Here is a 57,671-nt window from a genome sequence, read left to right on the forward strand (position 1 = left end):
AGGGGGAGGGATTCCTGCATTTAATGCAGATTTCTAACCTGACAACCATGATAACTATTAATATTTTTAAAAAAACTATTAGATTTGACGTAACGAAATTTACTTTAGGAGGAAAAATATGAGCGCAAATTATGATTTAATTGTTCTGGGTGGAGGACCTGCTGGTATGGCTTCTGCCATCTATAGTTCAAGGTCAAGACTTAATACTTTAGTTTTGGAAACAAAAAGAAAAACTGGTGGTCAGCCCGGCACCTATCACGATATGGAAAACTACCCGGGTGTGCCTGAGACTACAGCTTCTGAGTTAATGGAAAATTTTCGCACTCATGCAGAAAAGTTTGGTACGGAATTTGAAAGAGGAGAAGTTAAGTCGCTTGAGGTTAATGGTTTTGAAAAAGTTATTACCACTAAAAAGGGTGAAGAGTATAGGGCTAAAAGTGTTGTCATTGCAACAGGAGCTGAACCCAGAAAATTGGGAATTAAAGGTGAAGAAGAATTTAAAGGTAAGGGTGTTTCTTACTGTGCAACCTGTGATGCAGATCTATTTACAGATTTAGATATTGTTGTAGTTGGTAATGGAAACTCTGCTGTTGAAGAATCAATTTATTTGAGCAAATTTGTCAATAAAATTACAATGATAGTAATCCATGATGAAGGGGTAATGGATGCTGAAAAGATTCTTCAGGAAAAAGCAATGGAAAATGATAAAATTGAATTTGTCTGGAATTCAGTTTTAGAAGAAATTAAAGGTGAAGGCCTGGTTGAAAAAGCTGTAGTTAAAAACATCAAAAATGGTGAAAAAACTGAACTTGACTGTAATGGTGTTTTCTTTTTTGTCGGTAGGGTACCCAGTACTGACTTTTTAGAAGGTGTTGTTGATTTAACAGAGCATGGTTATGTTAAATCAACAAAGCAGATGGAAACAAATCAACCTGGAGTTTATGCAGTTGGAGATGTAAGAGATAAGGTTGTGCGTCAGGTAATTACAGCTGCCGGTGATGGCGCAACTGCTGCTGTAATGGCTCAGGGCTATATTGAAGAAGAAGAGTACTGGCATAATCATGTTGTTAATTCTGATAAGCCGGCTCTGGTAGCTTTCTGGAGTGTTACTGATCAGGAGAGCATGGATCTAATCAGTCAGCTCGAAGGTATGGAGCTTGAAGATAAAGGTTATAAATTCATCAAGATTGATACCTATAAAAATAGACTTATTTCTGACAGATATGATGTAGAAGAAATCCCAACTCTACTAAAAATTGAGTCCGGTGAGGTAGCTTCTAAGCTTGTTAAACCAGAAAAAGAAAAGATTGTAGAATTAATTTAAAAAAATTTAAGGAGGAATATAAAATGATTGAACTTAACAAAGATAATTTTGAGGAAGAAGTACTTAACAGTAAGGGTAAGGTTGTAGTTGATTTCTGGAGTGAAAGTTGTGATGTCTGCATGGAAATTATGCCTGACGTAAAGGAACTGGCCGAAGAATTTGCTGATGATTTTAAATTTGCAAAGCTGGACATTAAAGGAAACAGAAGACTTGCTATTGGTCAGAAAGTTTTAGGTCTGCCTTCAATTGTTTTCTACGAAGACGGAGAAAAAGTAGAGCATTTAAGCGGTGAAGATCTGGAAGTAGAAGATATTAGAAAAGAATTAGAAGCAAGAGCATAGTTAAATAGTTAAGCTGATAATAATTTCTCTGCCCAATTTAATTTGGGTGGAGAAATTATTCAAAAAATTTGGAGGTGAGCTTATTGGATTTTCCAGTAATTAAAGCTTCAGGATATATTCTGGTACATACTCCCAATATCTTAAAAGAGGGTGGTTCTACTCAAACGACAACCAGAGCCAAGAATCCTGATGATGAATATTTAAAAAAATTAGATGATTATTTAAGATCTTTTGAAGAAGTTGTTTCGTATGCTCCCAATCAGGCATATATAGGAAATATTTTACCTGATGAATTAAAGAATATCAAACAACCCTGGTATGAAGAGCAAAACTTTGTTGAGGGTAATAGATATGGCGACTCTGGAGAAATAATGCCGGAAGATGAGTTTTATGCTTTAATTAAACATGTTGATGTTTTTGATTTAGTAAAGTTAAGCAGTGATTTTATTGCAGAAGTAGAGTCAAAAGTTGCAGAACATCCGATCTTAAAGGAAATGGAAATTGAGCTAGGAGAAGGTGAAAAAAAATCTGAACTAGAAGCTCTATTAGATAATCAGGCAGAGCCGCTTTATTTAAATGAAGAATTAGTTGGCTGTGTTAAGAAAGCTCATGAGAGTGATGTGAATCTTAATGCACATACTATTTTAGAAAATTTAGTTGCTAAAGCTTCTGCTGTGCTATCTCTAAAAAATATGGCTGTTAAAAATGATATTGATCTAACAGAAATTGATTATGTTTTAGAGTGTTCTGAAGAAGCCTGTGGTGATATTAATCAGCGTGGTGGAGGCAACTTTGCTAAAGCTATCGCAGAAATGGCAGGTTGTGTTAATGCAAATGGTTCAGATGTTCGAAGCTTCTGTGCAGCTCCTTCTCATGCTGTTGTCAATGCTGCTGCCTTAGTTAAGGCTGGTATTTATGATAATGTGGTAGTTGTTGCAGGGGGATCTGTTGCAAAACTTGGAATGAATGGTAAAGATCATATTAAAAAAGAAATGCCTGTTTTAGAGGATACACTGGGTGGATTTGCAGTTTTAATCTCTAATAATGATGGAGCCAGTCCGGTTATTAGAACTGATATTATTGGCCGTCATAAGGTAGGTACAGGATCTTCTCCTCAGGCTGTAATTAGCTCTCTGGTAACTGATCCTCTAGATGAAAATAATTTAGGCATCAAAGATATTGACAAGTATTCTGTTGAAATGCAGAATCCTGAAGTTACTAAACCTGCAGGTGCAGGCGATGTACCAGAATCAAACTACAAAATGATTGCTGCTTTAGGTGTTAAGCGCGGAGATTTAGAGAGAAAAGAATTAATGGACTTTGTTAAAGAACATGGAATGCCCGGATTTGCTCCAACACAGGGACATATTCCTTCGGGAGTGCCATTTATTGGTCCAGCAGCAAAAATGATGAGAGAAGGCCAGATTGAAAAGGCAATGATTATTGGTAAGGGAAGTCTTTTCCTTGGCAGAATGACTAATCTTTTTGATGGAGTTTCTTTTGTAATCGAAAAAAACTCTGGAGTTAAAAAGCAGGAAAACAGTGTAAGTGATAAAGAAATCAAAAATATGATCGCCGGTGCTATGCGTCAGATGGCAGATAATCTTCTCGGCGAAACCGAGTGAGGTGGATAAAATGACAGAGAGTGTTAAAGAAAGAGTTGCCGGAGTGTTTAATGAAGTTGCAGCGGCTATTGAGTCCGGTCAGTTTGGTGATAAAAAGAAAATTGGCTTAACTTTACTGGACAGTGAACACGGAATAGATGAATTAAAAAAAGCCGCAGAGATTGCCCATAACAAATATAATGATCTTGAAGTAGAATTGATCGGTTGTGAAGGCGATAAATGCGACTGTCTGGCAGATGCACATTCAATTATGGATCAGAAGCTTGAAAAAAATGAAATTGATGCAGCAGTAACTCTTCATTATAATTTTCCTTTAGGTGTTTCTACAGTTGGTAGAGTAGTTACTCCTGGTAAGGGAAAAGAGATGCTGATAGCTACAACGACAGGTACAACTGATACAGATCGGGTCCCCTCAATGCTCAAAAATACTATCTATGGAATTGCGGTTGCTAAATCTTTAGGGATTGAAAAGCCGACTGTAGGTATTTTAAATCTTGAAGGAGCAAGGCTGGTAGAGAAGAATCTGCAGAAGTTAAAGAAAAGTGGTTATGACTTTGAATTTGCAACCTCTGTGAGGGCTGATGGGGGTTCTGTAATGAGGGGGAATGACCTTCTTTTAGGAACTCCAGATGTGATGGTGACAGATACACTGACTGGAAATATGTTAATGAAAGTATTTTCTGCCTTTAATACAGGTGGCCAGTATGAAGCTGTTGGTTACGGTTATGGTCCTGGAGTTGGAGAAAATTATGATAAGCTGATTGGAATAATCTCCCGTGCCTCTGGAGCACCAGTAATTGCCAATGCTCTTAAATTTATGGCAGAAGCCAGTAAAGGTGATTTATTAGAAATTACCAGAGCCGAGATGAAAGCTGCTAATAATGCTGGTTTAAAAGAGATAATAGACGAATTAAAAAACAGTAGTTCAGCCGCAGAAGTTGAAGCAGCTAAAGAACCTGCCAAAAAAGTTACAGGAGAAGAAATAGCAGGTATTGATATTCTAGAAATTGAAGCAGCAAAAGAAAGTCTCTGGAAAAAAGATATCTATGCAGAAACAGGTATGGGTTGTACAGGTCCTGTAATTTTGATTGCTGAAGAGGACGAAGAAGCAGCAAAAAAAGAATTGAAAAAAGCAGGTTTTATTGAGTAACTGATTACTGAAATTAAATTTTAGTAATTTGTTTTAATATGTAATTTTTAGGTATAAGAAAAGAGTCTGTTTCAAATTAAAATTTGAAATGGGCTCTTTATATCCATTCTTTATCAGCTTAATTTATATAATTATCTGGAGCTTTATAAAATTTTAGTATAAAAAGTATACGAACTGGAGAGCATAATAATGAAAATACTTAATGATTTATCTTTTAAAATCAAGTTTCTTATAATCCCAATTATTTTAATTTTAATTGGAGTCAGTGGAATTGGCTTTCTGGCAACAAGTCTTTTACAAGAAAATTTATTTGAAGAACAGTATAATAACAGTCTAAACCTGGCTGAACAAGTAGAAATGCAGGTTGCTGATAACAGTAATTCACTTAAAACAATTGATAGAATGCTGGAAGAGAAAATAGAAGCTGCAGCAAATGTGGTAACTTTAAATAAAGATAATCTCAGTAACGAGCAGCTAAGAGAAATTATGGAGCAGACAATGGTCCAGGAGATTTCCTGGTATAATTCAGAAGGTGAAATAATTTATTCGACTGTAGATGATTATATAGGTTGGACTGCAGAAAGTGGACATCCTGTTAATGATTTTATGATTTCAGATAAAGAAATTTTAATGGAAGATATTCGCAAAGACACTGAATCTGATAATTATAATAAATATGGTTATTTAAGAAATGATGATGGTACTTTTCTCCAGGTAGGAATAAGAGCTAATAATGTAAGGGAATTAACTGATAGTTTTAGCTATCAGACTTTAGTAGAAAAGCTAGAAGAAAATGACCAGATAATATACGCTGCGTTTATTAATAATGACCTGGAAAATGAAGCAGACAGTAGACAAGATAAAATTGGTGTTCTTAGAGATTCGGAGTTAATTAAAACGGCTATAAAAACAGGAGAAAATTATTTTGAGGAAAGAAGTTATAATTACAATAATCAACAGCTCAAAATAAATGAGGTATTTGTACCTGTTGAAATCGGGGGAGAACAGATTGGAGTTTTGAATCTGGCCTTTTCGATGGAAGATATTTATTCAACAGTAGATCAAGCAAGAAATGATATAATATATATTTCTGCAGCTCTCTTTATTTTAATTAGTCTGATTCTATTTTTAAGCTCAAATAATGTTATAAAAGCTTTAGACAGGATAGTTGAACAAAGTGGTGAGATTTCTAAGGGCAACTTAAGTCAAAAGATACCGGAAGCTCTTTTAAAAAGAAAAGATGAACTTGGAAAACTTACAAAAAGTTTTTCCGTTATGCAGAGCCATTTAAAAGAAATTATAGGCAGTGCAGCAGATATATCAGGTGAATTATCAGCTGCCAGTGAAGAACTATCAGCTTCAAGTCAAGAAGTTTCGGCTTCAGCAGATGAAGTAAGTAGGTCAATTCATAATGTTGCATCTGGTGCAGAAAAACAGACTGCTGTAATTCAGGATAGTAAAGATAATATCAATAATCTTGGCCAAAGAATTAATAAAGTGAATCAAATTTCTGGTCAAATGCAGAATAATGCTTTTGAGGTAGCAAATAATATTAAAGTAGGTCGGACGAAGCTTAATCAAACAGTAAATGATATTGAAAGTGTAAAAGATAATTCTGATCAGGCTGCAGCTAAAATAAACAAATTGGGAGAGCTTTCTGGGGAAATTGAAGAAATAATTAACCTGATTAATGATATTGCTTCTCAGACGAATCTCTTAGCTTTAAATGCTGCAATTGAAGCAGCAAGAGCTGGAGAAGCCGGAAGAGGATTCAGTGTAGTAGCAGATGAAATCAGGAATTTAGCTGAAGAATCGGAAAATGCTACTGAAAATATCTCAGTTTTAATTAAAGATATCCAATTTGCTGTTAAAGATGCTAATAACAAAATGAATAATACTGAAAAAGTGGTAGAGCATAGTATTGATTCTATTCAGGAGACAGGAGATTCATTTAATAAAATTGATAAGGCAGTAGAGAGTTTGAATTCTTTAATTGAAAAAGTAGATCATAATCTTGAAGAAATTAAAGTAGAAAGTCAGGAAGTAAATGATTATATGGAGGATATTTCTCGAGTGAGTAATGAAACTGCAGCAAATTCAGAAGAGGTTTCAGCCAGTAGTGAGGAACAAAGTAGAGTAACTGAAGAAATTGTAAAATCAGCAGAAAACCTGACAGTTATGGCCCAAAATTTATCAGCTATTGTAGAACAATTTAAACTATAGTATACAAAAAGAAATCTTGTAAATTAAATAACAAAATGATACAATTATATTAATCATAATAAACAGGGGAGTGTTTATGTTCAAGGTGAACATCCTGGACTTCAAATCCAGTGGCAGGCAGGTAGACCTGTCTGTGGTGGGTTCGATTCCCATACATTCCCGCCATATAAATATTACTAACTTTTAGGCATCTATTTAGATTATATAATCTTTGTAGGTGCATTTTTTTTTAGAAAAATAAAAGCCATTAATTTAGGGAGGTAATTATGGGTAAAGAAGAGCTTTTAAAGTTAATACCTGCTGTAAATGACATATTATCCGAAAATAAATCAGAAAAAATTAAAAATGATTATTCCAGGACAGATTTATTAGAAGGGATAAGATATGTAACTGATAATTTAAGAACTAAGATTTTAGCAGATGATTTTTCAGAGACTAATTTTGATCAAGAATCATTAAAAGCAGAAAAAATTTTAGATTCAGTAAAAATTTACTTAAAAAATATTTATCGACCAGAAATGTCTCCTGCCATAAATGCCACAGGTGTTGTTATACATACCAATCTTGGCCGTTCTCTGCTTGCAGATAGTGCTGCAGAAGCTGTCAATAATGTGGCTCTTCACTATTCAACTTTAGAAATTAATAGAGATACTGGAGAAAGAGGAGATCGCTATTCTTCAGTCCAGGATATTATTAAGAAATTAACAGGAGCTGAGGCTTCTCTGGTAGTTAATAATAATGCAGCAGCGGTAACTCTGGTATTAGCTGTTATAGCAGAAGATAAAGAAGTGGTAATTTCTCGAGGGGAACTTGTAGAAATAGGTGGCTCTTTTAGAGTTCCAGAAGTTATGGAGCAGAGTGGAGCTAAATTAGTCGAAGTTGGTTCAACCAATAAAGTTTACTTAAAAGACTATTTGAATGCAGTTACAGAAGAAACTGGTGCCTTTTTAAAAGTTCATACCAGCAATTATAGAATACAGGGTTTTACAGCTACTGTGGAGGCAGAAGATCTGGTTAATGACGCCCACCAGAGAGACATTCCGGTGATAGAAGATTTGGGCAGTGGTATTATTTTTGATTTGCAGTCTTATGGATTGCCATATGAACCTACAGTTAAAGAAAGTATAGATGCAGGTATCGACCTGGTCACATTCAGTGGAGATAAACTACTTGGTGGTCCTCAGGCCGGGATAATTGTTGGTAAAAAGAAATATATTAAAAAACTGGAACATCACCCTTTGTTGAGGGCTTTGAGAGTTGATAAATTTACACTGGCAGCTCTGGAGGCTACACTCAAATTATATCGTAATTTTGATGATGCTGTAGATAAAATTCCAACTCTAAAAATGCTTACAGAATCAGCTGAAAAAGTTATGCAGCGGGCTGAAAAATTATTCAGTTATTTAGATGAATATGATAATTTTACTTTAAAAATTGAAAAAGATACAGCTCGAATTGGTGGAGGTAGTTATCCTTTGACAGAAATAAAAACATCTGTTCTGACAATTGATTCTGAGCTGATTTCTTCAGAAGAGCTGGCTTATAAATTGCGTCAGACGGAGATGCCAATTTTTAGTAGAATTAAAAATCAGAAGTTAATAATTGATCTTAAAACTGTTCAGATAAGTGAAATTGAACTGCTGGCAAAAGAGATCAATCAGGTTCTGAGGGAGGAAGTCTGATGAATGATAAAAATATTATTATTGGTACAGCCGGCCATATTGATCACGGAAAAACTACTTTGATCAAGGCTCTTACCGGTGCCGATACAGATAGATTGCAGCAGGAAAAAGAACGCGGAATCTCAATCGAGCTTGGCTTTACCTCATTTGAACTTTCTAATCAGCATCAGGTAGGGATTATTGATGTACCCGGACACGAAAAATTTATAAAAAACATGCTGGCCGGAGCCGCTGGAGTTGATCTTGCTATTTTAGTAGTTGCTGCAGATGAAGGGATGATGCCCCAGTCAAAAGAACATCTGGCAATTCTTGATCTGCTTGGGGTAAAACACGGAGTTGTTGCTTTATCTAAAAGTGACAAAGTAGATGAAGAATGGCAGGAGTTGGTGATAGAAGATACCCGGGAAAAACTGAAGGGTTCTTTTTTAGAAAATGCAGAGATTATTCCTATTTCTGCTGTAGAAAAAGAGGGGATAGATTCTTTAAAATTAGAACTAAATAAAATTATTGAAAAAATTAGTACTAAAGAAACTGAAAACAATACTTATTTCCCAATTGATAGAGTCTTTACGCTTAAAGGGTTTGGAACAATAGTAACTGGAACTCTTTTTAGAGGAGTTATTGAGGTAGAAGATGAGCTTGAACTTTACCCTCAGTCAAAAAAAATTAGAGTCAGGAGTCTGCAGGTTCACAATGATCAGGTTCAAAAAGTATATCCCGGTCAGAGAGTAGGGATTAATATTTCAGGTATTGATAAAGATGAGCTGCAGCGGGGAGATGTGCTGGCAAAAATCAATTCACTTTTTAAGACAAAATATTTTGAGGCAAAAATGAAAATGCTGAAAGACTTAAATTTTGTACTTAAAAATGGCGATCAGATAAGATTTCATATTGGATCCAAAGAAATCATTGGTAGAGTCTATATTTATGATAAAAGAGAATTGTTTCCTGGAGAAGAAGCTTATGTTCAGTTTACTCTGGAAGGGGAGATTGCCGCCTATTTGGGAGAAAAATTTGTAATCAGAAGACATTCACCAATGGATTTAATTGGTGGTGGTCGGATAATAATTGTTGATCCACCTCCACGAAAAAGAAATGAACAACAGATAACTAGAATGCTTCAAAAAATCGAAGCAGGAGACTGGGAAGAAAAAATAGAAATCTTTATTAATTCTAAAAAGCATGAATCAGCTTCTATGGAGTATTTATTAAAAAAATCATCACTTAAAGAAACTGAGCTTAAAAATATTCTTAAGCAATTAAAAACTGCCGAAAAAATAATCTGTCTAAAAGAAACTAAAAACAGCTTATGGATTCATATTGATACATTTACAGAAGTTGAAGCGCAGATACTTGATTTTGTTGCTTCCTATCATCAAAATAATCATCTGGAGCCTGGAATCAGTAAAGAAGAGCTGAGGTCAAAAATTAAATTTAATTTTGATAATCAGGAGTTTAATCAAATCATTAAGATTTTAGTTTCTAAAAATATAATCAAAGAAAAAGAAAATACTGTCGCGCTTTTTGATTTTGAGATCAATTTTACTGAAGCAGAAAAAGAACTAAAAAATAAAATTATTGAGAAGTTCAAAAATAATTTATATTCTCCGCCGAGTCCAGCAGAACTTAAAGAAGAACTGAATATTGATCAGCAAAAAGAAGAAAAATTTAATTCAATTATTAATTATTTGATTTTTAATGAGCATCTAATTAGATTAAATAATCAGATCTTAATTCACAGCCAGGCTGTAGATAGGTCAAGAAAACTCCTGCAGAATTATCTAAATGAAAATTCAGAAATAGAACTGGGTGAATTTAGAGATTTAATTGAGAGCAGCAGAAAATATGCTTTAGCACTGCTGGAGAAATTTGAGAATGATAGATTAATTAAAAAAATTGGAGATAAACGAGTGCTTTTCTAATTAAGCTTTTCAAAAACAAAGTCGGGTGATAGCATGCAAAAAATCAAAAATGAAAATGGAGATCCAGAGCTTAAAGTTTGGACCAGACAGCACAAAAATGTCCTTAAAATACTTAAAGAAAAAGGTCTTTATAAAGTAAAAGAGAGATATATAAGGAAAAAGCTTGATGATTGTGCTGATATTTATCTTGATGTTTATAAATGGCTGCGAAATCAGGCAGCTAAAAGGATGGAAATTAGAGAAGAATTAAGATATCCCATCTGGCTCAGCACAGAAGAAGAGCTTAAACTTCCAGCAGCGGAAGGAATGGTCTTTTTTGAGCTCGAAATTCCCAGAAATAAAATTATGGTTTTTGATATACTGAAGTGGGATTATATAGTTAATTATCTTTACCTTCCCAAAAATAAAGAAGATAGAAAAAGGTTTAAAGAAAAACTTAAAAAGTATAATATCAATGTTGAATCGGATATTTATCTGCAAAATTTTTACCCGAGGTTGAAACAGGAAATGACTTCAAGCTGGGAAAGACTTTTTGATTCAGATATCAAGCTTTCAGATAAAAAAGTTGCAATAAGCTGGGAGCTTAAAGAGGAATGGGTGGTTGATTATGAGTACAGAGATTGAAATCTGGACTCAGCAGAGCCAAAAGGTTAAAGAACTGTTACTTAAAAAGAAGAGACTGACGGTAAAGAAAAGATATATTAAACAGAAGTACGGTTCGGAAGCCAAAATATTTTTAAAAGCATATAATTTTTTTGTTAAAGAAGCTGAAAAAATAGTTGAAAAACCTGAAGCTGCTGAATATCCATTCTGGGCTGCAGCTGATCCTGAGACTGCCTTGAGTGGTGGCAGTGGTTTTTTAATTAAATTAAAAGTTCCTGAAGATAAAATAATATTTTTTGATAAAAAGAAATGGAATCAGATTTTAAAGCTCAGCTATCTTGCTGATAATCAAAAAGATGCAAATAAACACCAGGAGATCTTAAAAAAACGGGGAATAGCTGATGATTCAGAGGTTATGCTTTCTCCTCATTATCCAGTTTTGAAAAATAAGATAAAACAGAGCTGGCAGAAACTTTTTGAAGCAGAGACTGCCGAATTCAACTCTGAGATAAAGGGAGCAGCAGTCTGGGAGCTCCGTTATAGTTGGGTAGAAGAAATCATTGAAATGAAATAAAATGATAACGTCAAATAAAATTTATAGGAGGAAAAAATGAAAATACTTGTTATTAATAGTGGTAGTTCATCTTTAAAGTATCAGTTATTTAATATGGAAACAGAAAGTGTGCTGGCCAAAGGTTTGATTCAGCGAATCGGAATCGAAGATTCATTTTTAGAATATGAAAATGGAAGTGGAGAAGAAATTGTAATTGAAAAAGATATTCCTACCCATAAGCTGGGAATTGAATTATTATTAGAAACATTATTATCAGAAGATCACGGAGTTCTGGAAGATATAAATGAGATTGAAGCAGTTGGTCACCGGATTGTTCACGGTGGCGAAGAATTTGCAGAGTCTGCAGTTATTGATAATCAAACAATCAAAAAGCTGGAGGACGTTGCTGACTTAGCGCCATTACATAATCCGCCAAACATTATGGGTATTAAAGTCTGTCAGGAACTAATGCCAGACAAGCCGCAGGTTGGTGTCTTTGATACAGCCTTCCATCAATCTATGCCTGAAAAAGCATATATTTATGCCCTGCCATATGAATACTATAAAAAGCATGGTGTTAGAAGATATGGTTTCCACGGTACCTCCCACGGCTATGTTGCTCAAAGAGCATCTAAGATGCTGGACCAGCCTTTAGAGGAACTGAAAATAGTGACCTGCCATTTAGGTAATGGTGCCAGTGTGGCTGCAGTAAAAAATGGTAAATCAGTAGATACCAGTATGGGTCTGACCCCTTTAGAGGGATTAGTAATGGGAACCCGATGTGGAGATATTGACCCGGCAATTATTCCTTTTATTATGGAGAAGGAAAATATTTCTGCGGCTGAGATGGATAATATTTTGAACAAAGAGAGTGGACTTTTAGGTGTTTCTGGGATCAGCAGTGATTCGAGAGATGTTGGAAACGCAGCTGCTAAAGGTAATCATCAGGCGGAAACTGCACTTGATTTATTTAACTATAGAGTTAAAAAATATATTGGTGCCTATACAGCAGCAATGGGTGGAATAGATGCCATCGTCTTTACGGCCGGGATTGGCGAAAACTCAATTGAAACAAGAGAGAAAATCTTAGAAGGCTTAGAATATCTGGGTGTTAAAGTAGATGAAAATGCTAATAATTGCCGGGGTAAAGAAGTAATTATTTCTACTGATGATTCTAAAGTTAAAGCAATGATTATTCCAACAAATGAAGAATTAGTAATTGCCAGAGATACAATGGAATTAGTATCTTAAGCTAACATATACATATATAAATACCATTTATATAAAATAAGGACCCTGCTGTTTAAACAGCAGGGTTTTTAAATGCTAATTTTAAGCTATAGCTTTTAGTCCTTCTTCGCCGGTGCTTATTTTAACAGAGTTTTCTATATCACTGACATAAATCTTACCGTCACCACTATCACCTGTCTGGACCGTGTTTTTAATTGCTTCTACGTATTTATCAACTTCGGTATAATTAATAACGAATTCTATCTTTATTATTGGGGTGAATTCAATTTTTAGATCACTATCTGCTAACTCAATTAAATCTTTGTTAAAGTTTTTTGCTTCCAGAATATTTAATTCCTTTAGGCCCATAGAATTTAATTTTGAGACTAATTCATTTAGCTTATCAGATCGGATATAAGCTTCAATTTTTTTCATTTCAACCCCTCCTTAAATCAATATTCTGAATATTTCTATATCTTTATTATAGTCCAATAAGGAGTAAATGTGAATAGTTTTAAGGTTGATTATAATAGTATACAGGGATATTAATTTTATACCGGAGAAGAAAAGACAAAGTCAAAAGAGAGTTTTAAATATCTGCACTGCTGGTGATACTCTAAGTTATACTGCATTATTTTTTCTGCTTTTTTCAATCTATAACTTAAAGTGTTCCGGTGGATATTCAGCTTTTTTGCAGTATAATTATTGTCTTTAAAAGAAAGCAAATACTGATATAATGTAAAAGCGAATTCGGTTTCATTTTCTTTATCATATTTTAGGATCCTGCTTACTCCGGGGTGAATAAATTTTTTGTTGTTTTCTGTTTTAATTAATTTATTAATAAAAAACCTTTCACCAAATTCATTAAAGTTATAAATAAATTTGTTTTTAACTTGAAAAAAATTAAAGACAAACTTAGTTTGTTTATAATAAAAATAACTTTCACTCAGCATATTGAATTTATTACTTACTCCTGTTTTTAACTTCTTTTCTTTTAATATCTTTGTAGCCTGATTCAATTTAGCTTCTATATTCCTTCCATGAATGAAAATAACCAGGTTATTGTTATGAGTTAAAATTTGTATATTATTTATTAAAGCTGAAAGCTTCTTATGTAATTGCTTGAGCTTGTTTGTAGATAAATTATTTTGTGAAATTGGGACACTTAAAATATAATAAGGGCCATCAATATTAACCCGGGCAGTATCAACTGATTTTTTTAGTATTTGTTGAGAATTGATTCCATTATCCAGTAGATTTGCAAGTAATGATTGTTTTATAACGTAAAGTTTATCTCCAGGCTGTTGAATTTGTTTAACTAAGGCCAGCAGAGCTTCTGATAAGGCATTTACTATCATATAATCTTTATTTTTAATTTTTTGGTTAACTTCTAGAACTCCAAAGGTTCCGTATAACTCGTGTTTATCAGATATTTTTGCCGAAAGACGAGGTATTTCCTCAGCAAAGCCCCAGTCAAGATAAATTACTTGATCAGAATTCAAAAGTTTTTCAAGTGTTTGATCAACATCAAACATTATCATATGTTTTTGATTAACAAAGCCATCCTGGTACATATTATCCCAGACTGGATCTCCTATTTTTTGCTCTGGATAATAACCTAAAGTTCTATAATTTGCATCTGCTACTAGAATAGGATTTCCCAGAAATTCATATGCCTCTTTGAGAAGTGAGGAAATGTCACAACTTTTAACTACTATTTCAAAAAATCTTTTTCTAATATAAGAAAGATAGTTTGTTTCATTTATTTTTGCTTCTAAAATATTTAGGCAGTTATTTAGTGAACCTTTTTTTATAATGATTAAATTTTTCACTTCTAATTTTTCTAACTCTGCAAAGTCTATTTTGCTTTTTTCTACCAGCAGATTATCACTATCCAGGCTGGCTGAAGTTAAATTTTCTTTTGTGAAATTTAATAAATTAGGATATTGATTTTCTTTACAGCTGTTTATATTTTGAATTCCTATAATTTCTGGATTAGTATTTAGTCTATTATTTATTATGTAATTCTCTAACAGATCAACTATATCAAGCATTTTCATAAATGTTACCTCCTGTTTAAAATGAGTTGGTAATTATTTTATCATAGTTGTGCATAATGAACAATTAAGCGAAGATAATTCATTATTTTAGATATTGTTAAGTTTATCACAATAAAATATAATAAATATAAGTTATATATATCACAAAATTAAGCAGGAGGTAATAAAATGAATTATGATGTTTTGTTTTCACCCTTTAAAATTGGAAATATGGAAGTGAAAAATAGAATAGTTATGTCACCAATGGGTACTAATTCTGCACGTATTGATGGTACAATTGCTGATGATGAAATTGATTATTTTGAAGCCAGAGCTAAAGGTGGCACAGGAATGATTATCATGGGCTGTCAGTTTATTTCGAAAGAGATGGCTCAGGGATCGCTGGAAGGAGTACTAGAAAAATCACATGTTATTCCCCAACTAACAACTTTATGTGAAGCTGTGCATCGTTATGACTGTAAAATAACTGCTCAATTGAGCTGTGGAACAGGCAGAAATGATTTTCCAAATATGCATGGTGAGCCTCCAATGTCTGCTTCTGCTATTCCATCAACTTTTAATCCCGATGTTGACTGTAGACCTATGAGTTATGATGATATTCAGGAAATGATGGATAAATTTGCTCATTCTGCTAAAATTGTAAAAGATGCTGGTTTTGATGCCATAGAAATTCATGGTCATGCCGGGTACTTAATTGATCAATTTATGTCTCCAGTCTGGAACAAAAGAACTGATGAATATGGCGGAAGTCCAGAAAAACGAGCGCGTTTTCCGCGTGAAATTATAAGTTCAATCAGAGAAGCAGTTGGTGAAGAAATGCCAATTTTATTTAGAATTTCTCTTGATCATCGTTTTGAAGGTGGTCGAACTCTGGAAGAAAGTATGAAACTAATAAAACTTTTAGAAGCTGAAGGAATTGATGCAATTGACATTGATGCAGGCTGTTATGAAACAATAGATTATATTTTTCCACCTGCTTATCTCGGTGATGCCTGCATGGATTATGTTTGTGAGCCTGCACGTGGAGCTGTAGATATTCCGATACTGAACTCTGGTAATCATACTCCAGAGACTGCTGTTAATTTACTGGAGTCAGGAAATGCTGATTTTGTAATGTTTGGAAGACCTTTAATTGCTGAGCCTGAGCTGGCCAATAAATTAGCTGAGAATAAAAGAGAAGAAGTAAGACCCTGTATTAGATGTAATCAGGAATGTATTGGACGAATTGCTGGAAGATTAACTAAATTGAGCTGTGCTGTTAATCCTCAGGCCTGTGAGGAAAAAAGATTTGAAATTAAGAAAACGGATGCTCCCCAAAATGTAGTTATTGTTGGTGCAGGCCCTGCTGGATTGGAAGCTGCACGTACAGCTGCTTTAAGTGGCCATCAGGTAAATATCTATGAAAAGGAAGATCAGATAGGTGGTCAACTTGCGGCAGCAGCTACTCCAGAATTCAAAAAACAGCTAAAAGAGCTTATTGACTGGTATGAATTACAGCTTGAGCAACTTGATATTAAGCTTAATTTAAATAATGAAATTACTAGTGATAGCCCTATATTATCTAAAGCTGATAAAATTATAGTTGCTGCAGGAGCTGTTCCAATTACGGTTGAAATAGATGGAATTGAAAATCAAAATGTAATTAATGTTTTAACTGCTCACCAGGATAAAAGACAGATAAAAGGTGAGAATATAGTGATCTGTGGTGGTGGACTGTCTGGATGTGATAATGCTCTGGAACTTGCAGCAGAAGAAAATAAAAATGTTACAATTGTTGAAATGCAGTCAGAGCTTGCTCCTGAAATGTTATTTATAAATAAGGCTTCATTAATGAGAAAACTCGCTGAAAACAATGTTAAGATTTCAACTGATACCAGAGTTATGGCTTTTTCTGAAAACCAGGTTAAAATTGAAAAGGCAGATGGAAGTATTGATAAAATTAAGGCAGATACTATTATAACTGCTTTTGGTATGAAATCAAATAATAAATTGGCAGATAAAATTAAAGATAAGTTTAATTTAAAGACTCGTGTAATAGGAGATAATAATCAGGTTGCAAAAGTCGGAGGAGCAATTAGAGATGGATTTTATGCAGGTAGTAGTATAGTCTAATCGAGTTGTGCTGACATATTTTTTAATAAGATACAATAATAATTGCAAGTACAAGTAAGAGATTTGCTGTTCATATACAGTAGATCTCTTTTTTTATTTACCTAAATTTAACCTTTTGGAAATTTAGAATTAACTTTGTAATGCTAATATTACTGTTAGAGAAAATAATTTTAGTAGATTTCTATTTTCATCAAATCAAAAGGGAGTGAAAAATATTTATGAAAAAAACTGTTTTGTTAGTTCTGGTAAGTCTCTGTTTTATTGTGAGTTTTTCGGCAGCGGCAGAAGAAGTTACAATTGATTTCTGGCACGCAATGGGAGGACATAATCTCGAAGTAGTAAACACGTTAGTTGAAGAGTTTAATAATAGTCAGGATCAAGTTGAGGTTAAAGCTCAGTATACAGGTTCTTATAATGATACTTTGACTAAAACTCAGTCAGCAGTTCAGACCGGAACTGCACCAAATATTATTCAGATCTACGAAATTGGAACTCAGATGATGCTGGACAGCGGCATAATTATGCCAATAGAGGATCTGGGCAAAGAGGTGGCGGGCGATAATAGTTTTGACTGGGACAAGTTTTTAGTTCCGGTCTCAAATTACTACACAATTGACGGCAAATTGAATTCTATGCCTTTTAACTCATCTACACCAATTTTATATTATGATAGAGATGCTTTTGAAGAAGCGGGTTTAGATCCTAATAGACCTCCTCAGACTTTTGCAGAACTAAAAGAGTATGCTCGAAAATTAACAATTAAAAATGATGATGGTACAGTTGAGCGCTATGGATTCACCCTGGGAATTGTTGGCTGGTTTGTAGAACAGATGGTTGCAAATCAAGATGCAACTCTGGTTAACAATGATAATGGGCGTAGTGCTAGAGCAACGGCGTCTAATTTAAATGAAGAGGCAGCAGTTCGCTTTGTTAAACTGTGGAAAGAAATGGTTGATGAAGGAATTATGCTTAATCCAGGACGAGGATGGGATGGAGCAAATCAGGCATTTGCTTCCGGTCGAGCAGCAATGTTAATAGAATCTACTTCGTCAGTGGCCGGTTTTACCGAAAATGCTAAGGTAGCAGGTTTTGAACTGGGAACAGGATTTTTGCCAAGACCAGCATCTGCTAATCGCGGGGGAGTAATTATTGGCGGTGCAAGTCTCTGGACAATTGCTGACCATCCAGAAGAGGAATTGAAAGCTACCTGGGAGTTTTTAAAGTGGCTTTCAGAAGAAGAACAGCAGGTTTACTGGTTTGAAAATACAGGCTACTTTCCTGTAACCAAAGCAGCAGTTGAGCGTGAAATGAATAATAAGTTTTTTGCTAAAAACCCAAATTATCTAACAGCATTTTTACAGTTGTTACTGAGTAAAAAAGCAGTTTCGACTCAGGGAGCTTTAATAGGTACCTTTCCTGAAGTTAGACAGATTGTGGAAAAAGCAGTTGAAAAGACATTAGAAGGAAATATGACTCCTCAAGCAGCAATGGATGAGGCTGCAGAGAGAGTAAATAAATCACTTAAAGAATATAATCAACTTTATAAATAAAAAATTATATAGTTGATTTTTAACAGCTGTCCCTTCCTTAAATTAAGGAAGGGACATTATTATTGGAGGTGTATTTTTTGCAAAAACTAAATTATAGATCCCATTCACTTGTTCCATATTTACTTCTTTCCCCCACATTTATTGTTTTATTATTATTTTTATACTGGCCCAGTATTAATTCTGTGTATTTAAGTTTATACAAACAGGCCCCCTTTGGGCGCAATAAAATATTTGTAGGAATCCAAAATTATGTAAATTTATTTCAGGATCCAGCTTATCTCAATAATCTATTGAGATCTACATTTTTTGTTATTTTCACCATTTCTATAGGTCTTATTTTTTCACTGCTGCTGGCGGTTATTTTGAACCAGAATCTAAAAGGAATAAAATTTTACAGGGTTATATTTTTTATTCCTTACGCTATTTCTTCAACTGTGGCCGGCTCCCTCTGGGTTTTTTTGTTAAATCCGGTAGCAGGTCAGGTTAATTATTTATTAGATCTTGCTTTTAATATTCAGGTTAACTGGTTAACGAATAGTTTTTTTGCATTTCTGGCTATTATTATAGCAACTGTCTGGAAGAATATGGGTTTTAATATAATATTTTTTCTAGCAGGTCTGCAGGCAATACCGGATAGTGTTTATGAGTCTGCAAAGATTGATGGGGCAGGAGCTATAACTATATTTAAAGACATTACAATTCCCTTATTATCTCCTACAACCTTTTATTTAATTATCATGAATATTATTTTCAGTGTATTTGAAAGCTTTGGGATTGTAGATATAATGACTCAGGGTGGACCCGCTGATTCTACAAATATTGTAATTTATAAATTATATCGGGAAATGTTTATTAATTTCAGGCCGGGAATTGCAGCAGCTCAATCTGTAATCTTATTAGCTCTGGTAATTATAGTGACTATATTCCATTTTAAATATGGCACAAATAATGTACATTATCAATAAGAGAAAGGTGATTAAATATGTTTGATTTAAATAGAGGTTCCTATAGTATTTATAAAAAAATAGCACTACATCTGGTCTTAATAATCATTTCTTTCATTGTCTTAATGCCAATTATTTTCGGCATCAGTGTCAGTTTGCAGCCCAGAGCACAGATATTTTCTTATCCACCATCATTTTTACCTGATAGATTACATTTTGATAATTATATTAAGGCCTGGAATTTAGTCAGCCTTGATAAAATTTTAGTTAACAGTATTCTGGCTTCTTTTGTGGTGATGTTAGGAAAATTGGGGCTGGGAGTTTTAAGTGGCTATGCATTTTCGCATTTTGAGTTCAAAAACAAAAAGTTTTTGTTTTTTGCAGTCTTATTTACCTTAATGCTGCCAATGCAGGTACGGGTAGTTCCCCTGTTTGAGTTTATAAGCAGAGTGGGATTGGGGAATTCTTTTTCTGGTCTGGTTTTGCCTTTTCTGGCAAGTGCCACTACAACTTTTTTGATGAGACAGCACTTTTTGACTATTCCTAAGTCTATTATGGAATCTGCTCAAATAGATGGCTGTGGGCCTTTTCGATTTTTATTCCAGATTCTCTTACCCCTATCGGGAGCTAATCTTGCTGGATTGGCTGTAGTTAACTTTTTAGTGATGTGGAATGCCTATCTCTGGCCGCTGATCATTATTAATGATGATCAAAAAAAGCTAGCTCAGCAGGGAGTAAAAATGCTTTTTGCCAGTTCTTCAGAACGAGACTGGGGAATTATTATGGCAGGAACTATCATGGTGGTAATTCCAACTCTAATTGTATTTTTACTGGCCCAAAAGTTTTTTGTAAAAGGAATTGCTACTCAGGGTATAAAAGAATAGATATTATTTTTATGTTAAAATTCTGGTGAAAGATCTGCAGTTAGTCAGCAGATCTTTCTTTTTCTTTAAAAAGCTCTATAAATTCTGTTTTTCCTTCTGCCTCAACTAAACTTTTCCTGAAATCATCCTCCCGCAGCCAGCTGACCAGAGTCGAAACTAATTTTAAATATTCCGGTGAATAATCTGGATAATCAGCCACCATGAATATTAGTTTCACCTTTTTTCCATCCAGGCTGTGATATTCAATTCCAGTTTTTGATCTGCCAATAGCCAGGGATAATTCGTTAACTGTTTCGCTTTTACCGTGGGGGACAGCAATTCCTCTTCCGAAGCCAGTACTGCCCTCTTTTTCTCGCACAATTATTTTTGCCAGGAATTTATCTTCTGCCTGGATTTTGTTTTCCCTTTTTAATAAACTGATCATTTCCTTTAAAGCGTCTTCTTTATTACTGGTATTTAGATCAAGATTAATTAAGTTCTTATCTAATAATTTACTGATTTTCATTATTTTTTCCCACCTTTCTGTTAGTCTAAATTATATAATAATGCTGATAGACAAGTCAATCTAAACCGGCTTAATAAAACTAATAATTTACTTAATAAGAATAAAATGGATACTGAGAAGCTATGTATTCCTGGATAATGGGATTAAAAACCTAATTGTAACTGGACTACTTGACACCTGCCATAAAAAGGATTAGTATTAAAACAAATTAACATAAAGCGACTAGAATTTAAGTAGATGAGTAGGAAGGAGAGATGTTTTATGTTAAAAGTAAAAAGCGCAGTTAAGGAATTTAGTGGATTTAGAGCAGTAGATGAATGTTCTTTTGAAGTGAAAGAGAATACGATAACTGGACTGATTGGTCCAAATGGAGCTGGGAAAACAACTATGTTTAATTTAATTGCCGGTTCTTTAGATCTTGATCAGGGAGAAGTTTATTTTTCAGAGCAGAAAGTAAACAATTTTGCTCCCCATCAGATTGCACGGCTGGGACTGGCCAGAACTTTTCAGATTCCAAAAACTTTAAAAAAGATGACAGTAATGGAAAACTTAATGCTTGTTCCCTCTGGCCAGAGTGGAGAAAATCTCTGGAACAGCTGGTTTAATTCGGCAAAGGTAAGTCAAGAAGAAAAGTCAGTGGAAGCAAAAGCCTATGAGACTTTAGAATTTCTGGAGATGAGTCACCTGGCTGATGAGATGGCGGTTAACCTTTCAGGTGGGCAGAAAAAACTGCTTGAACTGGGGAGAGCCTTAATGGCAGATCCAGAATTAATTATGCTGGATGAACCTGGAGCCGGTGTCAACCCAACCTTATTGAATAAAATAGCTGAAAATATTCTTAAGTTAAAAGAAAGAGGAAAAACTATACTTTTAATTGAGCATAATATGGATTTAATAATGAATATCTGTGATCGGGTTATTGTAATGAATGACGGTAAGCATTTAGTTGAAGGAACTCCGGCTGAAGTTAAAAGTAATCCCCGGGTTTTAGAAGCTTATCTGGGAGAAAAAACGGCTTAAGGAGTGGTCTTATTGTTAAGAATTAATGATATATATGCCGGTTATGGTGAGATAGAGATAATTCACGGTATTTCTCTTAAGGTTGAGCAGGGAGAGATAGTTTCCATTGTGGGGCCTAACGGTTCCGGAAAGTCTACTCTTTTAAAATCTATTTTTTCTCTTGTCGATATTATGGGCGGAGAAATCAATTATCTGGATAGTGACTTAACAGCCACTGCCACCGATCAGATGATAAAAAAAGGGCTTTCTTTTGTACCCCAGACTGATAACATTTTTCCGACTTTAACTGTGGAAGAAAATCTGGAATTGGGTGCTTACGTGTCAAAGAAAAATCTCAGTGACAGATTTGATTTAATTTACAATTTGTTTCCACCATTAGTAGAGAAGAGAAAGAAAAAAGCAGGTACTTTAAGCGGTGGACAGCGTCAGATGGTGGCCTTTGGTCGGGCACTGGTAATGGAGCCCAAATTACTGCTATTAGATGAACCAACAGCCGGGCTGGCACCAATGTTTATTGATTTAATTTTAGAAAAAGTTGAAGAAATTAATAGAACTGGAGTTTCAATTTTAATGGTAGAACAGAATGCAAAAAAAGCTTTAGCAATGTCAGATAGAGGTTATGTGCTGGCAGCAGGCGAAAAAAAATATGAAGATAGTGGGCAAGGCTTACTTGAGAATGAAGAAGTAGCGCAGCTCTTTTTGGGAGGATAAGTCTATGGTCTTACAGTTGTTTTTGAATGGAGTAATACTTGGATCAATTATAGCGCTGGGTGCAATTGGGTTATCATTAATTTATGGAATTTTGAAGTTTGGACATTTTGCCCATGGTGATTTAATGACACTCGGTGCTTATTTTGCTTTTTTATTTAAAGTACAGCTGGGCCTGCCATTCTGGCTGGCTTTTGTTTTAGCAGCAGCATTAACTGCAGGTACAGCAATACTTTTAAATCTTATCTTATACAGACATTTAAAGAAAAGAGATTCGGTAATAGTAATGATTTCTTCTGTTGGAGCCGCCTTAATAATTAGAAATCTCGTTTTATTATTCTGGGGGCCGCAGAATCAATTTTACGTGAAAGCTATCCAGATGCCGCTTGTTTTAGGTGATGGATTACTGAGAATTAAAGAAAACCAGATCATAATTTTAGTTCTGGCTCTGGCCCTGGTAATTGCAGTTCACCTGTTTTTAAGTAAAACAAAAATGGGTAAAGCCATGCGGGCAATGTCAGATAACATTGATCTGGCTCAGATAACCGGAATTAACACGGAAAGAGTAATTATCTGGACCTGGGCAATGAGTGGTGTGCTGACTGCAGCTGCAGGCATTCTGCTTGCTTTTGATACTCACCTGACCCCGGTGATGGGCTGGAATTTACTACTGCCCCTGTTTGCGGCAGCTATTCTGGGAGGAATCGGCAGTCCTTATGGTGCAATGTTTGGTGGGCTGGTAATCGGTATCTCACAGGAGATGTCTACTTTAATTATTTCTGCAGCCTACAAGCCGGCAGTTGCTTTTACAATTATGATCTTAATGTTAATTATTAGACCTTCTGGTTTAATGGGAAAGAAGGTGTAAATAGATGACTTTTGCAGGTGTTTTTTCATATCTGGTTTTCTTTTTAATTTTTGTGGGTATTTATGCAATAATGACTCTGGGTTTAAATATACAGCGGGGATTTGCCGGCCTTTTCAATATCGGAATTGCAGGATTCTGGGCAGTAGGAGCCTATACCTCAGCAATTATGACCAAAGGCCCTTCTCCTGATCATCTGGGTGGATTTGGAATGCCTTTTATTGTTGGACTGCTGGTTGCCGGGTTAATATCTGCCCTGGTAGCTTTTCTGGTAGGGATTCCAACGATTCGGCTCCGGGAAGATTATCTGGGGATTGCAACAATAGGTATTGCTGAGATAATCAGACTGGTAATTAAAAATGAAGCCTGGTTGACCAATGGCGTTAGAGGTATTTCTGCTATTCCAAAACCTCTGGCGGGAAGTTTTGGCTCAAACTATAATTTGTTTTTTCTGATGCTTGTAGTTTTGACTATTGCATTTTTTTATTACCTCAGTGAAAAAGGAATTAATTCTCCCTGGGGTAGGGTTCTAAGAGCAATTAGAGAAGACGAAGAGGTAGTTAAAGCTGTTGGAAAAAATGTAGTTCGTTATCGACTGGAAGCTTTTGTTTTAGGAGCCTTTATTATGGGAGTTGGTGGAGCTCTATATGCCCATTTCACTTCCTTTATTTCACCGGCTGCCTTTAGACCAATGCAGGCTACATTTCTAGTCTGGATTATGCTGATCATTGGTGGAAGTGCCAATAACTTCGGTTCTATAGTTGGTGCTTTTTTGACCTGGGGAATCTGGACCGGGACTGAATTCTTAACAGGAATGCTGCCGGCGGCATATACAACTCAGGCGGCTGCTGTTCGGGTGATCTTAATTGGAGTATTTTTAGAAATTATTCTGTTAAACCGGCCAGAGGGATTATTTAGCGAAAAGAAATACAGCAGTGCTTCTACAGCTGATAACTAAATAGTAATATGCTTTAGGACTATGATTTTCGATAAGCAGAGAATGATTTTAAAAATAAAATTGAATTAATAGTTATGATTAACCAGGAAGGATTTAAAGTTTAAATTTTGCTCTTAGTTGAGTATTTTTAAATAAAACAAGTAGCGAGAATAAGAGGAGGAAAAAATAATGTTTAAAAAGAAAATCTTGATTACAATGCTGGTGTTGTTGTTTCTGTCTTTGACTGTTAGTGGCGCATTTGCACAGGAAACTGTTAAAATTGGGACCTTAATGCCGCTTACTGGTGGATTGGCTTCCTATGGTCAGTTTACTCGTAATGGTACTTTGTTGGCTCAAAAAATTATTAACGAACAGGGCGGTCTGCTTGGAGGAAGAGAGCTGGAGTTAGTTAATGTTGATACCCAGACAAATCCCCAGGCAGGAGTTGATGGAGCTAAAAAACTGGTATCTATAAATGGCGTTAATGCGATTGTTGGTGCTCTGTCAAGTGGTGTTACAATTCCTGTTGCTGAGAGTGTTACGGTTCCCGGTGAGGTAGTTTTAATCTCTCCTGCTTCTACCTCACCAGTACTGACAACTTTAGAAGATAATGGCTATGTATTTAGAACAGTACCTTCTGATAGTCTGCAGGGAAAAGTTGCCGGTAATCTGGCAGCAGACTTAAATTATGATTCACTGGCAGTAATTTATGTTAATAATGATTATGGTCAGGGTTTAAATGATGCAGTAATTGAACAGTTCGAAAAAAGGGGTGGAGAAGTAACTGCCTCAATTGCCTTTGAACCAAATAAAGTGTCTTATAGAAGTGAGCTGATGGATGCTGCTGAAGAAAATCCTGATGCCTTATTACTAATTGCCTATACTGATGATGGTGGAATTACAATTATTAGACAGGCTTTAGAAAATGGTTACTTTAAAGAATTTATCTTTACTGATGGTTTAAAAGCTCCGGAAATTACAGAGGGAGTTGAACAGTATTTAGAAGGAATGTATGGTACTGCTCCAACCGCAATGCCCGGTGGTCAGGGACCTGAATTATTTACCGAACTGTATGAGGAAGAGTTCGGAGAAATCCCACCAAAACCTTATATTGACACCAGTTTTGATGCTACCTTTGTTTTAGCTTTAGCTATGCAGAAGGCTGGTAGTACAGAAGGTCCGGCTATTAGAGATGCTCTTAATGAAGTACTATCTGAGGATGGAACTGTGGTTAATATCAATGAATGGAACAAAGCTAAAGATCTGATTGAAGCCGGACAAAAGATACGATATGAAGGTGCTTCTGGACCGGTGCTCTTTAATGATGTTGGAGACAGTATGGGGGCAATTGGAATCTGGAAAATCGAAAATGGTAATATTGTTGATGAAAGACTGGAAGTACAGTAATTATCTGACCCCCTTAAAATTGAATTTATAAATTCTAAATAGTAAATCTCGAAAAGATCCCGGCTTTTTTAAGTTGGGATCTTTTTCTGACTGAGGAAGTGATTAGTGTGAAAGAAGTTAAGCTAATAGATGTCACATTTAGAGATTTTGAGCTGCTTGATTTAAGTGATCATAATTCACAGCTTTTAAAAATAATAAGAATGATGGCAGAAATGGGAGTGGAAGAAGTTGAGATCGGCTCTCCTGTTTTTACAGAGAAAATAAAAAAAATGGTCAGTGGAAAAGACAAGATAAAAGAAAAAATTGATTCCAAATTCCGCAGCTGGAATAGACCCATGATTTCTGATTTAAGAAAATCACTGCAGGTAGGAGTTGAGCTTGTAGTTATCTCTATTTCACTAAAAAACTTTAATCTCAGATCGAAGAAAGATAATAATTCGGCAGCTAAACTGTTAAATGATTTGAAAACAAGTATTAACTATGCAGAAACTAAGGGGTTAGGGATAATAGTAGAACTTCAAAATGCTTCTGCCTTTAATTTAAGTCAGTTATTAGAAGTTACAGCTTTCTGCAAAAAAATGGGTGTTAATAGATTTTCCTATCAGGAAGCTGAAACAGTGATTGACCCCCTGAAGTTCAAAAAGAGGATAAAAGATATTATCAGGACAGCTGATATTAAACTGGAAGTAAACTGCAGTAATATTTTTCAGACAGCAGCTGCAGCATCACTGGCGGCTTATAATGCTGGTGTCAGCGGAATCTGTGCCAGCTTTAATGGTTTTAGCAAAGAATTTTGCAGAAGAACGGCCCTGGAAGAAATTATGATGATTTTAAAAAAGATTGAAGCTTCAGACAGGAAATATAAAACAGAAAAGCTTTTTGAATTAAGTCAGCTAATGGGAGAGTATTTAAAAGATTTCCCGGCTGATAATAAAGCGATAATCGGAAAAGGAATTTTTAAGCACGAATCCGGTATTCATGTAGATGGGATCTTAAAAAACCCAATTACATATGAAGCATTTTCTCCCGCGGAAGTTGGGTTAAGCCGGGAAATTATAATCGGGAAACACTCCGGCAAAAAGGCAGTGATCGCAAAGTATAAAGAATTCGGAATTGATTTAAGTCTTAAAGAAGCAGAGTTGAAATTAAAAAAGATTAAAAGAAAATCGATTGAGTTAAAAAGAGCTTTAACAGAAGCAGAATTAAAAAACATTTAACCTGGATGGCAGTCTTTGCTAATCCAGGTTTTTTTGTATCCAGATATAAATGACATGTTCATGTTATATATTTATCGTATATACAATTATACACTTGAAAATAGTAAATTTAATGTTATACTTTAGATAATAAATTTAAAACCCAACACAATCGAGTGGAAATAAAAGCAAAACTCATTCTCTACAGTGATTTAAATTTATAATTAAATAAGGTTATAAATATTCGGAGTCAAATTTCGAATATCTATAATATAAAAATCTAAATCTAGGAGGAAAAAAGATGAAAGATGATTTGAGACAGGTAGCGATTTATGGAAAAGGCGGTATTGGAAAATCAACTACAACTCAGAATTTAACTTCGTCACTGGCAGAGATGGGTAAGGACATTATGGTAGTCGGCTGTGACCCCAAAGCTGATTCGACCAGGATGCTTCTTGGTGGAATGGATCAGCAGACAGTTCTTGATACATTAAGAGAAGAGGGGCAGGATATCGAACTTGATGATATCTTAAAGAGAGGTAAAGACTTTGAGAATATCCGCTGTGTTGAATCTGGTGGACCAGAACCTGGTGTAGGTTGTGCAGGGCGGGGAATTATTACCTCAATTAATATGCTCGAAAGTCTGGGAGCCTATACAGACGAACTTGATTATGTATTCTACGATGTTCTGGGAGATGTTGTTTGTGGTGGATTTGCGATGCCGATCAGAGAGGGTAAAGCCCAGGAAATCTATATTGTAGCAAGTGGAGAGCTGATGGCTCTTTATGCAGCCAACAATATCTGTAAAGGTATTAAACGATATGCAGAATCTGGTGGGGTAAGGCTGGGAGGAATTATCTGCAACAGCCGTCAGGTAGATGGAGAGTTAGAATTACTTAAATCATTTGCCGAAAGATTGGGCAGTCAGTTAATTCACTTTGTACCCCGGGACAATATTGTTCAAAGAGCTGAGATCAATAGAAAAGTAGTTATTGCCTATGATCCAGACTCAAATCAGGCTCAGGAATACAGAGCCCTGGCTCAAGCAATAGATGATAATGAAATGTTTGTAATTCCTGATCCGATGGAACAGGATGAGTTAGAGCAGCTGATGATGGACTTTGGTATTCTGGAAGTTTAGAATTTTAGACATCAAGAATTTTAGTGACTGATAAATTTGAAAAGCATTTAGAGGAAAAACTAGCAGAGAGTAAATGAGAAGCAGATCAAGAGAACGAGAAGGGAATGATATAAGTGAAATTACTGCAGGCAATTATTAGACCGGAAAAAAGTTCAACAGTTCTTTCGGAATTAAAAGAGGCTGGTTTTCCGGCAGTAACCAAGATGGATGTTGCTGGTCGAGGTAAACAGCGGGGAGTTAAAGTTGGTAATATTCATTATGATGAACTGCCCAAAGAACTTTTAATGATGGTCTTAGAAGATGAAGATAAGGATGATGTAGTTAAAATTATTATGAAAACAGTTAGAAGTGGTAAAGAAGGCAGCTATGGTGATGGTAAGATTTTTGTCAGTGATGTAAAAGAGGCATATACCATCAGTTCACAGAGTCAGGGTCTCTAGATTATTAACTGCAGATCAGAAAATAATAGCCGGTTTTAAATTCTTTTGGAGGTGAAAAATGTGAAGGAAATCATGGCTGTAATTAGAATGAACAAAATTAACCAGACTAAAAAAGCTCTGGCAGTTCAGGGATTCAATTCTCTAACCTGTGTCAAAGTTACGGGGAGGGGCAAAAAGAAGGTTAATTATGAACTTATAGAAAAAATGCTTGAGGGAGAAGAAGAGATAATTAAGTCGAAAGAAGTTACTGAATCAATAACAGAAGGTCACCGTTTAATATCCAAAAGAATGGTGATTTCAGTAGTAAAAGATGAAGATGTCAAAAAGGTAGTTGAGACCATAATGAATGTCAATGAAACTGGTAATCCAGGTGATGGTAAGATTTTTGTTTTACCTATTGAAGACGCCTATCGAGTCAGAACAGGCGAAAGCGGTAAAGCAGCAGTATAGAGAAGAGGTGAAGATAATGAAAAATAATAATGCAGGCATTGAAGATGTTTTAGATGAAGTTCTACAGTCATATCCTGCTAAATCAATGAAAAATAGAAAAGAACATATGCTGATCAAAGATCAGAAAAAAGGCAAACACAAAATAAAGGCTAATACCCGGACCATTCCAGGAATTATTACCAACCGTGGTTGTGCTTATGCAGGCTGTCGTGGAGTTGTTCTGGGCCCCTTAAAAGATGTAGTTCAGCTTGTGCACGGACCAATTGGATGCAGTTATTATGCCTGGGGAATGAGAAGACATCAGGGAGTGGCAGCAGAGGGCGGCAAAAACTTTATTAATTATACTTTTTCCACTGATATGCAGGATTCGGATGTTGTTTTTGGAGGAGAAAGAAAATTAAAAGAAGCAATCAAAGAAGCAGTAGAAATTTTTAATCCTTCAACAATTATGATAACAGCTACCTGTCCTGTTGGTTTGATAGGTGATGATATTAACAGTATTGCCAGACAGGCAGAAGCAGAGTATGGGATTACAGTCATGGCTTTTAACTGTGAAGGTTATAAAGGAGTCAGTCAGTCAGCCGGTCACCATATTGCAAATAATGAAATTATGGCCAATTTAGTCGGGATAGAAGATAAAGAGCTTGATTATAAATATCCAATTAACCTGATGGGTGAATATAATATTGGGGGAGATGCTTTCGAAATAGAAAGGATTTTAGAAAAAATTGGTTATGATATTGTTGCTTCATTTTCCGGTAATGGTACAGCAGATCAGATTAAGTATTCTCACGAAGCTGACTTAAATCTGGTCCAGTGTCACCGTTCAATTAACTATATTGCGGAAATGTTCGAAGAAAAGTATGGGATCCCCTGGTTAAAAGTTAACTTTTTAGGTGTGGATGCCACAATTAAAGCCCTGCGAAATATGGCAGAGTATTTTGATGACCCTGAATTAAAAGAGAGAACAGAAAAGGTAATTGCAGAGGAGCTGGCCCAGATTGAGGGTCCGCTGAACCGCTACAAAGAGCTTTTTGAAGGGAAAACAGCTTTCCTTTTTGTTGGAGGTTCCAGAGCCCACCACTATCAGAATGTATTTAAGCGTATTGGAATTGAAACAGTAGTTGCCGGCTATGAGTTTGGTCATCGAGATGATTATGAGGGCAGAGAAGTTATCCCTGATATTGAAATGACAGCTGATGATCGAAACATTCCGGAACTGGAAGTTACAAAAGATGACAAAAAATACAATATGAGAATTTCAAAAGCTAAAAAAGAGGAGCTGCAGCAGAAAATGCCCCTTGATTATTATGAAGGTATGATCAAGGAGATGGAGGATGGGAGTATTGTGATTGATGACCTAAACCACCACGAACATATCAAATTAACTGAAGCTTTAGAGCCGGATATTTTTTGCTCTGGAATTAAGGATAAGTATACTTCTCATAAAATGGGCATTTTTTCAAAACAGCTGCACAGTTATGATTACAGCGGTCCTTATGCAGGTTTTAAAGGTCATCTGCAGTTTGCAGAAGATATTGCAGCCGGAATTCTTAACCCCAGCTGGAGTTATATTAATCCTCCCTGGAAAGATAATGTTGAACTTGCAGGAACAATTGGAGGTGTTCGTTAATGCAGGATTTAGTACCTAAAGAATATAAAGAGAGAAACTCACTTGTTATCAATCCGGTTAAAACCTGTCAGCCAATTGGGGCAATGTATGCAGCTCTGGGTGTCCATGGAGCACTGCCGCACAGCCACGGATCACAGGGATGCTGTTCTTATCACAGAATGCATTTGACCAAACATTTTAGAGAACCGGTTGTTGCTTCTTCCAGTTCATTTACAGAAGGAGCCTCAGTATTTGGTGGTCGGGCTAACTTAGAAACAGCCCTGAAAAATATTTTTGCTGTCTATGATCCCCAGGTTGTGGCAATCAATACGACCTGTCTCTCAGAAACAATTGGTGATGATATTGGGTCAATTATTAATGGGTTTGATGTTCCGGAGGGAAAAACGATTATTCATGCCAGTACTCCCAGTTATGTGGGTTCTCATATTACAGGATTTTCGAATATGGTCAAGGCAATGATTAAACAGCTTTCGGAAAAAAATGAAGAAGCAAAGACAAATAACAAGCTGAATTTAATTCCTGGATTTGTTGATCCCGGAGATATCCGTGAGATTAAGAGAATACTAGAAGCTATGGATATCGACTATATTTTGTTTCCGGATCAGAGTGATGTGCTTGATACTCCTCTGGATGGCAATTATGATATGTATCCAGAAGGGGGAGTTACCATTCCAGAATTAAATGATACAGGTAATTCGCAGGCTACTATTGCACTGGGAGAATTTGCTTCTGCAGACTCTGCCTTTGAACTGGAAAAAAAGCATGATGTAAAACCATATATTCTCAAATCACCTGTCGGCATCAAGGCAACAGATGAATTATTAATGCAGCTGATGAAGCTGACTGGCAAAGAGGTGCCAGCCAAAATAGAAAAAGAAAGAGGCCAGCTGGTTGATATCATTGCAGACACTCATCATCAGTTCCATGGTAAAAAGGTAGCTGTTTATGGTGACCCTGATATAGTAATTTCTTTAACTGAATTTGTGTTAAGTCTGGGGATGAGGCCTGTTCATGTATTAACAGGAACACCAGACAATAAGTTTGAAGAAACAGTTACAGAAATGATGTCCGATGCAGACTGGGAATATAATATAACTGCCGGAGGAGATTTATTCCAGCTTCATCAGTGGATTAAAAATGATCCGGTAGATTTATTACTTGGTAATTCCTATGGTAAATTGGTTGCCAGGCAGGAAGATATTCCACTGGTCAGAGTTGGATTTCCTATTCTTGACCGCAGTGTACACTCCTATCTGCCAACTATTGGCTATAAGGGGGCAATTTTACTGGTTGAAAAAATTAGTGGAGCCTTACTTGATAGAAAAGATAGAGATACAGACTTTGAATTGACAGAGTTTGTGCTGTAAATATTTAACCCATCTGTTTTTTTAGGAGTATCATCAGTAGAGAGTAGTGTTAGGTAATGATAACTTGCTTTAAACAGATGGGTTATTTTTCATTCTGGAGGTGAAAAAGATGCAGAATTCAAGAAATAAAGCACTTTCCGAAAGAGAAGACTTTATTATGACTAAAGGAGATAAAAAAGAAAATATTAAGTGTGATCAGCAGAGTCTGGCAGGTGCAGTTAGTCAGAGAGCCTGTGTTTATTCTGGAGCCCGGGTTGTTCTCAATCCAGTTAAAGATGCCTATCATCTGGTCCATGGTCCTATTGGTTGTGCTAGCTATACCTGGGATATCAGAGGTAGTTTGACTTCTGGAGCTGATGTTTTTCGCAGTAGTTTTTCTACTGATTTAAAGGAAAAAGATATTGTTTTTGGTGGTGAGACAAAGCTGAAGTTAGTGATAGAAGAACTAATGGAAGCAGAGCAGTATGAGCCGGAAGTGATTTTTATTTATTCAACCTGTGTGGTGGGGGTTATCGGTGATGATCTAAAAGCTGCAGCCCGGAAGGCAGAAAAAAAGTATGGAATTAGAGTGATTCCGGTAGAATCTTCAGGTTTTGCCGGTACAAAATCTAAGGGATATAAAGCTGCCTGTGAGGCATTATTAACTTTAATGGATGATTTTAAGGCTGAAAATAATGGAGTAGAGAGTAGTAAAAAAGCCGCAGATAATAGAAATGAAATCAAAAAATTAAGTCAGCAGAATGAAGATTATGGAGAGTTAGATACAAAGGAAAAGATCAGGCTGCTTCAGAAAAAACTGAGTCAGATTAATTCTCTCCAGACTGGAAAGGCTATAGAAAATTTTAAAAACAAAAAGCTGAAAGAGCAGGCGGAAGTCAGCAGTTACAGTAAAAAAATAAATCTGCTGGGAGATTACAATCTGGCAGGTGAAGGCTGGATAATTGAAAATTATTTGAATCAAGTTGGAATAGAACTTGTAGCCAGATTTACTGGAGATTCAAGTATTAAAGATATTCGTAAAGCCCCTACTGCTGATTTAAATATAGTTCAGTGTGCTGGGTCAATGAAGTATCTGGCTAAAAGAATGGAAAAAAAGTTTGGAATTCCTTTCCTGGAGATTTCATTTTTAGGATTACAGGACAGCCTGGATTCCCTGCGCCAGATTGCTCAACACTTAGGTGATCAGATAATAATTAATAATGTTGAAAAACTAATTGCCCGCAGGCTGCCTGATACAGAAGCAAAATTGAGAATATATAAAAACTATCTCTCTGGCAAAAAAGCAGCAATTTATGTTGGTGGTGCTTTTAAGGCGATTTCTCTGGTCAAACAGTTCAATGATCTGGGAATTAAAACTGTGATGGTAGGAACTCAAAATGGTAAAGAATCTGATTACGAAAAGTTAAGAGAGCTGACTGACCCTGGAACTATTATTTTAGATGATGCTAATCCCTCCGAACTGGAGGTCTTTATGCGAGAAAAAGGAGCCGATGTTTTAGTTGGTGGAGTAAAAGACAGGGCTCTTGCCTATAAGATGGGGATTGCTTTTTTTGATCACAATCATGAGCGCAAAGATCCGCTGGTAGGATTTGAGGGAGTTGTTAATCTGGCTCAGGAGCTGGATTTAACAATTAACAGTCCAATCTGGAAAACGATCAGGAGTGGTATAGATGAGTAATTTTAAAAGATTAAATGTTAATCCCTGTAAGATGTGTATGCCGATAGGAGCGGCTGTTGCCTTTAAGGGAATAGAAGAGAGTATGCTTTTAATGCACGGGTCTCAGGGCTGCAGTACTTATATGAGAAGGCACATGTCTACCCATTATGAAGAGCCGATAGATATAGCTTCTTCTTCAATTGATGAGCAGGGTACAGTTTATGGAGGAGAAGAAAATTTAAGGCAGGGTTTAAAAAATCTGATTAAATTATATTCACCTAAAGTTATAGGTGTTGTAACTACCTGTCTGGCAGAAACAATTGGAGAAGATATAAATAGAATTGTAGCTGACTTTAAAAAAGCAAATAATGTTAAAGACATCTCTATTATTACAGTTCCAACTCCTGGTTATGGAGGATCTCAATTTGAAGGTTATTATCTAACATTAAGAAAAATTGTAGAGCAGCTTGGCGAAAAATCGAGAAATAAAAGCTCCCGGATAAATCTGGTTGCTGCAAACTTAAGTCCGGCAGAAATCCGAGAAATTAAAAGAATTCTGGATTTGTTTGAACTTGAGTATACAATTTTGCCTGATATCTCAAGAACTCTGGCCGCTCCTTTTACAGAAAACTACAGCAAAATACCTGCCGGAGGAACTGCAGTTTCTGAAATAAAAAACATGGGTGATGCTGCCTTTACAATTGAATTTGGGACACTTGTTGACAGCAGTCTTTCAACAGCCGTTTATCTTGAAGATAAATTTGGGATTCCTGCTTATAGACTGCCAATTCCAATCGGACTTAAGAATACAGATCAGCTGATAAATACCCTGGCAGAAATATCCGGCAAAAAAATTCCTTTAGGCTTAACAGAAGCAAGAGGTAGACTGATAGATACGATGATCGACTCACACAAATATAATGGAGCGGGCAGAGCAGCTGTCTTTGGTGATCCAGAGATGATTTATGCGGTCAGCTCTATCTGTCAGGAAAATGGAATTTCTCCTGTAATTATGGCTACCGGTACAGATCTGGATATTTTCCAGAGAAAGTTGAAAGAGCTTACTGCAGACAGTAGAGATCAGAACTTAATTTTTAGTGATACTGATTTTGAAGAGATTAGAAACTATGTTAATGAGTATGATATTAATATTCTGCTTGGTAATTCGGATGGAGCATTTATAGAAGAAAAAGACGGAATCCCATTAATCCGAATTGGTTTTCCAATTCATGATCGTGTGGGAGCTTCCAGACAGCAGAACATTGGCTATCAGGGTTCCAATAATTTACTTGATCAGATTACAAACCAGCTGCTGGCTCTGAAACATGACAATTATCGTGAAGATCTGTATCAAAAGTTTTATCATTCAAATAAAAGAACAAAATCGGAAAAAGAGATTGAAGAGTTGAAAGTAGGTGAGGAATAATGGATTTAAAAACAAAAACTCATCCCTGTTACAGTAAGTTTGCACATAATTATGCCAGAATGCATATTCCGGTTGCTGCAAAATGTAATATCAGCTGTAATTACTGTAATCGCAAATATGACTGTTTACATGAGACCAGGCCCGGAGTAACAAGCAAACTGCTGTCCCCGACTGAAGCATTAGCCAGGTTTAAAATTGTTAAAAGTAAAGTTGATAATCTGAGTGTGGTTGGTGTTGCTGGTCCTGGTGATGCTCTGGCTAGTTTTGAAGCCACCAGAGAATCTTTAGAGTTAATTAAAGCAGAAGATCCTGATCTGACCTTCTGTCTTTCCACAAATGGTTTAAGTTTGACAGATTATCAGGAAGAAATTTTGCGCCTGGGTGTTAGCCATGTAACTATCACGATTAATGCAGTTGAGCCGGAGATTGGAGCAAAAATATATGAGCGGGTAAACTATAAAGGGGAAACTCTAACAGGGGTTGAGGGAGCAGAACTTCTGCTTAAAAATCAGCTTTCTGGATTGAAATATCTGGCCCAGAACGGAGTTCTCTGTAAAGTAAATATTGTTTTAATTAAAGGAATAAATAATTACCATATTGAAGAGGTAGTAAAAACTGTAAAAGAAGCGGGAGCTTTTATGACCAATATTATGCCCCTGATTCCAGTTGAAGATACACCTTTTGCAGATAATCCTTTAACCAGTAAAGTGGAACTGGATTATTTGAGAAATAAATGTGAAGAAAATTTAAAGCAGATGTATCACTGTCAGCAGTGTCGTTCTGATGCAGTGGGCTGTTTAAATAAAGATAGGTCACTGGAATTTAAGGAAGAGAATAGTCTGAAGCTCGAAAAGAAAAGCGAGTCCCTGGTTCTTGAAGGAAATTATTATCTGGAGCAGGAAGAAAGACTTTTTGCTGTGGCCTCACAGGAGGGAGAAATAGTTAACCTGCACTTTGGTCATGCAAAAGATTTTTATATTTATCAGGTCAAAGAGAGCTCTATTAAATTTATAGAAAAGAGAAATGTCGAGCAGTATTGTACTGACAAAGAATGCAGTGACAGTGAAGATAGAATTGGCAGGATTATTAATACGATTTCTGATTGTGAAGCTGTTTTATCTGTTAGAATTGGGACTGTGCCCAGAAGAAAGCTGCTGCAGCACAATATTATAGCTGTGATGGTCTATGATAAGATTGAGTCAGCAATTAGATTTGCTCTGGGAGAAATGTATTCCGAAAATACTGGTTGAAAAATAGAAATTGGAAACTTGGAACAAATAAATTAGATTAAATAAAAAAGGAGCAATGATAATGAATAAACCCAAAAAACATATATTTGTCTGCAGCAGTTCCCGGATTAATGGTCAGCAGCGAGGATTTTGTGAGAGAAGGGATTCTGTTAGATTAATTCAGAATTTAATGAGAGAGGTTCAGGAACAGGATATAAGTTCTGAGGTGATTATTACAAATACTGGCTGTCTGGGAATCTGTACCCAGGGTCCAATAGTAATTGTTTATCCTGATGCTGTCTGGTATGGAAGTGTTACTCCTGATGATGCAGCAGAAATTATCGAGTCCCATATTTTAAATGACAAAGTAGTAGACAGATTAGAAATATAGTTTAATTAGTGAGATGATATTATGCTGAAAATAAAAAAGAGCAGCTTATATTTAATTAGCTGCATTTTACTGCTTCTAATTATTTTTAATCTTTCAGCCTGATATAACTCCAGAAACAGCAGAACAGCTGAAAGTTATAGAAATAGAAGCAGAGTATAATGTTGCAGCCTCCTATCCAGCAGCAGTTTTAAATTCTTCTCAAAATAAAGGGGAAGCTCTGAAATTTATTGATTACCTGTATTCTGAAGCAGGGGGTAAAATTCTGGCCAAATATGGATTTATAAAAGTAGGTAGTGATTAAAATGGGAAAAAATATTGGTCCTAAACAAAATACAGAGGCTATTTCTCCAGATATTAGTCTGGAGAATAGTTTTTTAGACTACTTTCGTAAGAAATCTGATCTGGATTTAACCCAGATAATTTTGTTCTCTTTAGCGGGTATAAATGTAATCTTTGTAATATTAATTATATCATCTTTATTTTTAAGCACCTCTATTGAGGGTCTGGTTACTACAGTTAATAACATAAATACGCTGCTCGCAATTAAAGTATCAGTTCTTTCTATCTTAATCTCAATTATGATTACGGTTTTAGTGGGAGTTCCCTTTAGTTATGTAGTCAGTCAAAAGGATAGTCGAATAAACAAAATAGTTAATATGTTTATTAAGCTGCCGCTTGTTATGCCGCCGACTGTAGCTGGACTGGCACTTCTACTCACTTTTGGCAGTCGGGGAATCTTAAGTGATATTATTAATACAATGAATCTGAGTTTACCCTTTACTTTTACTGCTCTGATCATTGTCCAGGTTTTTGTGATGCTGCCTCTGTTTACTCAGTCAGTAAAAAATGGTTTTGAAGCAATTGACGAAGAGGTTAAAGAAGCAGCAATGGTTTTTGGAGCCGAAGAAAAAGATATTTTATTTAAGATTTATCTTCCCTTAAGTATTAAACCTTTACTGACAGGAGTAATTATGGCCTGTCTCCGGGCAGCAGGAGAGTTTGGAGCCACCATTATGTTTGCCGGTAATTTATCAGGCAAAACGCAGACTCTATCTACTGCTATTTTTATTATGGCCCAGAAAGATCTGAGTCAGTCAATTGCTCTGGCTGTTGTTTTAATTATTACCTTTTCTTTACCGCTGATAATTTTAGAGTTAAAGTTGAAATGATATGCCGCCAAAATTCCCCTGCCTGAAAATAATAGGGAAAGGATTTAGATTTAAATGGAAAAAATAAAATTTGTAGATACCACACTCCGGGATGGTGAACAGACTCCTGGAGTTGTTTTTTCTGAGTCAGAAAAAATAATGCTGGCTCAAAAAATGGAGCTTTTAAAAGTAGATATAATTGAAGTTGGAATACCTGCTATTGGGAAAAAAGAAAGAGCAGTGATTAAAAAAATTATTAATTTAAATCTGGAAGCGAAAATATTACTCTGGAATAGAATGAAGATAGAAGATATTGATTTATCTTTAAGCTGTGGAGCTAAAAATATCCATCTTTCGGCTCCGGTTTCCAATCTCCAGCTGGAAGTTAAATTGAAAAAAGAAAAATCTCAACTTTTAGCTGAAATGACTGAAGCTATAAAATATGCAAAAACTGCTGGCTGTCTGGTATCTATTGGTGCCGAAGATGCATCTAGAGCAGAAAAAAGTTTTCTATTTGAATATCTTAAAACAGCAGAAAATGCTGGCGCTGAAAGATTTCGCTATGCAGATACAGTTGGTATTCTGGAGCCTTTTTCTACCTTTAATATGCTGAAAGAGATTCGAAGCAAAACAGAAATGGAAATAGAATTTCATGCCCATAATGATTTTGGCCTGGCAGTGGCAAATTCTCTGGCAGCCTGGAGAGCCGGAGCTGATTATATAAGTTCTACCATTACCGGGATTGGAGAGCGGGCTGGAAATACTGATTTTAAAGAGTTTGTAGAGGCCTATAATTATTTTTATGGGCAGCAGCTTAATTTTGACTGGGAAATCTATCAGAAACTTTTAAGTAAGATGAAGATGGCTCTTTAGTATTTGGAAATTCTTAAAAATAAAAACCCTGCCGTTATTAACCGGCAGGGTCAGAAGGGTTATTGCTCTGATTTATATGTTTTTTAAAGTGCAGCTGTTCCTTCTTCACCGGTTCTAATTCTGATCGCATTTTCTACATCAGAGACAAATATTTTTCCATCTCCAACCTCACCGGTCTGGACAGCTTCTTTAATTGATTCAACAATCTGATCAACTTTAGTATATTCTACAACTGTTTCGACTTTGATTTTCTTCCTCAATCTAACTCTGTAGCTGACACCACGGTACATTTCGGTCTGTCCTTTTTGAGAACCATATCCTTTTATCTCTTTGATGTTTAAACCACTAACTCCAATTTCTTCTAAGCAGTCGATAACTCGATCAGTTTTGTCAGGTCGAATAATAGCTTCTATTTTTTTCATCATCTATCAACACCTCTGTTTTGGATTTTGGAATTCAATTTATTTTTCAGCCTTAACATTGACCATGAAATCTGGATAGGAATCGGCACCGTGTTCTGAGTAATCAAGACCTTCAATCTCATCTTCTTCGGAGACTCTGAGTCCGATTACTGCATCGATTATCTTAAACAGGGCAAATCCAAGTCCAAAGGCCCAGATGAAAACAGTTACTACACCAATAATCTGAGTAATTAATAAACTAACTCCGCCTCCAAAAAGAAGGCCGCCTTCTGCTGCAAAAAATCCAACTGCAATGGTACCAAAGGCTCCACAAACACCGTGCACAGAAACAGCACCCACAGGATCGTCAATCTGCAGTTTATCAAAAAATTCAACCGCATAGATAACTATAATCCCTGCAATACCTCCAATTATAACAGCTGATAAGTTTCCAACTGCTGCTGTACCAGCAGTAATACCTACCAGACCGGCTAAAGCACCGTTTAAAGTCATACTCACATCTGCCTTACCATATTTAATCCAGCTGACTATCATAGCCATTACTGCACCTGCAGCTGCCGCCAGGTTGGTTGTTACAGCAATTGAAGCGATGGATAAATCAGTACCGGCTACTGTAGAACCGGGGTTAAATCCAAACCAGCCAAACCAGAGAATAAAAACACCAAGTGCTGCCATTAAAAGGTTGTGTCCGGGCAGTGCATTGGCACTTCCATCTTCATTATATTTACCAATTCGGGGTCCTAAAACAATGGCACCGGCTAGAGCAGCCCAGCCACCCACAGAGTGGACAACAGTTGAACCGGCGAAATCGACAATACCCATTTCGGCTAACCAGCCACCACCCCAGATCCAGTGTCCAACCACAGGATATATAAATGCGGTAATTACGACACTGTAGGCTAAGTAACCGGAAAAATTAGTTCTTTCTGCCATGGCACCAGAAACAATAGTTGCTGCTGTTGCTGCAAAAACTGTCTGGAAGATAAAAAAGGCTGCGATTGGAATATCGAGTCCTAAATTGGCAAATGAATCCTGCAGAAAATAACCGGTTGAACCAATAAAGCTGTTTCCACTGCCAAACATAAAGGCAAATCCAACAGCCCAGAAAACTAAGGAACCTGAGGCAAAGTCCATCATGTTTTTCATAATAATATTACCAGCGTTTTTGGCTCTGGTAAAACCAGCCTCAACCATAGCAAATCCAGCCTGCATAAAAAAGACAAGGAAAGCTGCAATTAAAGTCCAGATGGTGTCAATAGCGACTGCGTTGGCTGCTGCCTGTCCATCCTGGGCAAAAGCCAGACCGCTAAATAAAGCCACCAGTGTTAATGTCATCAAAATTGTTTGCATAAACTTGCTTCTCGTTACTCTACTACTCATAATAATTTCCTCCTCGTGTTAGGTATGTGTTAATTATGAGTAAATTATAGTTTCTAAAAAATGAGAAAGCAAGGAATTTGGAGTTTATATAACCGTATACAGTTATTTCAGCTAATTTTATTTCTGATTTTGCTCACAAAATACTGATGAAAAGCATTGCTGTCTGTGAGCTCAGGGTGAAAAGAGGTACCAATTAAGTTTTTGCTTTCTACAGCAGCAATTTGTCCTTCTTTTTGATAGAGGATCTCGATCCCTCTTCCAACTTCTGTAATTAAAGGGGCTCTAATAAAGACAAGCTCCTGGATCGAATCAGAAATTTTAGGTATAACAGCTTTTTCAATAAAACTATTAAGCTGGCTGCCAAAAGCATTTCTTTTAACTTTAATATCCAGAAGCCCCAACTGCTCTTCTTTTTCTCCCTCAACTTCAGCTGCCAGCAGGATTAAGCCAGCACAGCTGCCCCAGATAACTTTTTGCTGCTGATAAAACTTTCTGATTGCTTTTTTGAAATTATAGGCTTTAATTAACTTTCTGATTGTTGTGCTTTCACCACCAGGGATTATTAACCCGGCACAGCTATTTAATTCTTCCGGTTTTTTAACAGCCAGAGCCTGGACATTTTCAATTTGATTTAAATGATCTAAATGCTCAGCTACTCCCCCCTGGAGGGCCAGCACTCCCACTTTAATCTTCATTTTACCAGCCACGATCAGCCATTTTTTCGGCGTCAGTCAGTCCATTAACATCAATACCGGACATTGCTTTACCCAGATCTTCGGAGACTTCTGCTATAATCTGTGGATCTCGATAGTGGGTTGTTGCTCTAACAATTGCTTCGGCTCTTTTAGCCGGATTACCGGAACGGAAGATTCCAGAACCAACAAAAACTCCATCACAGCCCAGCTGCATCATTAAGGCAGCATCTGCAGGAGTGGCAATTCCCCCAGCTGCAAAATTAACAACCGGCAGTTTGCCGTGTTCTGCTATATATTCTACAAGTTCAAAAGGGGCCTGCATCTCTTTAGCAGCAGTCATCAGCTGTTCACTGCTTAAAGTGGTTAGATTATTTATTTGAGAATTAATTTTTCGCATATGGCGAACCGCTTCTACCACATTTCCGGTTCCTGCTTCTCCCTTTGTTCTAATCATAGCAGCCCCTTCTCCGATTCTTCTCAGAGCCTCACCAAGATTGGTGGCTCCGCAGACAAAAGGAATCTCAAATTTTCGTTTATCAATGTGATAAGATTCATCAGCTGGAGTTAAAACCTCACTTTCATCAATATAATCTATCTCCAGTGCTTCTAAAATCTGAGCTTCTACAAAATGCCCGATCCTTACTTTAGCCATTACCGGGATGGAAACAGTTTTTGCAATTTTTTTGATCATTTTTGGGTCAGACATTCTGGCAATTCCGCCTTCTTTTCTAATATCAGCTGGAACTTTTTCCAGGGCCATAACCGCCACTGCACCTGCTTCTTCTGCAATTTTTGCCTCTTCCGCAGTGGTAACATCCATAATGACTCCGCCTTTTAACATTTGAGCTAAATTTTTGTTTAAACGATATTTTTCTGACATAAACTTCTCTCCTCCTGATTGCTTAATTTAAATTGTAATGATACAATAACAATAAATAAGATGATTCAAAGTTAAAAACTAATACAATTATAAATTAAGCTAATACAAAATGTCAAACTAATAATACAATATACAATAAATTGCTTTGTGATAATACAATTTTGAGGAGTTGAGAAAATGTTGGAGATTAAATTAGATGAAGACAGTCGTTCTGCTTTATATCTGCAGCTTTATAAAAAACTAAAGGATAAAATCAAAAATGAACTTAAAGTTGATACTAAACTGCCGCCAATCAGGAAAATGGCAGCAGAAGTCAATGTTAATCCAGCCACAGTTGTTAAGGCTTACGATATGCTGGCAGAAGAACAATTAATTTACAAAAAGGTTGGCAGCGGCAGTTTTGTGGCCCCGGAGAAAAAATCTAGTTATTCTGAAAACAGAGAAGATATGTTAAAACATGGACAGATTAAATTATCTGAAAGTATTAATTTTGCCAGTGCTGCTCCCAGTACCGATTTATTTCCAGTTGCAGATTTTAAATATGCAATTAATCAGGTTTTAGAAAGGGACCAGGGTGAGGCTTTTACTTACCAAAAGAGCCAGGGATTTTTGCCTCTGCGGAAATCAATTAAGAAATATTTTGAGGAGCAGGGAATCAATTCTTCTTTAAAACAGATTCAGGTGGTTTCGGGGGCTCAGCAGGCAATAGATATTATCAGTAAAATACTTTTAGATTATAGAGATCAAATTATAGTAGAGGATCCAACATATTTTGGGGCGCTGCAGGCTTTTAATTCTCGTCGGGCAGAGATAAAAAGTATTAAGATGGAGCAGGATGGAGCTGATCTGGAGGAAATGGAAATCTATCTGCAAAAAAATAAAATAAAGTTTTTTTTCACCATGCAGAACTTTCAGAATCCAACCGGTGTTAACTGGAGTCGAGAAAAACAGCGGCAGCTGCTTGAACTGGCCGAGAAATATAATTTTTATATTATAGAGGATGATATTTTATCTGATCTAAATTATGATCAGAACAGAATAAATAATTTAAAGGAATTTGATGAACAGGGAAGAGTGATCTATATTAAAAGTTTTTCTAAAGTATTTATGCCTGGTTTAAGGCTGGCCTTTATTATTTTACCGGAAAAACTTCTGCCTGAAGTGCTGGAAGCTAAATATGCAACTGATATTTCCAGCGGTGGTTTAACTCAGAGAGCTTTTGATTATTATCTGCGAGAAGGCTTATTAGATAAACATATTAGTTTCCAGCGAAACTTATTCCAAAAACGATATCAGCTGATGCGGGAGCAAATAATTGGGCATTTACCGGAGGAAATTAAAATAACTTTTGGGATAAAAGGTGGACTTTATTTCTGGCTTAATTTACCACAGGATCAGGACACACAGGCACTCTATGAAATAGCTGTTCAAAAAGGTTTAGTTTTTTCACCAGGTCATCTTTTTAGTGCCAGTAAGCGATATTCTAATTATCTGCGCCTCAGTTTTGCAGCTGTGGATGAAAAGCAGATAAAAAGAGGGATCAGGATTTTAAAAGATAGCTATTATAATTACAGAGGTGAAGAGCTTAATGATGATTACAGCCCTCTACTTTAAGTAAATAAAAATTAAATGACTAGTAACTAAAGCCCTCTGGAATATTCTAGAGGGCTTTTGTAATTAGATGGTTTTATCATACATAATTGCCGTTAAACCACCTGAGCAGTAGATTTAGTTTCAAGAAGTTTAAACATATTTTCTAGAGATTTCCTGGCGTCAACTCTGATATCTTCCCTAACGGTAATTTCAGTTTGCATATATCTTAAAGAATCTACAATTTTTTCTAGCTTAGTTCTTTTCATATTATGGCAGTTAAGTTGTCTGCTTAAAAGATAAAACTTTTTTTCAGGGTTTTCTTCTTTGAGACGGCAAATAATTCCTTTATCTGTCCCGATTATCATTTCCTGGGCTTCACTTTCTTTTGCATAAGCGATTATTCCTTCAATACTGCCAATATAGTCTGCTTTTTCTCTAATTTCTTCTCTACAGGTTGGATGAACAAGCAGCTTGGTATTCGGATATTTTTTCTTCATTCTTTTTAAGTCATTAAGACTAACTCTGTGATGGATAGGACAGTAGCCCCCAAAGCTGATAATTTCCTTATTTGTTCTTTTATCAACATAATCTGCAAGATGAATATCAGGAAGGAAAATGATTTTATTTTCTTTAATTTTGTTTACGATATCCAGAGCATTATCAGAGGTACAGCAGACATCACTTTCTGCTTTTAATTCTGCACTAGAATTAATATAACTGACCACTGCTGCCCCAGGATGTTTTTCTTTTAATTCTATGATGTCCTTGACTTCAACCATAATAGAGAGGGGACAGCCGGCAAATATTTCAGGTGTTAATATTGTTTTGTTAGGTAAAAGAACTTTAAGACTTTCGGCCATACAGTTTACTCCACAGCTTACTATTACTTCCGCACTGCTTTTTATAGCTTTTTGAGTTAAAGTCAAAGCATTTCCCGTATAATCAGCAACTTTCTGAATAGAATTAGGCTGATAATTATGAGCTAAAATAATTGCATTTTTTTCTTTTTTATACCTGTTTATTAATTTTATTTTAGCTTCCATTTCAGTTCACCGCTTCCCCCGAAATATTCGGCCACTTCTTTTTTCGCCTCCATAAACTGATCTAAATAATCACTTACTATATTAAGTTTTTTATTTTCTTCAGCTAATCTATCGGCAAGCACTCTAACTTTTTGAGTACAGTCAATTTTCTCAAGAGAATTATTAATTACTATTTGTTTATCCCTAAAGGTTTTTTTAAAATTAATAAATTTAATTAATTCAACTGGAGAAAGGGGGGCTTCTAAAGTGCAGTCCAGATCTAAATAACATTTAGCCTCAGCAATTTCCTTTAATTTATATTTATTTTTGAGCCTTAAAACAGTTAAAATTTCAGCAACAATTATTTCGGGATAACCCGTTTTACCATTCTTTACTTTTAAGCGGGAGATAATGTTTTGATTGGCCCAGTCCTGCAGAGTTAGAGTTGTATAAACAGAGGGGAAGTCATCTCCACCAATTTCCATTACCATTTTACGAGCCTGAGACAAAGAGATCATAGTATCACATTCCTTTAAAAATATTTCAAATGAATAATTTGATATCTTAAGTATAGGATACTTTTCATTTATTTTCAACCCTTTTGAGCAATTTTTAATATAAATTAATTATTTTGAAATACTTTGAGATTCTTTGAAAACGATTTATTAAAGAAGAAAGTAGAGGTTAGAATCCAGGCAGCTAAATAGTTGGAAGGGTTTTGCTGGAATTTAAAGTAAGTTTTTAAATAAATAAAAAATTAAATAAAAAAACCAGCCATTAATGTTCAACGGCTGGTTAAAAGTTATTGATTTAAATTAGTTTCCATAAATTCTGCCAGATGATTCTCAGAGATTCTCCATTTGCGGGCAATTTTTTTTGCCTTTAGTTCTTCTTTTTTTATTAATTTAATTACAGAAGAAGGCGTTATTTTCAATATTTCTGCTACTTCCTGGGTTGTATAAACTTGCATATATAATACCTCCTTTAGAACAATTATACACTATTATTTCCCCTTTTTCAATATCTTTAATCATTTTTTAACATTGTTTGAATGTTTTTGAGTGTCAAATATTTCAAAAAGACTAATCAATCGATTATCATTACATAATTTGATAATTTTCTGATTATTTTATATAATTATAGTGTAGGATATTTGCTTTTATTAGTCAGGATATCAGGAGGGATATTATGTGTGCAGAAAGAGCAGATTTAAAAATTATTTCTGATTTTAGTTATGATAATCAGGTTGATTCTCGTTATACTGCTATCGGCGAAAATGTTTCTCCTCCTCTGAGAATAGAAGATCTGGATGATAAAGCTGAAACTCTGGCAATTGTATTAAATGATGCAGATGCAGCAGTGGAAAGAACTACTCACTGGTTAATCTGGAATATTCCTGCTGTGATAGATAATATCCAGGGAAACATTCCGTTAGATGTTAGGAAGGTTCCTGAATTAGATGGAGCCTATCAGGGGAAAAATGATTTTGGAGATATAGGTTACCGAGGACCTGCACTGCCGAGCAGTACCTTTGAAAAGCCACATAAATATCGATTGATTGTTTATGCCCTTGATCAGGCACTGGAATTAGAACCAGGAGCAACTGAAAAAGAACTTTTAGAAGCGATGAAAGGTCATGTTATTCAAAAAGGATTTGTGAGTGGGACCTATCAACCATAAAGTATATTTATTTCTGAATACTAAGACATTTAAATCCTGCTTGACTTTAAAAATACCATCTGTTAAGATTGAGTTGTAAATTAAAAATTGAATTTGTACCTCATATAATAGTGGGAATATGGCCCACAAGTCTCTACCGAACACCGTAAATTGTTCGACTATGAGGGAAGTGTACCTAGGTTTCCGCAGCTTTAGCTGGCTGGTCCGAGCGGTACAGATATTGCTATATATATCACACCGAAGGGATAAAAGCCCAGGCGGGGAGGTTCTACTCATTGAAAGTAGAGTTTCCCTACCTGGGCTATTTTTATGCAAACATATTTAGGTACCAGGTACAAATCGTCCGATTTGTACCTGGTTAAAGTAAATGAATTCACAAAGGAAATGGAGTGGATAGAATGAACATTCTTCTCATCGGTAGTGGTGGAAGAGAAAATGCACTTGCCTGGAAATTATCGCAGAGCAGTAGAGTAGATGAGTTATACATTGCAGCTGGTAATCCGGGTACTTCAGAATATGGTCAAAATCTTGATTTTGATGAAAGTAATCAGGAGGCGCTATTAGAATTTGCCTTAAAAAAAAAATTGATATTACAGTAGTTGGCCCCGAGGCTCCGCTGGCAGCAGGAATTGTTGATTTTTTTGAAGAACACGGCCTTAAAGTTTTTGGTCCCAATCAGAGTGCTGCCCGACTTGAGAGTTCAAAAGCGTTTTCCAAGGAGTTAATGCAGAAATATCAGATTCCAACTGCAGAATATGAGAGTTTTACAGAAGCAGATAAAGCAGTAGAGTATATAAAGCGAAAAGGAGCACCAATTGTAGTTAAGGCTTCCGGTCTGGCAGCAGGTAAAGGAGTTATTGTTGCTCAGACAGAGGCAGAAGCAGTAGAAGCGGTTGAGATAATTATGAAGGATGAAAAATTTGGAGATGCGGGAGAAAAAGTTGTTGTCGAAGAATTTTTAGAAGGAGAAGAGGCTACTATCCTGGCCTTTTGTGATGGTCAAACTGTTGTGCCAATGATTGCCTCCCAGGATCACAAACCCGCCTATGATGGTGGTAAAGGTCCAAACACTGGTGGGATGGGAGCTTATGCACCAGCCCCAGTTGTGACCGAACAAATTAAGGCAGATTTTAAAACTGAAATTATGGAGCCTACACTGAAAGCTCTTCAGAGTGAAGGTCTAGAATTTAAGGGAATTATTTATTTTGGTTTGATGATTAAAGATGGAAAAGCTAAGGTTTTAGAATATAATGTTCGTTTTGGTGATCCAGAAGCACAGGTAGTATTACCTTTATTAGAGACAGATTTAGTAGATGTTATGGAAGCTGTAATCGAAGGAAATTTAGATCAGCTTGAAATTCACTGGAAGCAGCAAAAAGCTCTCTGTGTTGTAATGGCGTCTGGTGGTTATCCAATAGAATACGAAAAGGGTAAAAAAATTACAGGAATCAAAGCAGCAGAGGCAGAAGAAGATATAATTGTTTTTCAGGCGGGAACCAGCTTAGAAAACGGAAAACTCCTGACAGACGGGGGTCGAGTCCTGGCAGTCACAGCCCTGGGAAGTAGTTTTCAGGAAGTAATTGATAAAGCTTATGCAGGAGTAGAAAAAATTGATTTTGCAGACTTTCAGATTCGAAATGACATTGGGCAAAAAGCTCTGGAGAAATAAATTTGACCGGGAGGTTATAATTTGAAGTTTAAAGATAAAACAAAGCAGAAAATTGGAATTATCGGTGGTGGTCAGCTGGGTAAGATGATGATTTTAGAGGCTAAAAAGATGGGTTTTTATGTTACAATTTTAGATCCGACAAAAAATTGTCCAGCCCACAGCATTGCTGATCAGCATCTAGTTGCTGATTTTGATGACAGAGAAGCAATAAAGAAACTTGCTCAGCTGTCAGATTTAATAACCTATGAATTCGAGCATATTGATGTTGAAGTCCTAAAAGAGCTGGAAGCTGAGGATTATAAGATTTATCCAACAGCCCGCAGCCTGGAAATTATTCAGAATAAATATCATCAAAAAAATGTCTTAAAACAGGATCGAATAGCTGTTCCTGATTTTAGGAAAGTCACCCTTCCAGAAGATATCAAAGAAGCTGCACAAGAGTTTGGCTATCCGCTGATGCTAAAAAGCTGTACCGGAGGTTATGACGGTAAAGGAAATGCCTTAATTGACAGTCAATCTGAGGTGGAAAATGCTTTTCAGGAATTAGGAGCAGGAAAAACTCCACTGATGGTAGAAAAATATATTCCCTTTAAAAAGGAAATTTCAATCATTGCAGCCCGGGGACTAACTGGAGAAATGAAAGTTTATCCAGCTGGCGAAAATGTTCATCGGGATAATATACTGTACGAGACCAGAGTTCCGGCAGAGATTTCTTCTGAGTTAGAGCAAAAAGCAGAAGAATTTGCTAAAGAAGTTCTTCAAGTTTTTGAAGGAATAGGAATTTTCTGTGTCGAAATGTTTGTTACAGAAGCTAATGAACTTTTAGTTAATGAAATTGCACCGAGACCTCATAATTCAGGTCATTATACAATTGAAGGATGTGTAACTTCTCAGTTTGAACAGCATGTAAGGGCAATTACCGCTCTGCCGCTGGGAGATACTACTTTAGTCAGACCAGCAGTTATGCGCAATATTCTGGGAAGTGGAGAAGAAGGAAAAGCTGAAGTAGTAGGACTTGAGCCGGCTCTCGCAGTAGAGGGAGTAAAAGTTCATATTTATCAGAAACAGATTTCTAGACCGGGACGTAAAATGGGACACCTGACAGTTACAGCAGAAAGTCTGGATAAAGCTGTTGAGCGGGCTTTAGAAGCCAGTCAGTTAATTGAAATTAAGGGAAAAGATTAGATAAATTTGAGGAGGCTAAATTGATGAAGCCAGAAGTAGGAATTATTATGGGTAGTGATTCAGATCTGCCTGTAATGAAAGAGGCAGCAGAAATTTTAGATCAATTTGAGGTGGAATATGAGCTGACAGTTGTTTCAGCCCATAGGACACCAGATAGACTATATAATTATGCAGAAACTGCAGAAGAAAAAGGTTTGGATGTAATTATCGCTGGAGCCGGAGGTGCAGCTCATCTGCCGGGAATGGTGGCAGCAGTGACAGCTGTACCTGTAATTGGAGTCCCAGTTAAAACTTCAAAACTGAGTGGGCTTGATTCACTTTATTCCATAGTTCAGATGCCACCTGGAGTTCCAGTGGCCACAGTCGCGATCAATGGGGCCAAAAATGCGGCCTTACTGGCAGTCCAAATTTTAGCCCGCAGTGATGAAAAATTAAATAAAAAACAGAAAGAATATCGCAGAGAAATGAAAGAAAAAGTACTGGATACAGCCGAAAAAGTAGAAGCTATGGGATATGCAGAATACCTTGAGAGGAGCGAAAAATTTGCAGACTAGAGACATTTTTGCTAATATAAGTCCGCTTGATCACCGTTATTCAAGGAGAGAAAAAGATTTTGATCAGATTGGAAAATATCTTTCCGAAAATGCAACAATTACTTTTCAGGCAGAGGTAGAACTGGCCCTGGTTAAGGTGCTTGCCAGTAGAGGTATGGCACCGGAGAAGGCGCCCGCTGAAGTCGAAAAGGCAATAAAAGAATTAACTACAGAAGAGGTTTACGAAGAGGAAGCAAAGACTAAGCATAATATCAGAGCTTTAGTTAACTGCATTCAAAAAAAGGTCAGCAAAGAAACCCGCCCCTATATTCATTTTACAGCTACTTCTTATGATATTGTAGATACAGCCAACTCCCTCCGCTATCAGAAGGCAGCTGCAGAATTAATAATACCTAAATTAAAAGAATTACATCAGAGCTGGGCCGAGATTGCCTTAAGAGAAAAGGACAGGGTTCAGATTGGAAGAACCCACGGTCAGCATGCAGTACCGGTAACTTTTGGTTTTACTATTGCCGAATATGTTGCCCGTCTGGGAGAAAGAATAGAAGAAGTTGAAGCTAAAGCAGACAGACTTGTCGGTAAATTTGCCGGAGCAGTTGGAGCCTATAATGCCAGCGGTATCTTTTTTGAAGATCCAGAGGAGTTTGAAAAGGAAGTCCTGGCTGAGCTTGGCTTAAAGCCGGGAGAGCATTCAACTCAAATAGTCCAGGCTGAGCCGATGACAGATTTTATTCACTCGCTTGTTTCAACATTTGGTGTGCTGGCAGCTTTCGCCGATGATATGCGCCAGCTGCAGCGATCTGAAATTGCAGAAATTGGTGAGCATTTTGGCAAAGATCAGGTTGGTTCTTCAACCATGCCCCACAAGCGGAATCCGATTAACTATGAAAATGTAAAGAGTTTATGGAAGGCTTTTATGCCCCAGATGACTACAGTTTATATGGATCAGTTATCTGAACATCAAAGAGATCTGACCAATTCAGCTTCTTCCCGTTTTATTCCAGAGCTGATAACTGCTTTACTCTCAGCAGCAGCCAGATTGACCAGAGTCAGTTCCAAGATGGTAGTTGATCAGAAAAATATAAAAAATAATTTTGAACAGAACAAAAAAATGATTGTAGCAGAGCCCTTATATATTCTTTTAGCAGCAGCCGGTCATCCCGATGCCCATGAGGCAGTCCGGAAGCTGACTTTAAAAGCCCAGGCAACTGACTTATCACTGCGAGAACTTGTCGATCAGAGTCAGGAGCTGCAGGGATACTGGGAAAACTTTGCCGGTCATCAGAAAGAATTAATTTTAAATCCGGAAAAGTATACAGGTATTGCCGCGGAGAAAACAGAAAAGATAGTTAAAAACTGGCAGCAAAAATTTGATTATGATCTCAAAACGGAGGTTTTATAGATGGATAAAAAAGAAATGATCTATGAAGGTAAGGCCAAGCAGATTTTTAGCACAGATCAGGAAGGTCAGGTAATTGTGCATTTTAAAGATGATGCAACTGCCTTTGACGGTCAGAAAAAAGGTCAGATTGTAGAAAAAGGTAAGATTAATAATAAGATCAGCAACTTCTTTTTTGAGCTTTTAGAAGAAAAGGGAATCAAAACACATTTGATTGAGGAATTGAACGAGCGTGATTCTCTGGTCAAAAAAGTAGATATCATACCTCTGGAAGTTGTAATGCGCAATGTTGCAGCTGGAAGTCTGGCCAAAAGAATTGGCATGGAAGAGGGAGAAGCACTCAAACAGCCGGTTATTGAATTTTATTATAAAGATGATGAGCTCGGAGATCCTTTAATCAATGTTTCTCATATTGAACTTTTAGGCCTGGCCGGCAGAGAAGAGCTGGAAAGATTAATTGCTTTAGGTCATAAAATTAATGATATTCTGGTTAAATTCTTAAAAGAGCGGAATGTAGACCTTGTTGATTTCAAGCTGGAATTTGGAAAAACTGCAGAGGGAGAGATAATTCTGGCTGACGAAATCACCCCTGATACCTGCCGTTTCTGGGATAGTGAGACTAAAGAAAAGCTGGATAAGGATCGTTTTCGCCGTGATCTTGGTGATGTTGAGGAAGCTTATCATGAAATGTATAAGCGGATTACCGGCCAGGACTGGAAATAAGCTAATCAGCTAATAATTAATAAGGATTCTATTTTATTAAAACAGAATATATCTCTTTCCATAGTAATTTTAAAATGAATCTAAGATTCTAATTTCGCCTTAAATTGGACTACCTTCCCGATCACAGCTTCCTGCTGTGCGGTCAGTTCAGGACATCGTGTCCTTCAGTCCAATTTAATACTCATTATCATCAAGATTCATTATTTAAAATTTCTACTCTTTTGATATATTCTGTTTGGAATAAAATAGATCTCATTTAATAATATTTCTACCTGATTATCTTATTTCAGTCTGTCCGGATGTGTTAGAAGGATAACAATCATCAGAATTAAGTTGAATTAGAATAAAACTATAGAGTCGTTAAATATATTCTTCTTTCAAAAAATAAATATAAACATAACTTTATAGAAGCTTATTTCCAGTCTGGCGGTAGTTGGATCAGGGATAAGAATAATTTTAAAATGAATCTAAAATTCTAATTTCGCCTTAAATTGGACTACCTTTCGGCGGTAGTTGGATTATGGTGTCAGTAATTTTAACCGCTAGTTAGATTAGGGAGAAAAATTAAATTCAAATTATGTTTTAGCATTAAAGGGAGGAAAATTGATGAGAGAAAGTTGTAATTTCTCTAAGCAAAAAAATAGAGTTAAGCAGAGTTCTAATGATCTAAAATTGACTCAGGCTGAGCTGAATGAAGATAAAATGAGTGAAGAATGTGGAGTTTTTGGCATTTTTAATGCTGATGGTGAGAGCAGTGCAGCAGAATTAACCTATCTTGGCTTGATTGCCCTGCAGCACCGGGGCCAGGAAAGTGCAGGCATCTGTGCCAATCATCAGGGAGAATTTAATCTGCATAAGAGCATGGGCCTGGTAGAAAGTGCTTTTGAAAAAGAAGATATTAAGAACTTAAAAGGTGAAATGGCAATCGGTCATGTTCGTTATTCTACCAGTGGTTCCAGTAAGCTTGCCAATGCTCAACCAATTTTAATTAACAGTATGAAAGGTGATCTGGCTCTGGCCCATAATGGTAATCTGGCCAATGGAGCAGAACTTAGAAACAATCTGGAAAGCAACGGTTCAATTTTTCATTCTACTCTAGATACAGAAGTAATTGCTCACCTGGTAGCCCGCTCTTTTGAAGATGATATTGTGGAAGCTTTAATCCAGAGCCTGCATCAGTTAAAAGGGGGATTTTCGCTGGTGGCAATGACTAAAGATGAGCTGGTTGCTATTCGTGATCCCCGGGGTTTTAGACCGCTTTCGATCGGGAAACTGGATAACAGCTACATTGTAGCCTCCGAAAGCTGTGCTTTTGATATTATTGGAGCTGAATTTGTGCGTGATGTTAATCCAGGTGAAGTTGTGATAATTGATGAAGATGGAATTAAAAGCAGACGCTATACCGGTGAAAGCGAGACCAGTCTCTGTGTTTTTGAATATATTTACTTTGCCCGACCAGACAGCAATATTTCCGGTCAAAATGTTTTACTTGCCAGAAAAGAAATGGGGAAACAGCTGGCCCGGGAGATGGATGTTGAAGCTGATATTGTAGTACCAGTACCTGATTCGGGAATTGCAGCAGCCTTAGGTTTTGCTGAAGAATCGGGCATCCCGTATGCTCAGGGTATTTTGAGAAACCGTTATATGGGAAGGACTTTTATTCAGCCGACTCAGGAGATCAGGGATTTAAAAGTCAGATTAAAGCTATCACCAATTAAAGAAATTATTAAAGATAAAAAAGTGATTTTAATAGATGATTCAATTGTCAGAGGAACAACCAGTAAACAGATTATTGGGCGAATTAAGGAAGCAGGAGCGAAAGAGGTTCATATGGCAATTTCCTCACCACCTGTAGAACACCCCTGCTATTTTGGGCTTGATACTTCACGCCGGCAGGAACTAATCGCCAGCAGTAATTCTGTAGAAGAAATTAGTGAACGTATCGGAGCTGACAGCCTTTATTACTTAAGCAAGGAAGGAATGCTCCAGTCAATTAAAACTGAGGTTGAACTTGGTTTCTGTACCGCCTGTTTTGATGGAGATTATCCAATATCCAGCCGCTACTTAAGTGAGGAGGATTAATTATGGGTTTAGATTACAAAAAAGCTGGAGTCGATATTGATGCCGGCAATCAGGCAGTTGAACTGATTAAAGAGGATGTGCAGTCAACTTTTGGTCCGGAAGTAATGACCGGACTGGGAGGTTTTGGTGGGCTTTTTAAGCCTGACTTAAGCAATTATCAGAATCCGGTTTTAGTTTCAGGTACAGACGGAGTGGGAACAAAGCTCAAACTGGCTTTTAAACTGGATCTTCACAATACAATTGGCATTGATTTAGTAGCGATGTCAGTTAATGATATACTGGCTCAGGGAGCACAACCCCTATTTTTTCTCGACTATCTAGCAGCTGGCAAGCTGGAGCCGGAAAAAACAGCGGAGATTGTAAAAGGAATTGCTTCCGGCTGTAAAGAAGCTGGAGCAGCTTTAATTGGTGGTGAAACTGCAGAAATGGCAGGCTTTTATCAGCCAGGAGAATATGATCTGGCAGGTTTTGCAGTTGGCATTGTGGACCAGGATCAGATTATCACCGGAGCTGAGATTAAAGCTGGTGATTTAGTTATCGGTCTTAAATCAGATGGTCTGCACAGCAATGGTTTTACCCTGGCTCGAGCAGCACTTTTTGAGAGAGCGGGTTTTGACTATACTGCAGAAGTTGAGGGACTGGAAAAGAATTTAGGAGAAGAATTACTTAAACCGACCAGGATTTATGTAAAAACTGTGCTGGCACTGCTCAAGCAATTTAAGATTAAAGGAATTGCTCATATTACAGGTGGAGGCCTAATCGAAAATCTACCGCGTATTCTGCCAGAAGGCTTAAAAGCTGAAATCAAAAAAGACAGCTGGCAGCCACAGCAAATCTTTGAGCTAATTCAGGAAGCAGGAGAGATTGCAGAAAAAGAAATGTACAGAACCTTTAATATGGGAATCGGAATGACCTTAGTTATAGATAAAGCTGATAAAGATCAAATACTTAAAGAACTTGCAGAAATGGGAGAAGAGGCCTGTCTGATTGGTGAAATAAAAGCAGGAGCTGCAGATACATCTCTCGAAATAAAATAAAGAAGGTGTAAAAATGCTTAAGATAGCTGTTTTTGCCTCAGGCAGAGGCTCAAATTTTCAATCAATTATTGACAGTATAAAAAGTGGAGCCATTCCGGCCGAAGTTAAACTCTTAATCAGTGATAACCAGGATGCTGGTGCTTTAAAGCGAGCAGAACGCGAGGATATAGAGCATCTGTTTATTGATCCAGCTCATTTTGAAACAAAAGCTGATTACGAAAAAGAACTAATTGGACTCTTAAAAAATGCAGGAGTCGAACTTGTAGTTCTGGCAGGATATATGCGGATTCTCTCCCCACTTTTTGTTAAAGAATTTAAAAACCAGATTATCAATATTCATCCTTCACTCTTACCTGCTTTTAAGGGGCTGGATGCTCAAAAACAGGCAGTAGATTATGGAGTTAAATACAGCGGCTGTACCGTGCACTTTGTGGATCAGGGTATGGATACCGGCCCAATTATCAAACAGGCAGTAGTCGATGTTAAAGATGATGACAGTGCTGATGATCTGGCAGCAAGGATTTTAAAAGAAGAACATAGAATTTATCCTGAGGCAGTCAAATTAATTGCAGAAGGAAAGATTAAAATTGAAGGACGGAAAGTTAAAATTCTAAAGGAGGAAAAATAACTTTGTCTAAAATTAAAAGAGCGTTGATCAGTGTTTCAAATAAGGAAGGTATTGTAGATTTTGCGAAGGGTTTAAAAGAATTTGGAGTAGAGATAATTTCAACCGGTGGGACAGGCCGGATGTTAAAAGAAAATGACGTCGAAGTTACAGACATTGATGAGGTGACTAATTTTCCAGAAATGATGGATGGAAGAGTTAAGACTTTACATCCTGCAGTTCACGGCGGTATTTTAGCAGTTAGAGATAATGAGCAGCATTTAAAAGAAATTGAAGCTCAGGATATTGAGCCAATTGATCTTGTTGTCTGTAATCTCTATCCATTTGCCGAAACAATTGCTAAAGAAGATGTAACTTTAGCAGAAGCAATAGAAAATATTGATATTGGTGGCCCGACAATGATTCGCTCAGCTGCCAAAAATAACAATGATGTAGCAGTTGTAGTTGATCCGGCTGATTATGACAAGCTTCTGGCTGAAATGAAGGTGGGCAGTGGCGGCTTAACTAAAACTCAAAAATTAAAGCTTGCCTACAAGGCTTTCCACCATACTGCAGAATATGATCAGAGAATTCAGAAGTACCTGGGAGAAATTGTGCTGGATGATGATGAAAAAGAAGAAATGCCGGAGACACTGCTGGACCGTTATGATAAAAAAGAAGAACTCCGCTATGGCGAAAACCCACATCAGAAGGCAGCTTTTTACTTAGAAGCAGAACAGAATGAACCATCAATTTCTACTGCCGAGCAGCTGCACGGTAAGGGAATGTCTTATAATAACATCAACGATACAGATGGGGCTTTAGAGCTGATCAAAGAATTTACAGCTAAACCAGCAGCAGCAGTAATTAAACATGCCAACCCCTGTGGAATAGCGACTGCTGATAATTTAAAAGAGGCATTTATTAATGCCCATGCCGGTGATCCCTTATCTGCCTTTGGCTCGATTGTGGCAGCCAATAGAAAAATTGATGCCGGAACAGCTAAAGAAATTGCTGATCAGGATAAATTTATTGAAGTGGTAATTGCACCGGATTATGAAGCTGAAGCTTTGGATATTTTAAGAGAACGTTCTGATAAAATGAGAATTCTAAAAACCGGGGAACTTTCTATTAATCGGGAAAAGCCAGGTTACAGCATGAAAAAGGTAACAGGTGGACTTTTAGTACAGGACAGAGATTTAGCTCAAACTACTGCTGAAGATCTGGAAGTAGTAACCGAAAAAGCTCCAACTGAAGAGCAGATTGAGGATTTACTATTTTCCTGGAAGGTAGTAAAACACGTTAAATCAAATGCGATTGTAATGGCTAAAGATGAGATGGTAGTTGGTGTTGGTGCCGGGCAGATGAGTCGAGTTGATTCGATGATTATTGCCGGCCGTAAAGCTGAAGGCCGTCAGGAAGGCGGAGTTGTGGCCTCAGATGCATTTTTCCCTTTCCCGGATGCTGTAGAAAAGGCAGCAGAGCTGGGTATTAAAGCAATTATTCAGCCCGGTGGTTCAATCCGTGATGATCAGGTTATAGAGGCCTGCGATGAACTTGGAATTGCAATGGTCTTTACCGGTAAAAGACACTTTAGACATTAAAAAAATCCAGTTAGACTGGATTATTATAGATTTCCCTAATCAATTCTCCATCCCTATTAATGGACCCTACTCAGCCATTAATCAGGATGGGGGATTTTTCTAATTAAAATTTAATTTTATTTTAATTGAATTTTCAAATAAATTTAGTATAATTTTATTAAACGATTTATTATTACTTAAGAAGAGAAGAGGGGGGATAAATTAAAGGGGAAATAATTTCAGAAAGATATTTAGACTCACATCATTTTAAGCTAAAACTAAAATAATAATAATCTTGGGAGGTAATTCAAATGTCAAAACGAGTCGGGATTTCACTTCTTTTTTTAATGTCATTTATTTTTGTTTTTGCTGGGATGGTTAGTGCGGCTGAAGAAGATATTACCTTATATACTCCTTATACAGGATTATCGGTAACACCTGGAGAAAGTCTTGATTATAATATTGATGTTATAAATAATAGTTATCAAATTAAGAATTTAAGTTTTGCCGTACAGAATCTTCCTGAAGGCTGGGATTATACGATAACTTCAGGTGGGAAAAATATAG

At 36.5% G+C, this 57,671-nt stretch carries 53 protein-coding genes, 1 tRNA gene, 1 pseudogene and 1 riboswitch (1 of these 56 running past the window's edge); of the genes and pseudogenes, 45 read left to right on the forward strand and 10 right to left on the reverse strand.

Annotated elements, in window-relative coordinates; translation table 11 throughout:
* Positions 1-118: 118 nt before the first annotated feature.
* From trxB to DFR79_RS01490, 11 genes are all read left to right on the forward strand, one after another.
* On the forward strand, positions 119-1,324 hold the full coding sequence (gene trxB, locus DFR79_RS01440) for a thioredoxin-disulfide reductase (RefSeq protein WP_133513728.1): 1,206 nt from the start codon (positions 119-121) through the stop codon (positions 1,322-1,324).
* A gap of 23 nt (positions 1,325-1,347) precedes the next feature.
* Positions 1,348-1,665, forward strand: coding sequence for a thioredoxin TrxA (gene trxA / locus DFR79_RS01445; RefSeq protein WP_133513729.1), 318 nt, complete (start codon positions 1,348-1,350; stop codon positions 1,663-1,665).
* 83 nt (positions 1,666-1,748) lie between these two features.
* A complete protein-coding gene (grdC, locus tag DFR79_RS01450; RefSeq protein WP_133513730.1) occupies positions 1,749-3,290 on the forward strand; it encodes a glycine/sarcosine/betaine reductase complex component C subunit beta in 1,542 nt (513 codons plus the stop codon).
* Between the two features lie 10 nt (positions 3,291-3,300).
* On the forward strand, positions 3,301-4,440 hold the full coding sequence (gene grdD / locus DFR79_RS01455) for a glycine/sarcosine/betaine reductase complex component C subunit alpha (protein ID WP_133513731.1): 1,140 nt from the start codon (positions 3,301-3,303) through the stop codon (positions 4,438-4,440).
* A gap of 189 nt (positions 4,441-4,629) precedes the next feature.
* Positions 4,630-6,663, forward strand: a complete 2,034-nt coding sequence (locus tag DFR79_RS01460; protein WP_133513732.1) for a methyl-accepting chemotaxis protein — start codon at positions 4,630-4,632, stop codon at positions 6,661-6,663.
* A 66-nt stretch (positions 6,664-6,729) separates the two neighbouring features.
* Positions 6,730-6,828 (forward strand) — tRNA-Sec (locus DFR79_RS01465).
* Between the two features lie 101 nt (positions 6,829-6,929).
* The gene (selA, locus tag DFR79_RS01470; protein WP_133513733.1) at positions 6,930-8,345 is read left to right on the forward strand and encodes an L-seryl-tRNA(Sec) selenium transferase; all 1,416 of its coding nucleotides are present in this window, start codon (positions 6,930-6,932) and stop codon (positions 8,343-8,345) included.
* Entirely contained in the window at positions 8,345-10,267 is a 1,923-nt protein-coding gene (gene selB / locus DFR79_RS01475) for a selenocysteine-specific translation elongation factor (RefSeq protein WP_133513734.1), read from the forward strand. Before selA ends, selB begins: the two co-directional genes overlap by 1 nt.
* A 33-nt stretch (positions 10,268-10,300) precedes the next feature.
* Positions 10,301-10,891, forward strand: a complete 591-nt coding sequence (locus DFR79_RS01480; RefSeq protein ID WP_133513735.1) for a DUF3841 domain-containing protein — start codon at positions 10,301-10,303, stop codon at positions 10,889-10,891.
* Entirely contained in the window at positions 10,875-11,444 is a 570-nt protein-coding gene (locus DFR79_RS01485) for a DUF3841 domain-containing protein (protein ID WP_133513736.1), read from the forward strand. Before DFR79_RS01480 ends, DFR79_RS01485 begins: the two co-directional genes overlap by 17 nt.
* 36 nt (positions 11,445-11,480) lie before the next feature.
* Positions 11,481-12,674 (forward strand): acetate/propionate family kinase, encoded by a 1,194-nt coding sequence (locus DFR79_RS01490; protein ID WP_133513737.1) that lies wholly within the window; start codon positions 11,481-11,483, stop codon positions 12,672-12,674.
* An 81-nt stretch (positions 12,675-12,755) separates the two neighbouring features.
* Here DFR79_RS01490 and DFR79_RS01495 read toward each other — a convergent pair whose 3' ends face one another.
* Together DFR79_RS01495 and DFR79_RS01500 are read right to left on the reverse strand one after the other, a co-directional pair.
* On the reverse strand, positions 12,756-13,088 hold the full coding sequence (locus DFR79_RS01495) for a P-II family nitrogen regulator (RefSeq protein WP_133513738.1): 333 nt from the start codon (positions 13,086-13,088) through the stop codon (positions 12,756-12,758).
* Between the two features lie 116 nt (positions 13,089-13,204).
* Complete coding sequence (locus DFR79_RS01500) at positions 13,205-14,713, reverse strand: PucR family transcriptional regulator (protein WP_133513739.1); 1,509 nt, start codon at positions 14,711-14,713, stop codon at positions 13,205-13,207.
* Between the two features lie 168 nt (positions 14,714-14,881).
* On the opposite strand from DFR79_RS01500, the gene DFR79_RS01505 reads away from it, so the two are divergent.
* From DFR79_RS01505 to DFR79_RS01520, 4 genes are all read left to right on the forward strand, one after another.
* The gene (locus DFR79_RS01505) at positions 14,882-16,825 is read left to right on the forward strand and encodes an NAD(P)/FAD-dependent oxidoreductase (RefSeq protein ID WP_133513740.1); all 1,944 of its coding nucleotides are present in this window, start codon (positions 14,882-14,884) and stop codon (positions 16,823-16,825) included.
* A 218-nt stretch (positions 16,826-17,043) separates the two neighbouring features.
* A complete protein-coding gene (locus DFR79_RS01510) occupies positions 17,044-18,375 on the forward strand; it encodes an ABC transporter substrate-binding protein (protein ID WP_133513741.1) in 1,332 nt (443 codons plus the stop codon).
* A 77-nt stretch (positions 18,376-18,452) separates the two neighbouring features.
* A complete protein-coding gene (locus DFR79_RS01515) occupies positions 18,453-19,340 on the forward strand; it encodes a carbohydrate ABC transporter permease (protein ID WP_133513742.1) in 888 nt (295 codons plus the stop codon).
* Between the two features lie 17 nt (positions 19,341-19,357).
* The gene (locus tag DFR79_RS01520; RefSeq protein ID WP_133513743.1) at positions 19,358-20,203 is read left to right on the forward strand and encodes a carbohydrate ABC transporter permease; all 846 of its coding nucleotides are present in this window, start codon (positions 19,358-19,360) and stop codon (positions 20,201-20,203) included.
* A 40-nt stretch (positions 20,204-20,243) separates the two neighbouring features.
* Here DFR79_RS01520 and DFR79_RS01525 read toward each other — a convergent pair whose 3' ends face one another.
* Positions 20,244-20,708: a PTS sugar transporter subunit IIA gene (locus tag DFR79_RS01525; RefSeq protein WP_133513744.1), complete on the reverse strand. Its 465-nt coding sequence runs from the start codon at positions 20,706-20,708 to the stop codon at positions 20,244-20,246.
* 261 nt (positions 20,709-20,969) lie between these two features.
* On the opposite strand from DFR79_RS01525, the gene DFR79_RS01530 reads away from it, so the two are divergent.
* From DFR79_RS01530 to DFR79_RS01615, 18 genes are all read left to right on the forward strand, one after another.
* Entirely contained in the window at positions 20,970-21,728 is a 759-nt protein-coding gene (locus DFR79_RS01530; protein WP_133513745.1) for an ABC transporter ATP-binding protein, read from the forward strand.
* Positions 21,729-21,731: 3 nt separating this feature from the next.
* Positions 21,732-22,439: an ABC transporter ATP-binding protein gene (locus tag DFR79_RS01535; RefSeq protein WP_133513746.1), complete on the forward strand. Its 708-nt coding sequence runs from the start codon at positions 21,732-21,734 to the stop codon at positions 22,437-22,439.
* 4 nt (positions 22,440-22,443) lie between these two features.
* Entirely contained in the window at positions 22,444-23,304 is an 861-nt protein-coding gene (locus DFR79_RS01540) for a branched-chain amino acid ABC transporter permease (RefSeq protein WP_133513747.1), read from the forward strand.
* A gap of 4 nt (positions 23,305-23,308) precedes the next feature.
* Positions 23,309-24,259 (forward strand): branched-chain amino acid ABC transporter permease, encoded by a 951-nt coding sequence (locus DFR79_RS01545; RefSeq protein WP_133513748.1) that lies wholly within the window; start codon positions 23,309-23,311, stop codon positions 24,257-24,259.
* A 168-nt stretch (positions 24,260-24,427) separates the two neighbouring features.
* On the forward strand, positions 24,428-25,645 hold the full coding sequence (locus DFR79_RS01550) for an ABC transporter substrate-binding protein (protein ID WP_133513749.1): 1,218 nt from the start codon (positions 24,428-24,430) through the stop codon (positions 25,643-25,645).
* A 107-nt stretch (positions 25,646-25,752) separates the two neighbouring features.
* The gene (locus tag DFR79_RS01555) at positions 25,753-26,862 is read left to right on the forward strand and encodes a homocitrate synthase/isopropylmalate synthase family protein (RefSeq protein WP_166637936.1); all 1,110 of its coding nucleotides are present in this window, start codon (positions 25,753-25,755) and stop codon (positions 26,860-26,862) included.
* Between the two features lie 292 nt (positions 26,863-27,154).
* Positions 27,155-27,982, forward strand: coding sequence for a nitrogenase iron protein (nifH, locus tag DFR79_RS01560; protein ID WP_133513956.1), 828 nt, complete (start codon positions 27,155-27,157; stop codon positions 27,980-27,982).
* 113 nt (positions 27,983-28,095) lie between these two features.
* Positions 28,096-28,422 (forward strand): P-II family nitrogen regulator, encoded by a 327-nt coding sequence (locus tag DFR79_RS01565; RefSeq protein ID WP_133513751.1) that lies wholly within the window; start codon positions 28,096-28,098, stop codon positions 28,420-28,422.
* Positions 28,423-28,482: 60 nt separating this feature from the next.
* Positions 28,483-28,872, forward strand: a complete 390-nt coding sequence (locus tag DFR79_RS01570; protein ID WP_133513752.1) for a P-II family nitrogen regulator — start codon at positions 28,483-28,485, stop codon at positions 28,870-28,872.
* Positions 28,873-28,888: 16 nt separating this feature from the next.
* Positions 28,889-30,505 carry a nitrogenase molybdenum-iron protein alpha chain gene (nifD, locus tag DFR79_RS01575; protein ID WP_133513753.1) on the forward strand — a complete coding sequence of 539 codons (1,617 nt, stop codon included), beginning with the start codon at positions 28,889-28,891 and terminating at the stop codon, positions 30,503-30,505.
* The gene (gene nifK, locus DFR79_RS01580) at positions 30,505-31,872 is read left to right on the forward strand and encodes a nitrogenase molybdenum-iron protein subunit beta (RefSeq protein WP_133513754.1); all 1,368 of its coding nucleotides are present in this window, start codon (positions 30,505-30,507) and stop codon (positions 31,870-31,872) included. Before nifD ends, nifK begins: the two co-directional genes overlap by 1 nt.
* A 109-nt stretch (positions 31,873-31,981) precedes the next feature.
* Positions 31,982-33,550, forward strand: a complete 1,569-nt coding sequence (locus DFR79_RS01585; RefSeq protein WP_133513755.1) for a nitrogenase component 1 — start codon at positions 31,982-31,984, stop codon at positions 33,548-33,550.
* Entirely contained in the window at positions 33,543-34,955 is a 1,413-nt protein-coding gene (locus DFR79_RS01590; protein WP_133513756.1) for a nitrogenase component 1, read from the forward strand. Before DFR79_RS01585 ends, DFR79_RS01590 begins: the two co-directional genes overlap by 8 nt.
* The gene (nifB, locus tag DFR79_RS01595) at positions 34,955-36,205 is read left to right on the forward strand and encodes a nitrogenase cofactor biosynthesis protein NifB (protein ID WP_133513757.1); all 1,251 of its coding nucleotides are present in this window, start codon (positions 34,955-34,957) and stop codon (positions 36,203-36,205) included. The genes DFR79_RS01590 and nifB overlap by 1 nt, the downstream gene beginning before the upstream one ends.
* Positions 36,206-36,266: 61 nt before the next feature.
* Positions 36,267-36,575 carry a 2Fe-2S ferredoxin gene (locus DFR79_RS01600; protein WP_133513758.1) on the forward strand — a complete coding sequence of 103 codons (309 nt, stop codon included), beginning with the start codon at positions 36,267-36,269 and terminating at the stop codon, positions 36,573-36,575.
* A gap of 103 nt (positions 36,576-36,678) precedes the next feature.
* A complete protein-coding gene (locus DFR79_RS16515; protein ID WP_432207090.1) occupies positions 36,679-36,876 on the forward strand; it encodes a substrate-binding domain-containing protein in 198 nt (65 codons plus the stop codon).
* A gap of 1 nt (position 36,877) precedes the next feature.
* A complete protein-coding gene (locus tag DFR79_RS01610; protein ID WP_133513759.1) occupies positions 36,878-37,744 on the forward strand; it encodes a molybdate ABC transporter permease subunit in 867 nt (288 codons plus the stop codon).
* Positions 37,745-37,798: 54 nt separating this feature from the next.
* On the forward strand, positions 37,799-38,596 hold the full coding sequence (locus DFR79_RS01615) for a homocitrate synthase (RefSeq protein ID WP_133513760.1): 798 nt from the start codon (positions 37,799-37,801) through the stop codon (positions 38,594-38,596).
* A gap of 83 nt (positions 38,597-38,679) precedes the next feature.
* Here DFR79_RS01615 and DFR79_RS01620 read toward each other — a convergent pair whose 3' ends face one another.
* The 4 genes from DFR79_RS01620 to pdxS all read right to left on the reverse strand — a co-directional run bounded on the left by DFR79_RS01620 (position 38,680) and on the right by pdxS (position 41,973).
* Positions 38,680-39,018 carry a P-II family nitrogen regulator gene (locus DFR79_RS01620; protein WP_133513958.1) on the reverse strand — a complete coding sequence of 113 codons (339 nt, stop codon included), beginning with the start codon at positions 39,016-39,018 and terminating at the stop codon, positions 38,680-38,682.
* A gap of 39 nt (positions 39,019-39,057) precedes the next feature.
* A complete protein-coding gene (locus DFR79_RS01625; protein ID WP_133513761.1) occupies positions 39,058-40,398 on the reverse strand; it encodes an ammonium transporter in 1,341 nt (446 codons plus the stop codon).
* Between the two features lie 107 nt (positions 40,399-40,505).
* Positions 40,506-41,093 (reverse strand): pyridoxal 5'-phosphate synthase glutaminase subunit PdxT, encoded by a 588-nt coding sequence (pdxT, locus tag DFR79_RS01630; RefSeq protein WP_133513762.1) that lies wholly within the window; start codon positions 41,091-41,093, stop codon positions 40,506-40,508.
* 1 nt (position 41,094) lies between these two features.
* A complete protein-coding gene (pdxS, locus tag DFR79_RS01635) occupies positions 41,095-41,973 on the reverse strand; it encodes a pyridoxal 5'-phosphate synthase lyase subunit PdxS (protein WP_133513763.1) in 879 nt (292 codons plus the stop codon).
* A 177-nt stretch (positions 41,974-42,150) separates the two neighbouring features.
* On the opposite strand from pdxS, the gene DFR79_RS01640 reads away from it, so the two are divergent.
* Entirely contained in the window at positions 42,151-43,587 is a 1,437-nt protein-coding gene (locus DFR79_RS01640; protein WP_133513764.1) for a PLP-dependent aminotransferase family protein, read from the forward strand.
* Between the two features lie 92 nt (positions 43,588-43,679).
* On the opposite strand, the gene nadA is transcribed toward DFR79_RS01640, so the two are convergent.
* The 3 genes from nadA to DFR79_RS01655 all read right to left on the reverse strand — a co-directional run bounded on the left by nadA (position 43,680) and on the right by DFR79_RS01655 (position 45,558).
* The gene (nadA, locus tag DFR79_RS01645) at positions 43,680-44,609 is read right to left on the reverse strand and encodes a quinolinate synthase NadA (protein WP_133513765.1); all 930 of its coding nucleotides are present in this window, start codon (positions 44,607-44,609) and stop codon (positions 43,680-43,682) included.
* Positions 44,594-45,106 (reverse strand): hypothetical protein, encoded by a 513-nt coding sequence (locus tag DFR79_RS01650; RefSeq protein ID WP_133513766.1) that lies wholly within the window; start codon positions 45,104-45,106, stop codon positions 44,594-44,596. Before DFR79_RS01650 ends, nadA begins: the two co-directional genes overlap by 16 nt.
* A 284-nt stretch (positions 45,107-45,390) precedes the next feature.
* Positions 45,391-45,558 carry a helix-turn-helix domain-containing protein gene (locus tag DFR79_RS01655; RefSeq protein WP_133513767.1) on the reverse strand — a complete coding sequence of 56 codons (168 nt, stop codon included), beginning with the start codon at positions 45,556-45,558 and terminating at the stop codon, positions 45,391-45,393.
* A gap of 218 nt (positions 45,559-45,776) precedes the next feature.
* Between DFR79_RS01655 and DFR79_RS01660 the strand changes: the two genes are divergently transcribed.
* The 11 genes and pseudogenes from DFR79_RS01660 to DFR79_RS01710 form a co-directional block, all read left to right on the forward strand.
* Positions 45,777-46,268 (forward strand): YbhB/YbcL family Raf kinase inhibitor-like protein, encoded by a 492-nt coding sequence (locus tag DFR79_RS01660; RefSeq protein WP_133513768.1) that lies wholly within the window; start codon positions 45,777-45,779, stop codon positions 46,266-46,268.
* A gap of 80 nt (positions 46,269-46,348) precedes the next feature.
* A riboswitch (purine riboswitch) is annotated at positions 46,349-46,449 on the forward strand.
* Positions 46,450-46,666: 217 nt separating this feature from the next.
* Positions 46,667-47,937, forward strand: a pseudogene (gene purD / locus DFR79_RS01665) (phosphoribosylamine--glycine ligase).
* A 21-nt stretch (positions 47,938-47,958) separates the two neighbouring features.
* Entirely contained in the window at positions 47,959-49,122 is a 1,164-nt protein-coding gene (locus DFR79_RS01670) for a 5-(carboxyamino)imidazole ribonucleotide synthase (RefSeq protein ID WP_133513769.1), read from the forward strand.
* Between the two features lie 23 nt (positions 49,123-49,145).
* The gene (gene purE, locus DFR79_RS01675) at positions 49,146-49,676 is read left to right on the forward strand and encodes a 5-(carboxyamino)imidazole ribonucleotide mutase (protein ID WP_133513770.1); all 531 of its coding nucleotides are present in this window, start codon (positions 49,146-49,148) and stop codon (positions 49,674-49,676) included.
* On the forward strand, positions 49,666-51,078 hold the full coding sequence (locus tag DFR79_RS01680) for a lyase family protein (RefSeq protein ID WP_133513771.1): 1,413 nt from the start codon (positions 49,666-49,668) through the stop codon (positions 51,076-51,078). The genes purE and DFR79_RS01680 overlap by 11 nt, the downstream gene beginning before the upstream one ends.
* The gene (gene purC, locus DFR79_RS01685; RefSeq protein WP_133513772.1) at positions 51,079-51,798 is read left to right on the forward strand and encodes a phosphoribosylaminoimidazolesuccinocarboxamide synthase; all 720 of its coding nucleotides are present in this window, start codon (positions 51,079-51,081) and stop codon (positions 51,796-51,798) included. It abuts the gene before it with no gap.
* Between the two features lie 606 nt (positions 51,799-52,404).
* Positions 52,405-53,880, forward strand: coding sequence for an amidophosphoribosyltransferase (gene purF / locus DFR79_RS01690; RefSeq protein ID WP_133513773.1), 1,476 nt, complete (start codon positions 52,405-52,407; stop codon positions 53,878-53,880).
* Positions 53,881-53,882: 2 nt separating this feature from the next.
* Positions 53,883-54,917 (forward strand): phosphoribosylformylglycinamidine cyclo-ligase, encoded by a 1,035-nt coding sequence (gene purM / locus DFR79_RS01695; protein ID WP_133513774.1) that lies wholly within the window; start codon positions 53,883-53,885, stop codon positions 54,915-54,917.
* A gap of 13 nt (positions 54,918-54,930) precedes the next feature.
* Entirely contained in the window at positions 54,931-55,545 is a 615-nt protein-coding gene (gene purN / locus DFR79_RS01700; protein ID WP_133513775.1) for a phosphoribosylglycinamide formyltransferase, read from the forward strand.
* 2 nt (positions 55,546-55,547) lie between these two features.
* Entirely contained in the window at positions 55,548-57,125 is a 1,578-nt protein-coding gene (purH, locus tag DFR79_RS01705) for a bifunctional phosphoribosylaminoimidazolecarboxamide formyltransferase/IMP cyclohydrolase (protein WP_133513776.1), read from the forward strand.
* A 290-nt stretch (positions 57,126-57,415) separates the two neighbouring features.
* Positions 57,416-57,671, forward strand: partial view of a COG1470 family protein gene (locus tag DFR79_RS01710; RefSeq protein ID WP_133513777.1) — the 5' end (the start) only. Its footprint extends 917 nt past the window's final position; only the first 256 of its 1,173 coding nucleotides appear in the window; its start codon is at positions 57,416-57,418; its stop codon lies beyond the right edge, outside the window.

Origin of the sequence: Halanaerobium saccharolyticum, from assembly GCF_004362045.1 — a bacterium.
In the GTDB taxonomy this organism is placed as follows: domain Bacteria; phylum Bacillota; class Halanaerobiia; order Halanaerobiales; family Halanaerobiaceae; genus Halanaerobium; species Halanaerobium saccharolyticum_C.

Bases quoted from the DNA above. Each gene is read 5' to 3' on its own strand.
- DFR79_RS01625 (WP_133513761.1), bottom strand. From the start codon at position 40,398: ATGAGTAGTAGAGTAACGAGAAGCAAGTTTATGCAAACAATTTTGATG.
- DFR79_RS01655 (WP_133513767.1), bottom strand. From the start codon at position 45,558: ATGCAAGTTTATACAACCCAGGAAGTAGCAGAAATATTGAAAATAACG.
- nifK (WP_133513754.1), top strand. From the start codon at position 30,505: ATGCAGGATTTAGTACCTAAAGAATATAAAGAGAGAAACTCACTTGTT.
- DFR79_RS01615 (WP_133513760.1), top strand. From the start codon at position 37,799: ATGGAAAAAATAAAATTTGTAGATACCACACTCCGGGATGGTGAACAG.
- DFR79_RS01525 (WP_133513744.1), bottom strand. From the start codon at position 20,708: ATGAAAATCAGTAAATTATTAGATAAGAACTTAATTAATCTTGATCTA.
- selA (WP_133513733.1), top strand. From the start codon at position 6,930: ATGGGTAAAGAAGAGCTTTTAAAGTTAATACCTGCTGTAAATGACATA.
- nadA (WP_133513765.1), bottom strand. From the start codon at position 44,609: ATGGAAGCTAAAATAAAATTAATAAACAGGTATAAAAAAGAAAAAAAT.
- pdxT (WP_133513762.1), bottom strand. From the start codon at position 41,093: ATGAAGATTAAAGTGGGAGTGCTGGCCCTCCAGGGGGGAGTAGCTGAG.
- DFR79_RS01530 (WP_133513745.1), top strand. From the start codon at position 20,970: ATGTTAAAAGTAAAAAGCGCAGTTAAGGAATTTAGTGGATTTAGAGCA.
- DFR79_RS01600 (WP_133513758.1), top strand. From the start codon at position 36,267: ATGAATAAACCCAAAAAACATATATTTGTCTGCAGCAGTTCCCGGATT.
- DFR79_RS01590 (WP_133513756.1), top strand. From the start codon at position 33,543: ATGAGTAATTTTAAAAGATTAAATGTTAATCCCTGTAAGATGTGTATG.
- DFR79_RS01480 (WP_133513735.1), top strand. From the start codon at position 10,301: ATGCAAAAAATCAAAAATGAAAATGGAGATCCAGAGCTTAAAGTTTGG.
- DFR79_RS01640 (WP_133513764.1), top strand. From the start codon at position 42,151: ATGTTGGAGATTAAATTAGATGAAGACAGTCGTTCTGCTTTATATCTG.
- DFR79_RS01505 (WP_133513740.1), top strand. From the start codon at position 14,882: ATGAATTATGATGTTTTGTTTTCACCCTTTAAAATTGGAAATATGGAA.
- pdxS (WP_133513763.1), bottom strand. From the start codon at position 41,973: ATGTCAGAAAAATATCGTTTAAACAAAAATTTAGCTCAAATGTTAAAA.
- nifB (WP_133513757.1), top strand. From the start codon at position 34,955: ATGGATTTAAAAACAAAAACTCATCCCTGTTACAGTAAGTTTGCACAT.
- trxA (WP_133513729.1), top strand. From the start codon at position 1,348: ATGATTGAACTTAACAAAGATAATTTTGAGGAAGAAGTACTTAACAGT.
- DFR79_RS01495 (WP_133513738.1), bottom strand. From the start codon at position 13,088: ATGAAAAAAATTGAAGCTTATATCCGATCTGATAAGCTAAATGAATTA.
- DFR79_RS01520 (WP_133513743.1), top strand. From the start codon at position 19,358: ATGTTTGATTTAAATAGAGGTTCCTATAGTATTTATAAAAAAATAGCA.
- purC (WP_133513772.1), top strand. From the start codon at position 51,079: ATGGATAAAAAAGAAATGATCTATGAAGGTAAGGCCAAGCAGATTTTT.
- trxB (WP_133513728.1), top strand. From the start codon at position 119: ATGAGCGCAAATTATGATTTAATTGTTCTGGGTGGAGGACCTGCTGGT.
- DFR79_RS01650 (WP_133513766.1), bottom strand. From the start codon at position 45,106: ATGATCTCTTTGTCTCAGGCTCGTAAAATGGTAATGGAAATTGGTGGA.
- DFR79_RS01490 (WP_133513737.1), top strand. From the start codon at position 11,481: ATGAAAATACTTGTTATTAATAGTGGTAGTTCATCTTTAAAGTATCAG.
- DFR79_RS01660 (WP_133513768.1), top strand. From the start codon at position 45,777: ATGTGTGCAGAAAGAGCAGATTTAAAAATTATTTCTGATTTTAGTTAT.
- DFR79_RS01485 (WP_133513736.1), top strand. From the start codon at position 10,875: ATGAGTACAGAGATTGAAATCTGGACTCAGCAGAGCCAAAAGGTTAAA.
- grdD (WP_133513731.1), top strand. From the start codon at position 3,301: ATGACAGAGAGTGTTAAAGAAAGAGTTGCCGGAGTGTTTAATGAAGTT.
- DFR79_RS01500 (WP_133513739.1), bottom strand. From the start codon at position 14,713: ATGAAAATGCTTGATATAGTTGATCTGTTAGAGAATTACATAATAAAT.
- DFR79_RS01620 (WP_133513958.1), bottom strand. From the start codon at position 39,018: ATGAAAAAAATAGAAGCTATTATTCGACCTGACAAAACTGATCGAGTT.
- purF (WP_133513773.1), top strand. From the start codon at position 52,405: ATGAGAGAAAGTTGTAATTTCTCTAAGCAAAAAAATAGAGTTAAGCAG.
- purN (WP_133513775.1), top strand. From the start codon at position 54,931: ATGCTTAAGATAGCTGTTTTTGCCTCAGGCAGAGGCTCAAATTTTCAA.
- DFR79_RS01510 (WP_133513741.1), top strand. From the start codon at position 17,044: ATGAAAAAAACTGTTTTGTTAGTTCTGGTAAGTCTCTGTTTTATTGTG.
- purE (WP_133513770.1), top strand. From the start codon at position 49,146: ATGAAGCCAGAAGTAGGAATTATTATGGGTAGTGATTCAGATCTGCCT.
- purM (WP_133513774.1), top strand. From the start codon at position 53,883: ATGGGTTTAGATTACAAAAAAGCTGGAGTCGATATTGATGCCGGCAAT.
- DFR79_RS01550 (WP_133513749.1), top strand. From the start codon at position 24,428: ATGTTTAAAAAGAAAATCTTGATTACAATGCTGGTGTTGTTGTTTCTG.
- selB (WP_133513734.1), top strand. From the start codon at position 8,345: ATGAATGATAAAAATATTATTATTGGTACAGCCGGCCATATTGATCAC.
- DFR79_RS01585 (WP_133513755.1), top strand. From the start codon at position 31,982: ATGCAGAATTCAAGAAATAAAGCACTTTCCGAAAGAGAAGACTTTATT.
- nifD (WP_133513753.1), top strand. From the start codon at position 28,889: ATGAAAAATAATAATGCAGGCATTGAAGATGTTTTAGATGAAGTTCTA.
- DFR79_RS01545 (WP_133513748.1), top strand. From the start codon at position 23,309: ATGACTTTTGCAGGTGTTTTTTCATATCTGGTTTTCTTTTTAATTTTT.
- DFR79_RS01540 (WP_133513747.1), top strand. From the start codon at position 22,444: ATGGTCTTACAGTTGTTTTTGAATGGAGTAATACTTGGATCAATTATA.
- DFR79_RS01610 (WP_133513759.1), top strand. From the start codon at position 36,878: ATGGGAAAAAATATTGGTCCTAAACAAAATACAGAGGCTATTTCTCCA.
- DFR79_RS01460 (WP_133513732.1), top strand. From the start codon at position 4,630: ATGAAAATACTTAATGATTTATCTTTTAAAATCAAGTTTCTTATAATC.